Annotated in this window: 42 protein-coding genes, 1 other RNA gene and 4 pseudogenes (1 of these 47 only partly in view); 36 read left to right on the top strand and 11 right to left on the bottom strand. The window is 69.1% G+C overall.

The annotated features are described in order from the left end of the window. Together BLT59_RS19640 and BLT59_RS19635 are read right to left on the bottom strand one after the other, a co-directional pair. The coding region (locus BLT59_RS19640) for a helix-turn-helix domain-containing protein (protein WP_139174074.1) at nt 1-296 on the bottom strand (296 nt) is incomplete at its 3' end. A gap of 224 nt (nt 297-520) precedes the next feature. Then, a pseudogene (locus BLT59_RS19635) lies at nt 521-724 on the bottom strand (transposase); the annotation flags it as partial. Nucleotides 725-884: 160 nt separating this feature from the next. Here BLT59_RS19635 and BLT59_RS31375 point away from each other — a divergent pair. Beyond that, entirely contained in the window at nt 885-1,061 is a 177-nt protein-coding gene (locus tag BLT59_RS31375; RefSeq protein WP_175544065.1) for a hypothetical protein, read from the top strand. Between the two features lie 1,355 nt (nt 1,062-2,416). Here BLT59_RS31375 and BLT59_RS31885 read toward each other — a convergent pair. Further along, entirely contained in the window at nt 2,417-2,788 is a 372-nt protein-coding gene (locus tag BLT59_RS31885) for a transposase (RefSeq protein WP_244514058.1), read from the bottom strand. A 117-nt stretch (nt 2,789-2,905) separates the two neighbouring features. Then, a pseudogene (locus tag BLT59_RS19625) lies at nt 2,906-3,316 on the bottom strand (IS630 family transposase); the annotation flags it as partial. 89 nt (nt 3,317-3,405) lie between these two features. On the opposite strand from BLT59_RS19625, the pseudogene BLT59_RS19620 reads away from it, so the two are divergent. The 11 genes and pseudogenes from BLT59_RS19620 to murD all read left to right on the top strand — a co-directional run. Then, nucleotides 3,406-3,586, top strand: a pseudogene (locus tag BLT59_RS19620) (IS5/IS1182 family transposase); the annotation flags it as partial. A gap of 417 nt (nt 3,587-4,003) precedes the next feature. Further along, nucleotides 4,004-4,807, top strand: a pseudogene (locus BLT59_RS19615) (IS66 family transposase); the annotation flags it as partial. Nucleotides 4,808-5,772: 965 nt separating this feature from the next. Then, the gene (locus BLT59_RS19610) at nt 5,773-6,213 is read left to right on the top strand and encodes a VOC family protein (RefSeq protein ID WP_091784111.1); all 441 of its coding nucleotides are present in this window, start codon (nt 5,773-5,775) and stop codon (nt 6,211-6,213) included. Nucleotides 6,214-6,264: 51 nt separating this feature from the next. Next, nucleotides 6,265-6,663: RNase P RNA component class A (gene rnpB / locus BLT59_RS19605), an RNA gene on the top strand. Between the two features lie 426 nt (nt 6,664-7,089). After that, nucleotides 7,090-8,154 (top strand): 16S rRNA (cytosine(1402)-N(4))-methyltransferase RsmH, encoded by a 1,065-nt coding sequence (rsmH, locus tag BLT59_RS19600; protein ID WP_348272291.1) that lies wholly within the window; start codon nt 7,090-7,092, stop codon nt 8,152-8,154. Continuing rightward, on the top strand, nt 8,151-8,564 hold the full coding sequence (locus BLT59_RS19595) for a cell division protein FtsL (protein WP_091784108.1): 414 nt from the start codon (nt 8,151-8,153) through the stop codon (nt 8,562-8,564). The genes rsmH and BLT59_RS19595 overlap by 4 nt, the downstream gene beginning before the upstream one ends. A gap of 6 nt (nt 8,565-8,570) precedes the next feature. Further along, the gene (locus BLT59_RS19590; RefSeq protein WP_091784105.1) at nt 8,571-10,463 is read left to right on the top strand and encodes a peptidoglycan D,D-transpeptidase FtsI family protein; all 1,893 of its coding nucleotides are present in this window, start codon (nt 8,571-8,573) and stop codon (nt 10,461-10,463) included. A gap of 10 nt (nt 10,464-10,473) precedes the next feature. Continuing rightward, nucleotides 10,474-11,931 (top strand): UDP-N-acetylmuramoyl-L-alanyl-D-glutamate--2,6-diaminopimelate ligase, encoded by a 1,458-nt coding sequence (locus BLT59_RS19585; protein ID WP_091784102.1) that lies wholly within the window; start codon nt 10,474-10,476, stop codon nt 11,929-11,931. Nucleotides 11,932-11,950: 19 nt separating this feature from the next. Then, nucleotides 11,951-13,399 (top strand): UDP-N-acetylmuramoylalanyl-D-glutamyl-2,6-diaminopimelate--D-alanyl-D-alanine ligase, encoded by a 1,449-nt coding sequence (locus tag BLT59_RS19580; protein WP_091784154.1) that lies wholly within the window; start codon nt 11,951-11,953, stop codon nt 13,397-13,399. Nucleotides 13,400-13,476: 77 nt separating this feature from the next. Then, a complete protein-coding gene (gene mraY, locus BLT59_RS19575; RefSeq protein WP_091784098.1) occupies nt 13,477-14,562 on the top strand; it encodes a phospho-N-acetylmuramoyl-pentapeptide-transferase in 1,086 nt (361 codons plus the stop codon). A 210-nt stretch (nt 14,563-14,772) separates the two neighbouring features. Continuing rightward, nucleotides 14,773-16,137 (top strand): UDP-N-acetylmuramoyl-L-alanine--D-glutamate ligase, encoded by a 1,365-nt coding sequence (gene murD, locus BLT59_RS19570; RefSeq protein ID WP_091784095.1) that lies wholly within the window; start codon nt 14,773-14,775, stop codon nt 16,135-16,137. A 13-nt stretch (nt 16,138-16,150) separates the two neighbouring features. On the opposite strand, the gene BLT59_RS19565 is transcribed toward murD, so the two are convergent. Then, nucleotides 16,151-17,626: a methyl-accepting chemotaxis protein gene (locus BLT59_RS19565; RefSeq protein ID WP_091784092.1), complete on the bottom strand. Its 1,476-nt coding sequence runs from the start codon at nt 17,624-17,626 to the stop codon at nt 16,151-16,153. Between the two features lie 284 nt (nt 17,627-17,910). Between BLT59_RS19565 and BLT59_RS19560 the strand changes: the two genes are divergently transcribed. The 12 genes from BLT59_RS19560 to BLT59_RS19505 all read left to right on the top strand — a co-directional run bounded on the left by BLT59_RS19560 (nt 17,911) and on the right by BLT59_RS19505 (nt 32,565). Beyond that, the gene (locus BLT59_RS19560) at nt 17,911-19,077 is read left to right on the top strand and encodes an FtsW/RodA/SpoVE family cell cycle protein (protein WP_091784090.1); all 1,167 of its coding nucleotides are present in this window, start codon (nt 17,911-17,913) and stop codon (nt 19,075-19,077) included. Then, the gene (murG, locus tag BLT59_RS19555) at nt 19,074-20,183 is read left to right on the top strand and encodes an undecaprenyldiphospho-muramoylpentapeptide beta-N-acetylglucosaminyltransferase (protein ID WP_091784087.1); all 1,110 of its coding nucleotides are present in this window, start codon (nt 19,074-19,076) and stop codon (nt 20,181-20,183) included. The genes BLT59_RS19560 and murG overlap by 4 nt, the downstream gene beginning before the upstream one ends. A gap of 49 nt (nt 20,184-20,232) precedes the next feature. After that, a complete protein-coding gene (gene murC / locus BLT59_RS19550; protein ID WP_091784084.1) occupies nt 20,233-21,639 on the top strand; it encodes a UDP-N-acetylmuramate--L-alanine ligase in 1,407 nt (468 codons plus the stop codon). A 199-nt stretch (nt 21,640-21,838) separates the two neighbouring features. After that, entirely contained in the window at nt 21,839-22,765 is a 927-nt protein-coding gene (gene murB, locus BLT59_RS19545) for a UDP-N-acetylmuramate dehydrogenase (RefSeq protein ID WP_091784081.1), read from the top strand. Between the two features lie 112 nt (nt 22,766-22,877). Next, nucleotides 22,878-23,801 carry a D-alanine--D-alanine ligase gene (locus tag BLT59_RS19540; protein WP_091784078.1) on the top strand — a complete coding sequence of 308 codons (924 nt, stop codon included), beginning with the start codon at nt 22,878-22,880 and terminating at the stop codon, nt 23,799-23,801. Then, nucleotides 23,768-24,721 carry a cell division protein FtsQ/DivIB gene (locus tag BLT59_RS19535; protein WP_091784074.1) on the top strand — a complete coding sequence of 318 codons (954 nt, stop codon included), beginning with the start codon at nt 23,768-23,770 and terminating at the stop codon, nt 24,719-24,721. The genes BLT59_RS19540 and BLT59_RS19535 overlap by 34 nt, the downstream gene beginning before the upstream one ends. Before the next feature lie 52 nt (nt 24,722-24,773). Further along, complete coding sequence (ftsA, locus tag BLT59_RS19530) at nt 24,774-26,096, top strand: cell division protein FtsA (protein WP_091784071.1); 1,323 nt, start codon at nt 24,774-24,776, stop codon at nt 26,094-26,096. A gap of 92 nt (nt 26,097-26,188) precedes the next feature. Next, on the top strand, nt 26,189-27,931 hold the full coding sequence (gene ftsZ / locus BLT59_RS19525; RefSeq protein ID WP_091784068.1) for a cell division protein FtsZ: 1,743 nt from the start codon (nt 26,189-26,191) through the stop codon (nt 27,929-27,931). Between the two features lie 437 nt (nt 27,932-28,368). Beyond that, nucleotides 28,369-29,316 (top strand): UDP-3-O-acyl-N-acetylglucosamine deacetylase, encoded by a 948-nt coding sequence (lpxC, locus tag BLT59_RS19520; protein WP_091784065.1) that lies wholly within the window; start codon nt 28,369-28,371, stop codon nt 29,314-29,316. Nucleotides 29,317-29,508: 192 nt separating this feature from the next. Further along, complete coding sequence (locus BLT59_RS19515) at nt 29,509-30,390, top strand: outer membrane protein assembly factor BamD (RefSeq protein WP_091784151.1); 882 nt, start codon at nt 29,509-29,511, stop codon at nt 30,388-30,390. Between the two features lie 184 nt (nt 30,391-30,574). After that, complete coding sequence (recN, locus tag BLT59_RS19510; RefSeq protein WP_091784063.1) at nt 30,575-32,248, top strand: DNA repair protein RecN; 1,674 nt, start codon at nt 30,575-30,577, stop codon at nt 32,246-32,248. Between the two features lie 116 nt (nt 32,249-32,364). After that, nucleotides 32,365-32,565, top strand: a complete 201-nt coding sequence (locus BLT59_RS19505) for a hypothetical protein (RefSeq protein ID WP_091784060.1) — start codon at nt 32,365-32,367, stop codon at nt 32,563-32,565. 15 nt (nt 32,566-32,580) lie between these two features. Here the strand turns inward: BLT59_RS19505 and BLT59_RS19500 are convergent, their stop codons facing one another. After that, a complete protein-coding gene (locus tag BLT59_RS19500; protein ID WP_091784057.1) occupies nt 32,581-32,826 on the bottom strand; it encodes a hypothetical protein in 246 nt (81 codons plus the stop codon). Between the two features lie 233 nt (nt 32,827-33,059). On the opposite strand from BLT59_RS19500, the gene pstS reads away from it, so the two are divergent. The 6 genes from pstS to phoB all read left to right on the top strand — a co-directional run bounded on the left by pstS (nt 33,060) and on the right by phoB (nt 38,573). After that, a complete protein-coding gene (pstS, locus tag BLT59_RS19495; protein ID WP_091784054.1) occupies nt 33,060-34,100 on the top strand; it encodes a phosphate ABC transporter substrate-binding protein PstS in 1,041 nt (346 codons plus the stop codon). An 85-nt stretch (nt 34,101-34,185) separates the two neighbouring features. Then, nucleotides 34,186-35,163, top strand: a complete 978-nt coding sequence (pstC, locus tag BLT59_RS19490) for a phosphate ABC transporter permease subunit PstC (protein WP_091784049.1) — start codon at nt 34,186-34,188, stop codon at nt 35,161-35,163. 12 nt (nt 35,164-35,175) lie between these two features. After that, entirely contained in the window at nt 35,176-36,066 is an 891-nt protein-coding gene (gene pstA / locus BLT59_RS19485) for a phosphate ABC transporter permease PstA (RefSeq protein ID WP_091784046.1), read from the top strand. A gap of 22 nt (nt 36,067-36,088) precedes the next feature. Further along, nucleotides 36,089-36,904 (top strand): phosphate ABC transporter ATP-binding protein PstB, encoded by an 816-nt coding sequence (pstB, locus tag BLT59_RS19480; RefSeq protein WP_091784042.1) that lies wholly within the window; start codon nt 36,089-36,091, stop codon nt 36,902-36,904. 109 nt (nt 36,905-37,013) lie between these two features. Further along, entirely contained in the window at nt 37,014-37,733 is a 720-nt protein-coding gene (phoU, locus tag BLT59_RS19475) for a phosphate signaling complex protein PhoU (RefSeq protein WP_091784040.1), read from the top strand. Nucleotides 37,734-37,877: 144 nt separating this feature from the next. Further along, nucleotides 37,878-38,573 (top strand): phosphate regulon transcriptional regulator PhoB, encoded by a 696-nt coding sequence (gene phoB / locus BLT59_RS19470; protein ID WP_091784037.1) that lies wholly within the window; start codon nt 37,878-37,880, stop codon nt 38,571-38,573. A 183-nt stretch (nt 38,574-38,756) separates the two neighbouring features. Here the strand turns inward: phoB and BLT59_RS19465 are convergent, their stop codons facing one another. Together BLT59_RS19465 and BLT59_RS19460 are read right to left on the bottom strand one after the other, a co-directional pair. Further along, entirely contained in the window at nt 38,757-40,928 is a 2,172-nt protein-coding gene (locus BLT59_RS19465; protein WP_175544064.1) for a protein-disulfide reductase DsbD family protein, read from the bottom strand. A 119-nt stretch (nt 40,929-41,047) separates the two neighbouring features. Further along, nucleotides 41,048-42,886, bottom strand: a complete 1,839-nt coding sequence (locus BLT59_RS19460) for an aminopeptidase P family protein (RefSeq protein WP_091784034.1) — start codon at nt 42,884-42,886, stop codon at nt 41,048-41,050. Between the two features lie 108 nt (nt 42,887-42,994). Here BLT59_RS19460 and BLT59_RS19455 point away from each other — a divergent pair, with 108 nt between their 5' ends. After that, nucleotides 42,995-43,270 carry a hypothetical protein gene (locus BLT59_RS19455; RefSeq protein ID WP_244514057.1) on the top strand — a complete coding sequence of 92 codons (276 nt, stop codon included), beginning with the start codon at nt 42,995-42,997 and terminating at the stop codon, nt 43,268-43,270. Here BLT59_RS19455 and BLT59_RS19450 read toward each other — a convergent pair whose 3' ends face one another. Both BLT59_RS19450 and BLT59_RS19445 read right to left on the bottom strand, forming a co-directional pair. Further along, nucleotides 43,271-43,459, bottom strand: coding sequence for a ribosome modulation factor (locus BLT59_RS19450; RefSeq protein WP_091784031.1), 189 nt, complete (start codon nt 43,457-43,459; stop codon nt 43,271-43,273). 40 nt (nt 43,460-43,499) lie between these two features. After that, entirely contained in the window at nt 43,500-44,420 is a 921-nt protein-coding gene (locus tag BLT59_RS19445; RefSeq protein WP_091784028.1) for a 50S ribosomal protein L11 methyltransferase, read from the bottom strand. A 276-nt stretch (nt 44,421-44,696) separates the two neighbouring features. Between BLT59_RS19445 and BLT59_RS31370 the strand changes: the two genes are divergently transcribed. The 4 genes from BLT59_RS31370 to modB all read left to right on the top strand — a co-directional run bounded on the left by BLT59_RS31370 (nt 44,697) and on the right by modB (nt 46,838). Next, nucleotides 44,697-44,840 (top strand): hypothetical protein, encoded by a 144-nt coding sequence (locus tag BLT59_RS31370; protein ID WP_175544063.1) that lies wholly within the window; start codon nt 44,697-44,699, stop codon nt 44,838-44,840. A 156-nt stretch (nt 44,841-44,996) separates the two neighbouring features. After that, nucleotides 44,997-45,194: a hypothetical protein gene (locus BLT59_RS19440; RefSeq protein ID WP_091784025.1), complete on the top strand. Its 198-nt coding sequence runs from the start codon at nt 44,997-44,999 to the stop codon at nt 45,192-45,194. 120 nt (nt 45,195-45,314) lie between these two features. Next, nucleotides 45,315-46,130, top strand: coding sequence for a molybdate ABC transporter substrate-binding protein (gene modA, locus BLT59_RS19435; protein WP_091784022.1), 816 nt, complete (start codon nt 45,315-45,317; stop codon nt 46,128-46,130). A 15-nt stretch (nt 46,131-46,145) separates the two neighbouring features. Continuing rightward, on the top strand, nt 46,146-46,838 hold the full coding sequence (gene modB / locus BLT59_RS19430) for a molybdate ABC transporter permease subunit (RefSeq protein WP_091784019.1): 693 nt from the start codon (nt 46,146-46,148) through the stop codon (nt 46,836-46,838). 30 nt (nt 46,839-46,868) lie between these two features. Here the strand turns inward: modB and BLT59_RS19425 are convergent, their stop codons facing one another. Beyond that, nucleotides 46,869-47,525 carry a glutathione S-transferase gene (locus tag BLT59_RS19425; RefSeq protein ID WP_091784016.1) on the bottom strand — a complete coding sequence of 219 codons (657 nt, stop codon included), beginning with the start codon at nt 47,523-47,525 and terminating at the stop codon, nt 46,869-46,871. Between the two features lie 62 nt (nt 47,526-47,587). Between BLT59_RS19425 and modC the strand changes: the two genes are divergently transcribed. After that, a protein-coding gene (gene modC, locus BLT59_RS19420; RefSeq protein WP_091784013.1) for a molybdenum ABC transporter ATP-binding protein crosses the window boundary here: on the top strand, nt 47,588-47,779 show its beginning. The gene runs 912 nt beyond the window's last position; the window shows 192 of its 1,104 coding nt (coding positions 1-192); its start codon is at nt 47,588-47,590; its stop codon lies beyond the right edge, outside the window.

Raw genomic sequence — 47,779 nt, 5'->3', positions numbered from 1 at the left:
AGCGCCAGCACCTCAGCCACCGTCTCGGTCGAATGGGGTGGTGTCCCGGGCGGACGCGTCTTGTCGCGCAGCAGACCCTCGACGCCCGCCTCGGCGTAGCGCCGCTGCCAGCGCCACACGGCCGGACGGCTGACGCCCGCTCGCCGGGCGACGTCCTGGACACTCAGGCGCTCGGCCGAGAGCAAGACGATGCGGGCGCGCTGGATATGTTTGAGCGGGCGAGAGCGGTCGCTGGCGATCGCAGCCAGCCGTGCCGCGTCGCTCGTATCGAGAAGAACGCATACCGTCTGAGCCATGGCCCAGACTCGCACGCCTCACCGCCTGCGTGAATCCTCCGTCCGCGTCACTGCACTAGCTCCCGAGGCGTTAGCTGCCCCAAAGCTGCGTGAGGACGGCTGTCGTTTTACTGACGCCGCGGCATCTCGATCTTGCTGATCGGGTAAAACAACGACAAGAACCAATTCGCGTTGAGGACCTCGTCGCACAGGCGGACGTTGAATGACTTGACCAGTGTCTGGACCCACCTGTTGTAGCGGTTATAGATCGTCGTGTGTGGGCCATAGGCGGAAGGCTTGTCCTGCCAGCGGCAGCCGACCTTCAGGACGTGCAGGATGCCGCTGATCACCCGCCTGTCGTCGACCCGAGGTTTGCCCGGTTGGCCGTGAGGTGGGTGCGGCTCAATCCGCGCCCAAGCGCTATCCGGGAGGCAGAACAACCTTGCCATCGCGATCCTCCTGCGCTGGAAATCCCAATCTCAGGAAGAAAACGCAAGCGACAGCAATTGGTTGTCTGAGTTCCCTACCTAACCTGAGGTGGCGGGGTGCGCGGCAGCCGGCACCCGCTTCCGGCTCGATGCCCAGTCCCCGGAATGGGTGGGCATCCCGATGGCCCGCGCCCTGAAGCTCGACCGCGAGGACAAGGCCCACAAGTCCAAGATCACCGGCATGCTCAAGGTCTGGATCGAGAAGGGCAGGTTCGAGGCGGTCGACGGCAAAGATGCCAAAGGTAAGCCGCGCAAGTTCGTGGAATTTGGCGGGCACGCCTCAGACACGGGTGAGTGAGCATTCTCCACCCTGGAACACGTGGGTGGAGACAGGTGGAGAACGTCGAGACAAAACCTTCTTCACCACCAACCCCTATTAGGGTCTGACCTCAGACGGCTTGGCCGTTTAAGCGGCAGTTACCGACTGCTTTCACCCTTAGCGGGCCTTCTGAACCGGCGCATCGGGCGTATTCGGCGGCAATTCGAGATAAAATCCCGCCCCGATCACACCCGGCGCGCCATCGGATTTAACAGCCCTAACATAACTCTACTTCGTTGAAAGGTTTGACTTAACTGGCGCCGATATGAGGTAATCAACCCAGCCCGACTCGTTCGCCATCTTCATATCAAGCAAAGTTTGATGGAACGCATTCCCATTTTCGTTCCTTTCGCCGTATGGGTTGGTAACAACTCGTTTTAGTACCACAAGATTTAGAAGGACTTTTCCGTCCACGTCATAGCCAAGAACGAAACGATACTCTAGCATCTGTTGCTTTTGTATTGTCTTTTGTAGTTCTGAAGTGTTTTCTTCGCTATAATAGCTGCAGATCTGTTACAATCTTCCAAAAAATCTACCATTTTCTCATTTTCATCGATTAGCTCGCTTAACGTAGAACAATATCCACTAAAATCATCGTCGATATCAGTTGTACCTAAATTATATTTCAGAGAACTTAAGTTTCTATCAATCTTAATATATTCATTTGTATTGCATGATTGGGAGTTCGCGCATTCAATCATCACAGTGTATGAGATTAAAACTGTGACCCATTTTCGAAACGCGGCTCTAGCTTTCACTTTCGCACCTCGGAGTCTTGATTGGAGTGACTAAAACGCTTATAGCAAAATTATCCGCATAATACTACTGCACGTGAACGGCATACGCACGAGTTTATAGCCAAGTTTGCTGCGCTAATGCCCAGCAATGCCGATCTTAATTGTGAATTCCGCCTTGAAACAAATCGTATTTTCCTTCAAAACAGAACGGGAGGATACTATGCGTGTAAGTACGACTATTTTATTGGAATTGCTTTCTTTTTCACTCTTTATATCGGGGATCTATGCACAAAATTCATCTGTAGGTAGGGCCGGAGCTGCTGGAGCGGCAAGTTCTGTCGGTCGTAGCGGAGCAGCCGGCGCTGGAGACGCGACCGGACGGTCAGGAGGAGCAGGCGCTGGAAATTCTGTCGGCCGTAGTGGCGCAGCCGGTGCTGCAAGCTCAGTAGGACGAGGGGGCTATTAGGCTCGCTTTGGCCAATCGCGATCTATCAGCGGTCGACATCCTCCTACATGCCGGCACGTGCCGACAGAGTTTTGTACGCTCACCGAGTGCACGGGACATCGTGAAAAGTCCGGGAATGCGCGCTTGCCGACCTACATCTGGCTTTCGCCTCTCGTTACAGCAACCAGACCGAGCTGCCTTGGTCTGTCTGGGGAACGCGGCTGCTGGCCGGGCCGGCGCCTGACTGCACGCGTTACCCGAGGCAGGCGGCCGCTGCTTTCCAAATCAAGCTTAGTGCCCGGCGCCATGTAACGCGCCGCCAGGAGCACTCGGCCAGCACGGCCTCCACCGCGCGGCTCCTGGTCCGGGACAGGCTTGCGGCCACGACTGGAGGACGGCACGAGCATGACTTCCGCGGGGAAGACCTTCTGCGTGGGCAGGATGCCTACGGCCCAGCCCAGGTGACGCTCCTCAAGACCATGACGGAAGGCAGCACTGCTGCCGTAGCGGGCATCGGCCAGCACGGTCGCGAACCGGACCCCGCCTCGCACAGATGGACGAGTTCGGGCAAGGCGATCTCACTCTTGCAACACCCTGCGACTGGAGCAAGAGCCGAGCGCTCGAGGGCCACGTAGATCGAGCTCCACGAGATTGAGCCCCGACGCGCTCGTCGGCGTGAAGTGGAGGTTGAACCGCGGATGCTGAACCAACCAGTCTTGTACCAGGGTCGTCTTGTGCGTCTTCAGGTTGTCGAGCACGAGACGCACCTCCAGATCGCGTGCGACGCTGCTCTCGACCTGTTCCAGGAAGGTCCGGAACTCGGCGCTGCGACGTCGCGGCTTGCAGCTCCCGATCACCGTTCCAGCTTTCACGTCGAGGGCGGCAAACAGGTCGAGCGTGCCATGCCGACGATAATCGTGGGTCACGCGCTCGGCCTGGCCCGGCCGGAGGGGAAAGGCTGGCGCCGTGCCCTGCAACGCCTGGATCTTCGGCTTCTCGTCGACGCACAGCACCAGCGCGCGATCGGGTGGGGCGAGGTAGAGGCCGACGACCAGGGTCCCCATCGAACGGGTTCGATGGGGACCCGTCGCGCACCTTCTCGAACATGGGCCTGACCACCCAGACTGGGAACCATTTCAGAGACGCCCTAGGCCGCTACCGCTTGATCGTGGAGCGCACTCTGGCGAGCCTGGCCCGCTTCCGCCGCCTCGCCGTCCGCTACGAGTGCCATGCCGATACGAGTGCCGTCCCGACCTCCACCTAGCCTTCATCACCCTCGCCTGTGCCCGCATCTGCCAGCTCAGGCCAAACGGTTTTGTCCCTGCCCCTACACGAGTCACACAACGACTTGGACGTGTAAGCTTGGCCTTTTCCGGAGGACACTGGAGGCATACCTTAAATTGGGCATTTACGCAGAACAATTTCGGAAGTACGTTCTCGTCCGCAGTGCAGTCAAAATATTGATCGATGGAGGCACAAAATGCGAACGACGCTAGTCGGATTTGTTGTCGTCTGCGCCTTTTCAGGCGCGACCATTGCCGAATCTGCGGAAGATAAGAAAACGACTACGACTCAGCAAGCATCCGATGCAGCTAAGCGCCAAGGCAGCACCGGTACAACAAACGAGAATGCCGCGCGCCAATTAAAGCAGCTAGATAGTGAAACATCGGCTTCTCCGACAGCCACTCCTTCGAACAAGAAGAAATAGTGTTTTTATCTGTCCTGTTATAGAGCTAAATTGGGTGTACGTGCGCGACGACCGGCCGTTCGGCGGCCTCGACCCGCCGGCGGCGCTGTTCCAGTTCTCGCCCGATCGCTTAGGCGAGCATTCCGAGCGTCACCTCGATGGCTTCTCGGGCGTGCTGCAGGCCGACGCCTTTGCCGGGTTCAACCGGCTCTACGACCCCACGCGTCCTCTGGGGCCGCTTGTCGAGGCGGCGTGTTGGGCACACGCGCGCTGCAGATTCTTCGTGCTCGCCGACGTCACCGCCAAGGCGCGCGGCCGGTTGCCGGTGCTGGGTCCGCTTGCACTGGCGGCGGTCGAGCGCATCGACGCGATCTTTGTGGTCGAGCGGGAGATCAATAGCCTTGAGGCTGCCGCCCGTCTTGTGATTCGGCGCGAGCGCCTCGCCCCGTGCGTCACCGAGTTGGAGACCTGGATGCGGGCCGAGCGGACCAGGCTCTCGCGCCATGCCGACGTGGCCAAAGCGATGGACTACATGCTCAAGTGCTGGCCGGCCTTCGAGCGCGTCATCCACGACGGGCGGATCTGCCTGACCAGCAACGCGGCGGAACGGGCGCTGCGCGGTATCGCTCTCGGCGGGAAAGCCTGGCTGTTTGCCGGGTCGGTGCCCGGCGGCGAGCGCGCGGCGGTGATGTACACGCTGATCCAGACCGCGCGCCTCAACGGCGTCGACCTGCAGGCGTGGCTGGCCGATGTGCTCGCGCGCATCAACAAACACCCCGCGCGGGACCTCGATGCCTTGCTGCCGTGGAACTGGCAGCAACCTGCCGCCACTCAGCTCGTCGCCGACGCCGCCTGACGCGGCCAATCTACCGCGACCGGAATGCCTGCGGCTCAGGCCGGATGCTTACGCATTCTCCCTCTATGCGCAAAGAGGAATGTTGCCGCGATGCCATTGGATCCTACAGTGACGCGGGCACATCGCGCCGGGCTGGAATGAGAGGTCCGAGCGCCCGCGGATGGATGAGGCGCTTCGCCGATATGGCGCCTGGAGCCTAGAGGCCGAGCAAGGTGATCGATGCGCTCGGCGAGGTCGCCATTTGGTAGTGCGCTCCGCGCGCGCAGTTCGCACGTGCGTGGCTTCCGCGGAACGGCAGACAGTTTAGGCCGATCATCGAGCGTCCGGAACGAATCACCTGGTTGACGCTATTGCAGCGCTCGCGCTTAAGCTGAGCGTTGATGAGTGCGCCGCGCATGAAGCGCCGTACATCTTGCACGCACTGTCAGGACACAGCTTAGGCCTAGGCCCACCCAGAGTAGGCGGGAAAGGGCGGCACGGGTCAGGGTTGAGCGAACTCAATCCCGGGGCAGAACCAGCCCCTCGCCCACCAACTGATTCGGGTAAGTCGTCAGGCGAGCTCGATCTTTACCCAGGGACGCACTGATCGGGCGATTCGGGAGTGTTGAAGGGTAGCCGCGAGAGGTGAGTTCGACCGTCGGCTATGGGTGCAGGATAGGGGCATAATAGCGACACTGCTCAGCTTCCCCTGGCCGAACGTGATCATCCACTACCCCGTAGAAGCGTTACTTATCAACGGCTTAGATACCTCCGCCGTGACAACGATCGCCAGCATACCCACCAACTGGCCAATTCGCGAGCCTGGGAAGCTTCCGGGGCCCAGGTGCGACCTACTCGCCGCTCGATCGGACGCTAACTATCGCGGCGACCAATCAGCCGCAGGCGAACGCCCTGCACGCAAGTTCGTGTCAGTTTCTTGCCAGAACCGGCCAAAACTATCATCATATCAACGGGATAGCGCCATTATGGAATTTCTGCACACCATGGTCCGGGTTGCCGATCTCGACCGGGCGCTGGCCTTCTACGTCGACACGTTCGGCCTGAAGGAGGTCCGTCGCGTCGAGAACGAGAAGGGCCGCTTCACCCTCGTGTTCCTGGCTGCCCCCGGGGACGTCGAGCGGGCCACGGCCACCAAGTCGCCGCTGATCGAGCTGACCTACAACTGGGATCCGGAAACCTACACGGGCGGGCGCAATTTCGGCCATCTCGCCTACCAAGTCGACGATATCTACGCCTTCTGCGCCCGGCTGCAGGAGAAGGGCGTCACCATCAACCGGCCGCCGCGCGACGGCTACATGGCCTTCGTGAAGTCGCCGGACGGTATCTCCATCGAGATCCTGCAGAAGGGCGGCGCCAAGGAGCCGCAGGAGCCTTGGACGTCCATGGCGAACACCGGCACCTGGTGAGGGTCCTGCACCCTTGACCCGGACGGCTCCGCGGGCGCATCTGCCCGCGGATCAGCCGGCCGGGCGGCCGCTCCGGACGCGCGAGCATCCGGGGAGGAAAGTCCGGGCTCCATGGAGAGACGGTGCCGGATAACGTCCGGCGGGGGCGACCCCAGGGACAGTGCCACAGAAAGCAGACCGCCCCGGATCCGTCCGGGGTCAGGGTGAAAGGGTGCGGTAAGAGCGCACCGCGGACGCGGCAACGCGGACGGCACGGCAAACCCCACCGGGAGCAAGACCGAATAGGGGCGGCGCGCCCTTCGCGAGAAGGGCAGGCCGGCTCTCCAGGCCAGTCGCCCGGGTTGGTTGCTCGAGGCGGTCGGCGACGACCGTCCCAGAGGAATGGCCGCCACGTCGGCGCGCGCGAGCGCTCCGGCCATACAGAACCCGGCTTATAGGCCGGCTGATCCACGCACCGATAAGCCTCGCCAGCGCAACGCCTTACGGCTCGGCGCCGCATCCGAACCGGCGCGCGATGCGCCGAAGATTCCGGTGCGGCAAAAACCTTCGGTTAACCTTGTCGGGTTCAGATCGGTCGGCGCGGCAGCGCCAAGCTTGTGCGTTGACGATCCTCCGAGGCCCATGATACCCGGCATCCTCCCGTCAACGGCGTGTATCGGATCGCCAGGCGCAACCTGCCATGGTGCAGGTCCCGTCCGTGCGCGGCATCTTGCGCGCTCAGCATCCGGTGCCGTTCCCGTCACGCGCGCCGCGCTCGCGCGGCCCGGCACAGGGCACCATGAGTCGCATGAGCCGCATCCGCGTCCGGATCTCCGGAACGCGCCGACATTCCGACCGTCCGCGCCAGGCACGGCGCGCGCCATCGGCGAGGCACCCATGAGCCGGCGTCGTCCCTCTCCCGAGACGGCGCCGCGGCACGACGGCGCCGAGGTGCCGGATCAGCCGCACGTCCCGGTCCTCCTCGCGGAGGTCATCGAGACGCTCGCCACGGCGGGCGGGCTTGCGGTCGACGGCACCTTCGGTGCCGGCGGCTACACCCGCGCGCTCCTGGCGGCGGATCCTGCGCTGCAGGTGGTGGCCATCGACCGCGACCCGACGGCGATCGCGGGTGGCCAGGCGCTGGTCGCGGCATCCGGGGGGCGCCTGCGCCTCCTGCACGGTCGCTTCGGCGCGCTCGACACCGTCCTGGCGGAGGCGGGCCTCGCCCAGGTGGACCGGGTGGTGCTCGATATCGGCGTCTCGTCGATGCAGCTCGACGTGCCGGAGCGCGGCTTCTCGTTCCGCAACGACGGGCCCCTCGACATGCGCATGGGCGCCGACGGCCCCAGCGCGGCCGACCTCGTCAACGAGGCCGACGAGACCGTGCTCGCCGACATCATCTACCATTACGGCGAGGAGCGGCGCTCGCGCGCGGTGGCGCGGACCATCCTCGAGGCGCGCCGCCGCGGCCGGATCGAGACCACCGCGCAACTCGCCGAACTGGTCGCCGGCGTGGTGCGGACCGAGCCCGGCAGCCATATCCACCCGGCGACGCGGACCTTCCAGGGCCTGCGGATCGCCGTGAACGACGAACTCGGCGAGCTGGTGCGCGCCCTGCACGCGGCCGAGCGCGCGCTGAGGCCCGGCGGACGGCTCGCGGTCGTGACGTTCCACTCGCTCGAGGACCGGATCGTCAAGCAGTTCTTCGCGGCCCGCAGCGGTCGTTCCGCGCAGGCCTCGCGCCATCTGCCCGGGGGTCCGGTCGAGACCATCCGCAGCTTCCGTCTCGTCACCAAGGGCCCGGTCCTGCCGGGCGAGGCCGAGACGGCCCGCAACCCGCGCGCCCGCTCGGCCAAGCTCCGGGTCGCGGAGCGCACCGAATCCGACGTTCCCGAACCGCTGGCGGCGCTGACCGCCCTGGCGAGCCTGCCCGACGCGGCCCGCGGAGGCCATCGCCGATGATCCGCCTCCTGAACCTGCTGGCAGTGGCCGGCCTCGTCGCCTCGGCGATCTATGCCTACTCGATCAAGTACGACACGCTCTACCAGGGCGGTCAGGTCTCCAAGCTGCAGACGGCCCTGCACAAGGAGCGGCAGGCGATCGCCGTGCTGCGCGCCGAGTGGCAGCTGCTCACCCGGCCGGACCGCCTCCAGGCGGCCGTCGACAAGCATATCGCCCTGGAGCCGATCGGCACCAGCCATCTGGCGCGCCTCTCCGATCTGCCCGCCCGGCCGGAGCGCGGGGACGAGATCGGCCGGCTGCTCGCCGCCACGGCGACGCCCAAGGACAAGGGGACGATCGAGCCGCGCACGACCGGCTCGATCACCCGCACCGTCACCACGACCCGCACCCCGACGACGGCTTCGAGGTAAACCCCCGTGTCCGATCACGCCGACGAGACCCTAGACCCGGCGGTCGAGCCCGCCGTGTCGGACCACGAGGCGGCGCTGCTGGAAGCCGCCGCGCTGGCGCATGCGGCCGGCGCGCCGCGCCCCCTGGAGGAGGAGGCGCGCGAGCCCGAGCCGCGCGCCGAGCGCGCCAAGGCGCTCCTGCGGAGCATGTTCCGGCTGGCCATCGAGCGCTCGCACATGCGCGTCGCGCTGGTCGGGCTGGTCTTCGTCGGCGTGTTCGGGACGATCTCCGCCAAGCTCCTGATGATGGCGATCTTCGGGGAGCCGCCCAGCCAGGAGCACCGGGTCGCGGCCGCCTCCTCGACGGCGTTCCGGCCCGACATCGTCGACCGCAACGGCGAAATCCTGGCCACCGACATCCGCACGGTCTCGGTCTTCGCCGAGCCGGGCAACATCTACGACAAGGACGAGGCGGTCGAACTCCTCACCGCGGTCCTGCCCGAACTCAACGCCTCGGAGCTGCGGGCCAAGCTCACCCAACGCAAGGACAAGAAGGGCGCGGGCTTCGTCTGGGTGAAGCGCGAGCTGACCCCGAAGCAGCAGGCCGAGGTCCACCGGCTCGGCATCCCGGGCATCGGCTTCCTGCCCGACCACAAGCGGGTCTACCCGAATGGCGTCGCCGCCGCCCACATCCTGGGCGCGACGAACCTCGACGGCATCGGCATCGCCGGCATGGAGAAGTACATCGACTCCACCGGCCTGCAGGCCCTCAACAGCTTCGGGCTGATCAACAAGCAGGCCGACCTGAAGCCGGTGCAGCTGTCGATCGACCTGCGCGCGCAATTCGCCGTGCGCGACGAACTTGCCTGGGGCATCGACCACTTCAAGGCCAAGGCCGGCGCCGCGATGATCCTCGACGTGAAGACCGGCGAGGTCATCGCCCTGGTCTCCATGCCGGATTTCGATCCGAACGATCCCAAGGACGCGCTGTCGCCCGACCGCATCAACCGGATGAATGTCGGCGTCTACGAGATGGGCTCGACCTTCAAGGCGATGACCCTCGCCATGGCGCTCGATTCCGGCAAGTACAACGTCAACTCGACCTTCGACACCCGCGGCGGCGTGCTGAACTGGGGCCGGCAGAAGATCCACGAGTATCACGGCACCAACCGGGTCATCACCATGCCGGAGGTGTTCACGCACTCGTCGAATATCGGCTCGGCCAAGATGGCGCTCGGCGTCGGCGTGCCCGGCCACAAGGCCTTCCTGAAGAAGATGGGCCTGCTGGACCGGCTGCGCACCGAGCTGCCCGAGAGCGCGGCGCCGATCGTCCCGTCCCGCTGGACCGAGATCAACACCATCACCATCGCGTTCGGCCACGGCATCGCGGTGGCGCCGATCCAGGCGGCGGCCGCGGTGGCGGCCATCGCGAATGGCGGCGACCTGATGATCCCGACCTTCCTGAAGGCGACCCCGGACTCGGCCAAGGCCCGCGCCACCCACGTGCTCTCGGCCCAGACCTCCGAGGCGATGCGCTACATCATGCGGCTCAACGCGGCCGAAGGCTCGGCCAAGAAGGCGGCGGTCCCCTATTACTTCGTCGGCGGCAAGACCGGCACGGCCGAGAAGGTCATCGGCGGCCGCTACATCCACAACCGCCTGTTCACGACCTTCATGGCGGCGGCGCCGATGAACGATCCGAAGTACCTGTTCGTGACGATCATGGACGAGCCGCAGGGCCTGCCGGAATCCGGCGGCTACGCCACGGCGGCCTGGAATTCCGGCGTGGTCACCGGCAAGGTGATCGAGCGCGTGGCGCCGATCCTCGGCCTGCCGCCGCAATTCGAGCCGCCGGTGAGGCCGTTCCCGCAGATGGTCAAGCTCAACGCCTACCACATCAACCAGCTCGGCGGCCCGTGATGGTGGCGTCATGAGCGCGCGGCTCGCCGACCTCTTCCCCGAGGTCACCGGCCCCGCCGCGGATCTGTCCGTGTCGGACCTGACCGCCGACAGCCGGCAGGTCGCCACCGGCACGGTCTTCGTGGCCGTGCCCGGCACGAAGGCCGACGGTCGGCGCTTCGCCTCGCAGGCAGCCCAGCGGGGCGCAGCCGCAGTGGCGGGGGAGGGGACCCGTCCCGCCGACCTGCCCGACACGGTGACCTGGATCCCGGTCGCCGATGCGCGCCGGTCGCTCGCCCACGCCGCGGCCCGGCTCGCCGGGGCGCAGCCCGGGACCGTGGTGGCGGTCACCGGAACGGCCGGCAAGAGTTCGGTGGCCGACTTCGTGCGCCAGATCCTGGCCCGGCTCGGCCGCGACGCCGCGAGCCTCGGCACGGTCGGAATCGTCACGAATCGCGGGGCCCAGTACGGTTCGCTGACCACCCCGGACCCGGTCACGCTGCACCGGACGCTGGCGCGTCTCGCCGCCGAGGGCGTCACCGACCTCGCCATGGAGGCCTCCTCGCACGGGATCGAGCAGCGCCGGCTCGACGGCGTCCGCCTCGACTCGGCCGGCTTCACCAATCTCGGCCGGGACCATCTCGATTATCACGCGAGCATCGAGGACTATCTCGCGGCCAAGCTGCGCCTGTTCACCGACCTGCTGCCGCCGGGCCGCCCGGCCATCGTCAATGCCGACGGCGCCTATGCCGAGCGGGTGATCGCCGCCGCGGAGGCCGCCGGCCGGCCGGTCCGCACGGTCGGCCGGGGCGGACGGGACCTGCGGGTCGCCTCCGTCCGGACCGAGGGCTTCGCGCAGGCCGCCCGCATCCTGTTCGAGGGCCGGGCCCGGGATCTGCGCCTGCCGCTCGTCGGGGAGTTCCAGGTCGAGAACGCACTGGTGGCGGCCGGCCTCGCCCTCGCCACGCCAGCAGGCGCCGCCGATCCCGACGGCGTCTTCGCGGCGCTCGACCATCTCACCGGCGTCCCCGGGCGCATGGAGCGGATCGGCGAGGCGCGGGGTGGCCTCTGCCTCGTCGACTACGCCCACAAGCCGGAGGCCCTTGAGAGCGTGCTCGCCGCGCTCCGCCCGTTCGCGTCGGGTCGGCTGATCGTGGTCTTCGGCTGCGGCGGCGACCGTGACCGGGGCAAGCGGCCGCTGATGGGCGCGATCGCGAAGCGGCTTGCCGACGTCGTCATCGTCACGGACGACAACCCGCGCACCGAGGATCCCGCCGCCATCCGCCGGGCGATCCTGGACGCGGCTCCGGGCGCGGAGGAGATCGGCGACCGATCCGAGGCGATTCACAGCGCCGTCGCCCGGCTCGGACCGGGCGACGTGCTGGTCGTGGCCGGCAAGGGCCATGAAACCGGCCAGATCGTGGGGGATCGCACGCTCCCGTTCTCGGACCATGCGGTCCTGCGCGCCGCGATTGCCGCGGCGGCCTGAGGACGACGGGGGACCGACGATGACCGCACTCTGGACGCGGGAGGAGCTGGAATCCGCGACGGGCGGACGCCTGACCGGCGCCGAGCGCGCGATCGGGGGCGCCTCGATCGACACCCGCACGCTCCAGCCTGGCGACCTGTTCTTCGCGATCCGCGGCGATACCCGCGACGGCCACGACTTCGTTCCCGATGCCCTGGGCCGCGGGGCCGGTGCCGCCGTGGTCAGCGCGGGCCGCGCCGAGGACCTCGCGTCTCACGGCCCCGTCCTGGCGGTGCCCGAGGCGGGTCCCGACCCGGTCCTGACCGCGATGGTGCGCCTCGGTGCCGCCGCGCGCGCCCGGACCCGCGCGCAGGTCGTGGCGGTCACCGGCTCGGTCGGCAAGACCGGAACCAAGGAGGCTTTGCGCCACGTCCTGTCCGAGCAGGGCGAAACCCACGCCTCAGCGGCCTCCTACAACAATCACTGGGGCGTGCCTCTGACCTTGGCGCGGATGCCGCGCACCACCCGCTACGGCGTGTTCGAGATCGGCATGAACCACGGCGCCGAGATCGTGCCGCTGACCGCCCAGGTCCGGCCCGACATCGCGCTGATCACCACGATCGCGCCCGCCCATATCGAGCATTTCGCCTCGCTCGCCGCGATCGCGGACGCCAAGGGCGAGATCTTCTCCGGGCTCCAGCCCGGCGGCATCGCGATCCTCAACCGCGACGTCCAGCATTTCGACCGGCTCGCGGCCCACGCGCAGGCCTCCCGGGCGGGACGGGTGGTGACCTTCGGCGAGCATCCCGAATCCGACGTGCGCGCCCTGAAGATCGTGCTCCGTCCCGACCTGTCGGTGATCGACGCGATGGTGATGGGCCAGCCCGTCACGTACAAGCTCGGCACCGCCGGGCGGCACGCGGCGCTGAACTCGCTGGGTGTCATGGCGGTGGTCCACAGCCTCGGGGCCGACCTCGCCCGCGCCGCCCTGTCGCTCGGCGGGCTGACGCCGCCGGCGGGCCGCGGCGAGCGCAGCGCCCTCGAGATCGGCGGCGGCACGGCCTATCTCGTGGACGAGAGCTACAACGCCAATCCCGTCGCGGTTCGGGCCGCGCTGGCGACGCTGGCCGGCATCGAGACCGGGCCACGCGGGCGTCGGATCGCGGTGCTGGGCGACATGCTGGAACTCGGCGCCGCCGCGCCCGACCTGCATCGCGACCTCGCGGAGGCGATCGAGGCGGCCCGGATCGACCTCGTCTTCGCGGCCGGTCCGCTGATGCGTCATCTGTTCGAGGCCCTGCCGGTGAGCCGCCGCGGCGGCGTGGCCGACACGGCCGCCGACCTGATCGAGCCGCTCGCCCGGACTCTCAGGTCCGGCGATGCGGTCATGGTGAAGGGATCCAACGGCAGCCGCATGGGCCGGATTGTCGAGGCCCTGAAAGCCCGCTACGCGGTCGATCCGGCCCGGCGGACCCAGACCGTCCCATGACCGGCACGCCCGCGCGTTCGGCGCGACCGGCGCCGTCCCCCGAAACCTGAGCCTGAACAAGGGGGCCGAGCGCCCGGATGCTGTACCTTCTCTCGGACCTGAGCAGCGCCTTCACGCCGCTCAACGTGTTCCGCTACATCACCTTCCGCACCGGCGGCGCGCTGTTCACGGCGGGCCTGTTCGTGTTCTGGTTCGGGCCCTGGATCATCTCGCTGCTGCGGATCCGCCAGGGCAAGGGTCAGCCGATCCGCGAGGACGGGCCGCAGACCCATCTGCTGACCAAGCGCGGCACGCCGACCATGGGCGGCCTGATGATCCTGGCCGGCGCCGTCGTGGCGATCCTGCTCTGGGCCAATCCGCGCAACCACTATGTCTGGGTGACGCTGACCGTCACCCTCGGCTTCGGCGCGATCGGCTTCTACGACGACTACCTCAAGGTGACGAAGCAGTCGCACAAGGGGTTCTCGGGCAAGTTCCGCCTCACCCTGGAGGCGGTGATCGCCATGGCGGCCTGCGTCACCATCGCGGTCTATTCGCCCGCCACGCTCCAGAATCAGCTCGCCTTCCCGGTGTTCAAGGACGCGCTCCTCAACCTCGGCTGGTTCTATCCCCTGTTCGGCGCCTTCGTGATCGTCGGCGCGGGCAATTCCGTGAACATGACCGACGGCCTCGACGGCCTCGCGATCGTGCCGGTGATGATCGCCTGCGGCACCTTCGGCTTCATCGCCTACCTCGTCGGCAACTCGTTCACCGCCAGCTACCTGCAGGTGAACTACGTCCGCGACACCGGCGAACTCGCCGTGGTCTGCGGCGCGGTGATCGGCGCCGGTCTCGGCTTCCTCTGGTTCAACGCGCCGCCGGCCCAGATCTTCATGGGCGATACCGGCTCCCTGGCGCTCGGCGGCCTGCTGGGCTCCATCGCGGTGGCGACGAAGCACGAGATCGTCCTGGCGATCGTCGGCGGCCTGTTCGTCCTGGAGATGATGTCGGTGATCATCCAGGTCGCCTCGTTCAAGCTCACCGGCAAGCGCGTCTTCCGCATGGCGCCGATCCACCACCATTTCGAGCAGAAGGGCTGGAAGGAGCCGCAGGTCGTCATCCGCTTCTGGATCATCGCGGTGATCCTGGCGATGGCGGGTCTGGCGACGCTGAAGCTGCGCTGATCGAAGAGTGTGCTAGACGGGTGACCCAAGGGGGCGATCCCACGCTCGCCCTCATCCTGAGGTGCAGCCGCCCGGCGGGTGCCTCGAAGGAGGCTTCCAGTCGGCCGCGCGAGTTCTGGAACCCTCCTTCGAGGCCCGCCGATGCGGGCACCTCAGGATGAGGGCGCGGGTCGGATCGGCCGGGTTCGGCTGCCGCATCCAGAGTTTCGCATGACACCGATCACGACCTTCGCAGACCGCACCGTCGCCCTGTTCGGACTCGGCGGCTCCGGGCTTGCCACCGCGCTGGCGCTGAAGGCGGGTGGGGCGGGCGTGCAGGCCTGGGACGACAATGCCGACAGCCTCGCCCGCGCCCGGGAGGCCGGAATCGAGACGCGGGACCTGCGCGAGGCCGACTGGTCCGACTTCGCCGCGTTCGTGCTCAGCCCGGGTGTGCCGTTGACCCATCCCGAGCCGCACTGGAGCGTCCGGCTCGCCCGGGACGCGGGCGTCGCGATCATCGGCGACATCGAGCTGTTCTGCCGGGAGCGACGGGCGCAGGCGCCGGGGGCGCCGTTCGTGGCGATCACCGGCACCAACGGCAAGTCGACCACCACGGCGCTGATCGCCCACGTGCTCGCGCAGGGAGGCCGCGACGTGCAGATGGGCGGCAATATCGGAACCGCGATCCTGTCGCTGGAGCCGCCGGCCGCGGACCGCGTCCACGTGATCGAGATGTCGTCGTTCCAGATCGACCTGACGCCGAGCCTCGATCCGAGCGTCGGCGTGCTGATGAACATCACGCCCGACCATCTCGACCGCCACGGCACGATGGAGCAGTACGCGGCCATCAAGGAGCGCCTGATCCAGGGTGCCGGCCTCGCGGTGGTCGGCGTCGATGATGCGCCCAGCCGCGCCATCGCCGACCGGCGCGGTGCCGACCTCGTGCGCGTCCACGTGCCCCACGGCGACGTGCTGTGCACCGACGCGCTGACGGTGCGCGACGGGATCGTCCGGGAGCCGGACGGGACGGCCCTCGCCGACGTCAACGGCATCGGCTCGCTCCGGGGGGCCCACAACTGGCAGAACGCGGCGGTAGCTGTGGCCGTGGCGCGGGCCCTCGGCCTGTCGCCGGAGCAGATCCAGGCCGGGCTGACCACGTTCCCCGGTCTCCCGCACCGGATGGAGGAGGTCGGGCGGCGCGGCCACGTGCTGTTCGTCAACGATTCCAAGGCGACGAACGCGGATTCCACCGAGAAGGCCCTCACCGCCTTCCGCGACATCCACTGGATCCTCGGCGGCAAGGCCAAGGAGGGCGGGATCTTCCCGCTCGTGCCGTATTTCGAGCGGGTCGCCCACGCCTACCTGATCGGCGCGGCCTCGGATGCGTTCGCGGCGACCCTGGAGGGCGCCGTGCCGTATACCCGTTGCGAGACCCTCGAGAACGCCGTCCCGACGGCCGCCGCGAACGCCGCCGCCTCGGGCGCGCCGGAGCCGGTGGTGCTGCTGTCGCCGGCCTGCGCCTCCTACGACCAGTTCCGCAACTTCGAGATCCGCGGCAACCGCTTCCGCGAACTGGTGCAGGCGCTGCCCTGAGGCAGCGCCGTCCTCAGCGCGCCAGAACCTTGGCGGCGTCGCGGGTGGTGTCGACCGCCTGGGAGACGTTGGCCACCGACTGGACGATCGCCCCGATATTGCCGGTGATCGCCGTGACGGCGCCGGCGGCGCTCTGCATGTTCTCGGCGAGATCCCGGGTCACGGCGCTCTGCTCCTCGATGGCGGCCGCGGTGGCCACCACGGTCTCGCGCATCACCGAGACCGAGGACCCGATCGAGCTGAGAGCCTGCACGACCTCCTGCGAGACGCGCTGGACGCTGGCGATCTCGCCGTTGATCTGACCGGTGGCGCGCGCCGCCTGGTCGGCCAGAGCCTTGACCTCCGAGGCGACGACCGCGAAGCCGCGGCCCGCCGCGCCGGCGCGGGCGGCCTCGATGGTGGCGTTCAGCGCCAGCAGGTTGATCTGGCCGGCGATGTCCTGGATCAGACCGACGATGCCGGTCATGGCGGTGGCGGTCTCGGCGAGCCGCTTGGTGTGGCCGTCCGCATCCTGGACGCAGGCATAGGCGGTGTCGGTGGCGCTCTGGGAGCGCACGATGCTCTGGGACATCTCCGCCACCGAGGCCGCGAGCTCCTCGGCCGCCGCCGCGACGGTCTGGACGTTGCCGGATGTCGAATCCGCCGCCGAGGACGCCAGCGCGGCTGCCTTGGTCGAATGCGTCACCGCCTGCTCGATCTCACCGAAATTCTGGTCGATGAGTGTCCGGAGATTGGCGAAGAGCCGGACCTGATCGCTGATGTCGGTGGCGAATTTCACCACCTTGTAGGGCCGGCCGGCGGCGTCGAGGATCGGATTGTAGGAGGCCTGGATCCAGACCTCGCGCCCGTCCTTGCCGATCCGCCGGAACTGGGCTGCCTGGAAAGTGCCGTTCCGCAGGGCCGCCCAGAAGGCCCGGTAGGCCTCGCTCTCGCGGTAGGCGGGCTCCACGAACAGGCTGTGATGCTGCCCGATCACCTCGGCGCGGGTGTAGCCCATCACGCCGAGAAAGTTGTCGTTCACGGAAATCACCGTGCCGTCGAGGTCGAAGGCGATGACCGCCTGTACCTTGTCGATCGCCGCGATCTGGCCGGCGCGGTCGGCCTCCTCGGTCCTCTGCTGCGTGATGTCGGTGGCGAATTTCACCACCTTGTAGGGCCGGCCGCGCACGTCGAGCATCGGATTGTAGGAGGCCTGGATCCAGATCGGCCTGCCGCCGCGGCCGACCCGCTGGAACTGGCCGGACTCGAAGGCGCCGGACCGCAGGCGCTCCCAGAAGGCTTTGTATTCCGGCGCGTCCCGCTGGGCCGGATCCATGAACAGACTGTGATGCTGACCGACGATCTCGGGCAGCGTGTACCCGACCACGTCGAGGAAATTCCGGTTCGCCGACAGGATCCGTCCCGCGAGGTCGAACTCGATCACGCCCTGGACCCGGTCGAGGGCCGCGAGCTTCGCATGCGCTTCACGGGCGTTCAGGGTAGAAAACATGGCGCGACGGCTTCCGCTGGGCCGACCGGGCGCGGCGACGCCGCTCTCCGGACGTCACGGCTCGATCCGCCGGGGCATACATCCAACGGTTGCAATAAGAGAATTAACATAGAGTATCGTTTTACCATTACAGTTCCGTCAAATACTGCAATACCGCTCCGACGGCCGGCGCTCGGCCGTTGCCGACCCGGCCGGGACCATAAGGCTCCGTTTACCATTCCTGCACAGGATCGGGCCCGACCCGCGCGGATCGGCATCCGCGCGGCCTGGAGTCGTTGCCCGGCATGATGTCACGCGCGGAACGCACCCCCCTGACGGATTGGTGGTGGACGGTCGATCGCGGGCTGCTCGCGGCCCTGTTCGCGCTCATGGTCGCGGGCCTGGTCTTCCTGATGGGCGGCGGCCCGCCGGTGGCCGAGCGGATCGGCCTGCCGACCTTCTACTTCCTCAACCGGCAGGCGATGTACCTCGCGCCGACCATCCTGCTGATCTGCGCGGTCTCGTTCCTGTCGCTGCGCGGCATCCGTCGGCTGGCGCTGGTCACCTGGATCTGCGGCGTCGTCCTGTGCCTGCTCGCCGGCAAGTTCGGCCCCGAGATCAAGGGCGCGCACCGCTGGATCCAGTTCGGCTCCTTCGGCCTGCAGCCCTCGGAATTCGTGAAGCCGGCCTTCGTTGTGGTCGCCGCCTGGGCCTTCTCGGAGGGCGCCCAGCGCCGCGACATGCCGGGCGGCATCCTGGCGCTGCTCCTGCTGCCGATCACCATCGTGCCGCTGCTGCTGCAGCCCGATTTCGGCCAGACCATGCTGATTACCATGGTGTGGTGCGCGCTGTTCTTCGTGGCCGGCCTCCATCTGATCTGGGTGGCCGTCCTCGGCGTGCTCGGCCTCGGAGGTGTGTTCGCTGCCTATCTGTTCTTCCATCACGTGCGTGAGCGCTTCAACAAGTTCCTCGACAAGGATTCGGGTGGCGGCTTCCAGGATTTCTGGTCGCGGGAATCCTTCCGCTCGGGCGGCTGGTTCGGCACCGGGCCGGGGGAGGGCGTGGCCAAGCGCCACCTGCCGGACGCGCATACCGACTTCATCTTCTCGGTCACCGGCGAGGAATTCGGCGTGATCGTCTGCCTGTGCCTCGTGGCCCTGTTCGCCTTCATCGTGCTGCGCGGCCTCAAGCTCGCCCGGCGCACCGACGACACCTTCTCGCGCCTGGCGATCACCGGCCTGACCACCCTGTTCGGCCTCCAGGCCTCCATCAACATGGCGGTGAACACCCAGCTGATGCCCGCCAAGGGCATGACGCTGCCCTTCGTCTCCTACGGCGGCTCGTCGCTGATCTCGCTGGCGCTCGGCACCGGCTTTCTCGTCGCCCTGACCCGCAAGCGGCCGCGCACCGTGATGCTCAGCCAGAAGCCCCCCGGCACCGCGCCGGCCACCGTCGCCGGAGTGATGCGGTGACGGTCTTCACCCCCACGATCCTGCTCTGCGCGGGTGGCACCGGTGGCCACCTGTTCCCGGCCGAGAGCCTCGCCCACGCGCTGCGCGCCCGCGGCATCCGGGTGGCGCTGGCCACCGATGCCCGCGTCGACGCGATCGCGTCGGAGTTCCCGGCCTCGGAGGTGGTGACCATCGCGTCGGCGACGCCGTCCGGCCGCTCGCCCCTGAAGCGGGCGAGCGCCGTGCTGACGCTCGGCCGCGGCTTCGGCGTCGCCGCGAAGGAGATCCGCCGGATCAATCCGGCCGCCATCGTGGGCTTCGGCGGCTACCCGACCGTCCCGCCGGTGCTCGCCGGCCAGATCCTGCGCGTGCCGACGATCCTGCACGAGCAGAACGCCGTGATGGGCCGGGCCAACGCCTTCCTGGCGCGGGGCGCCCGCACCATCGCCACCGGCTTCAAGGTCGTGCGCGGCGTGCCCGACAAGGCCAAGGCCCCGCGCATCCACACCGGCAACCCGCTCCGCCCGGCGGTGATCGAGGCGGCCAAGATCCCGTACCCCGCCTTCGGTCCGGACGACGCCCTCCGGCTCCTGGTGTTCGGCGGCAGCCAGGGCGCCCGGGTCATGGGCGAGGTCGTGCCCGAGGCGATCGCACGCCTGCCGGCGGCGCTGCGCGCCCGGCTGCACCTCGTCCAGCAGGTCCGTCCCGAGGACCTGACGGCGGTGCAGAACCGCTACCTCGCCATGGGACTGGCCGGGATCGAGGCGGCGCCGTTCTTCAAGGACCTGCCGGCCCGCATGGCCGCGAGCCACCTCGTGGTCTCGCGTTCGGGGGCCTCGACGGTCTCGGAGCTGGCGGCGATCGGCCGCCCGGCGATCCTCGTGCCGCTTCCCGGCTCGCTGGATCAGGACCAGGCCGCCAACGCCGCGACCCTCGATGCGATCGGCGCCGCACGGGCGGTGAAACAGGCCGATTTCACCCCGGATCGCCTCGCGGCGGACCTCATCGCCTGCTTCGAGACGCCGGCAAAATTGACCGCGGCGGCCGATGCGGCCAGAAGCGCGGGCATCCACGACGCCGCCAAGCGGCTGGCCGAGGTCGTCGTCGAGACGGCCGCCCGCACCTGATCCTCACGGGATTGCGCACCGGCGATCCCGCCACCAGACGGTTCGACCCATGAAGCTGCCCGACAAGCTCGGACCCATCCACTTCATCGGCATCGGCGGCATCGGCATGTCCGGCATCGCCGAGGTGATGCACAATCTCGGCTACACGGTGCAGGGGTCGGATGCGTCCGACAACGCCAATGTCCGCCGGCTGGCCGAGAAGGGCATGCGGACCTTCGTGGGCCACGACGCCGAGAACGTCGCGGACGCGGCCCTGGTCGTGGTCTCGACGGCGATCCAGCGCGACAATCCGGAGCTGCAATCCGCCCGGGAGCGCCGCCTCCCGGTGGTCCGCCGGGCCGAGATGCTGGCCGAGCTGATGCGCTTCAAGTCCTGCGTCGCCATCGCGGGCACCCATGGCAAGACCACGACGACCTCGCTGGTCGCGACCCTGCTCGACGCCGGCAACCTCGATCCGACCGTGATCAACGGCGGCATCATCAACGCCTACGGCACCAATGCCCGCATGGGCGCCGGCGAGTGGATGGTGGTGGAGGCCGACGAATCCGACGGCACCTTCCTGAAGCTGCCCGCGGACGTCGCGATCGTCACCAACATCGACCCCGAGCATCTCGACCATTTCGGCTCGTTCGACGCGATCAAGGACGCGTTCCGGCGGTTCATCGACAACATCCCGTTCTACGGATTCGCGGTGATGTGCATCGACCACCCGGTGGTGCAGGATCTCGTCGGCCATATCGAGGACCGGCGGATCATCACTTATGGCGAGAACCCGCAGGCCGACGTGCGCCTGATCGACGTGGACCTCCGCGGTGGCCAGAGCCGCTTCCGGGTGATGATCCGCGACCGCCGCCCGGGCTACCGGATGGAGATGGAGGATCTCGTCCTGCCGATGCCCGGCAAGCACAACGCGCTCAACGCCACCGCGGCGCTCGCCGTCGCGCACGAACTCGGCGTGAAGCCCGACGCAATCCGCAATGCGCTCGCCGGTTTCGGCGGCGTGAAGCGGCGCTTCACCCGCACAGGCGCGTGGAACGGTGCCACGATCTTCGACGATTACGGGCACCATCCGGTGGAGATCAAGGCGGTGCTCAAGGCCGCCCGCGCCTCGACGGAGCACGGCGTGATCGCCGTCGTGCAGCCCCACCGCTACACCCGGCTGCAATCTTTGTTCGACGATTTCTGCACCTGCTTCAACGATGCCGATACGGTCATCGTCGCCCCGGTCTACGCGGCCGGCGAGCAGCCGATCGAGGGCTTCGACCGCGACAGTCTCGTGGCGGGCCTGCGCTCGCGCGGACATCGCGACGCACGGGCACTGGAGCGGCCGGAGGAGCTCGCCGGGATCATCGCGGATCTCGCCAAGCCGGGCGACTACGTGGTGTGCCTCGGCGCCGGCACGATCACCCAATGGGCCTACGCCCTGCCGGACGAACTCGCCGCGCGGGGGCGGTAAGCGCGGTGCGTGATCGGGCCCTGGGAGACGTTCCGGGCCGGAGGCGCCTTCCACCGTCGACACTGGGCTGCGCTTTGAGGATGGATTCGGCGGTGCATCTCCGGACCCAGGCCTCACAGCGTCCGCTGCCACCCCGATGCGACGACACCCGGGTCGTCGCATCCCTCTCCCCGCAGGCGGGGCTAGGGGAGAGACACCCATGACCGAATCTCTGCACGATCGCATCCGGGCCGCCGCGCCCGATCTCCGCGGGCGCCTGCTCGCCGACCAGCCGCTCGCCGACCTCACGTGGTTCCGGGTCGGCGGCCCGGCCGAGGTGCTGTTCACCCCCGCCGACGAGGAGGATCTCGCCCGGCTTCTCGCCGCTCTCGACCCCGACGTGCCGGTCACGGTGATCGGGCTCGGCTCGAACCTCATCGTCCGCGACGGCGGCGTGCCGGGCGTCGTGGTGCGCCTCGGCGGCAGGGCCTTCGGCAGCATCGCGGTCGACGGCGACACGCTGGCGGTGGGCACCGCGGTACCGGACATGCGACTCGCCAAGGCGGCAGCCGAGGCGGGAATCGACGGCCTCGCCTTCTATCGCGGCATCCCGGGATCCATCGGCGGCGCGCTGCGCATGAACGCAGGCGCGCATGGCGGAGAGACGACCGACGTGCTGGTGGAGGCCCGCGGCGTCGATCGGCGAGGCAACCCGCGCACCTTCACCCACGCCGAGATGGGCTTCGCCTACCGCCATTCGGGCGCGCCGGAGGACGTGATCTTCACGCGCGCCCTGTTCCGCGGCAGGCCCGGCGACCGGGCCGCCATCGAGGCCGAGATGGAGCGGGTCACGGCCGCCCGCGAGGCGGCTCAGCCGATCCGCGAGCGGACCGGCGGTTCGACCTTCGCCAATCCCCCGGGCGGCAAGGCGTGGCAGCTCATCGACGCCGCCGGTTGCCGGGGCCTGACCCGCGGCGGCGCTCAGGTCAGCGCAATGCACTGCAACTTCCTGATCAACACCGGCACCGCGACCGCAGCCGATATCGAGGGGCTCGGCGAGGAAGTCCGCCGGCGCGTCCGCGACACCAGCGGGGTCGAACTGCGCTGGGAGATCCGGCGGATCGGATCGGCGGCCGGGGCGACGTGAGAGCGGTCTTCCCGACATGCCGGCGCGGGCGGGATCCGGTGCTCGTCAGCCACCGGTGACCGTTCGGGCCCATGCAGATTCTGTTTGAAGCCGACCTATTCGAGGTGCCCTGATGTCCAAGCACGTCGCCGTCCTGCTGGGCGGCACCTCCGCCGAGCGCGAAGTCTCGCTCAATTCCGGCAAGGCCTGCGCCGACGCGCTCGAAGGCGAGGGCTACCGGGTCACGCGGGTCGATGTCGGTCCCGACATCGCCTCCGTGCTGACGGCGCTCAAGCCGGACGTGGCCTTCAACGCGCTGCATGGCCCGGACGGCGAGGACGGCACGATCCAGGGTCTCCTGGAGATCCTAAAGATCCCCTACACCCATTCCGGCGTCCTCGCCTCGGCGCTCGCGATGAACAAGGAGCAGGCCAAGACCGTCATGCGCGCCGCCGGCGTCGACGTGCCGGAGGGCCGGATCGTTAACCGTCATGAGGCCGCCAGGACACACCCGCTGCCGCCACCTTACGTGGTGAAACCCATCGCGGAGGGCTCCTCGGTGGGTGTGATCATCGTGCGCGACGGACGCTCGCATCCGCCCCAGATCCTCGCCTCCGCGGACTGGACCTTCGGCGAGCAAGTCCTTGTAGAACCTTACATAGCCGGCCGCGAACTCACCTGCGGGGTGATGGGCGACAGGGCCCTCGGCGTCATCGAGGTGAAGGCCGCCAACGGCGACTGGTACGACTACGACGCGAAATATGCTCCGGGCGGCTCGGTGCACGTGCTCCCGGCCGAACTTAAACCAAATGTTTACCAGCGTGTCCAAGAACTGTCGTTAACGGCGCATCAAGCACTGGGCTGCCGGGGCGTCAGCCGTGCCGACCTTCGATTCGACGACACGCCGGGTGGAACCGGTCTGCTCGTGGTGCTGGAGGTCAACACGCAACCCGGCATGACCCAGACGAGCCTTGTGCCGGAGATGGCGGCCCATGCGGGCCTGAGTTTCGGTGAGCTCGTCCGATGGATGGTGGAGGACGCTTCCCTGAATCGCTGAGCGGCGATGCCGCCGGCCGGAGCGGTCCCGCGCGCCTCGTCGGTGCGGTCCTGGGTCGGCTCTTCGGCCGGGTCTCGTCCCGGTCCCTCTCGGTGCGTCGGGCCCGCTCGGGTCAGCGCCTGAGCGAGCGCCTGCCGCGCGGGGCCGGTGTCGTGGCGGTCTCCGTATCCGCCGCTGCCGTGGCGCTCGCCGGTTTCGTGGCGAGCGGCCGCTACGATTCTTTCGTTGCCGAGCAGGGCCGCCCCCTCGACATCGCCGCGCGGATCACCGGCTTCGGCGTCGAGCGCGTGACCATCTCGGGCATCTCCCGGATGTACGAGCGCGAGGTGCTGGCCGCCGCCGGGATCGACTGGCGCTCCTCGGTCCCGTTCCTCGACGTCAACGACGTGCGCGAGCGCCTGCTCCGCGTGCCGCTGATCGCGCAGGCCTCCGTCCGCAAGATCTATCCCAACGAGATCGCCATCACCCAGGTGGAGCGCGAGCCCGCGGCCCTCTGGCAGAAGAACGGCGAGATCAGCGTGATCGCGGCCGACGGCACCGTCATCGACGCCATGCGGGACGACCGCTATGCGAGCCTGCCCCTGGTGGTCGGCGAGGATGCCAACACCAAGCTTCCGGAATATCTCGCCCTCGTCGCCGCCGCGGGGCCGCTCGCCGAGCGGATCAAGGCCGGCACCTACGTGTCCGGCCGGCGCTGGACCCTCAAGTTCGACGGCATCGACGTGCGGCTCCCCGAGGCCGATCCGGCCTTGGCGCTCGCCCGCCTCGTCCGGTTCGAGCGCGAGGCCGGCCTGCTCGAGAAGGACATCATCGCGGTGGACCTGCGCATGCCGGACCGCCTCGTGGTGCGCCTGACCGAGGAGGCGGCCGCCGCCCGTGCGGAAGCCCAGAAGGCGAAGAAGAAGGGCGCGGCCAGCTGATGCCCTTCCTGTCGATCTCCGCCCGTCCCGCACCCCGCGCCCGGTAGCGTCAATGCACAGCCAACACGGCCTCACGCCGCGCTTGAAGCCGCTCTCCGCCCGGCGCTCGACCACCCTCTCGGTGCTCGATATCGGCACGAGCAAGGTGGTCTGCCTGATCGCCGAGCTTCAGCCCGCCGAGGCGCTCACGACGCTCCGCGGACGCACGCACCTCGCGCGCATCATCGGGATCGGCCACCAGCGCTCGCTGGGCCTGAAGGGCGGCGCCATCGTCGACCTCGCCGCGGCCGAGAGCGCGATCCGTCAGGCGGTGCATGCCGCCGAGCGGATGGCCAAGGTCGAGGTCCAGTCGGTCATCGTGAACATGTCGGGCGGTCGGCTCGCCTCGCAGCACTTCCAGGCGCGTGTGAACGTCCGCTCGGGCGCAGTCACGGGCAGCGACGTCGAGCGGGTGCTCGAGACCGCGAGCGCCCACGGCGTGAGCCCCGGCCGAGCCGTTCTGCACGCCCTGCCCACCGGCTACGCCCTGGACGGCCAGGGCGCGGTGATCGACCCGTCCGGCATGATCGGCGAGGCGCTCAGCGTCGACATGCACGTGGTCACCAGCGAGTTGGCCGCCGCCCGCAACGTGATGCTGGCGGTCGAGCATTGCCACCTCGGGGTCGAGGCGGTGATCGCCACGCCCTACGCGGCAGGTCTCTCGGCCCTGGTCGACGACGAGGCCGAGATGGGCGTCTGCGTCGTCGACATGGGCGGCGGCACCACCAGCGTCGGCGTGTTCTCGGGCGGCCACCTCGTCCACGTGGACGCCCTGGCGGTCGGCGGCCACCACGTCACCATGGACATCGCCCGCGGCCTCTCCACCCGCATGGCGGCGGCCGAGCGGCTGAAGACCCTCTACGGCTCGGCCCTCTCCACCCCCTCCGACGACCGCGACATGATCGCCGTGCACGGCGTCGGCGAGGACGAGGGCGAGGCGCCGGCTCACATCCCGCGTTCGCAGCTCGTGCGGATCATCAAGCCGCGCGTCGAGGAGGTGGTCGAGCTGGTGCGGGACCGCCTGCGCGACGCGGGCTTCGCCGCCCAGGCCGGGCGGCGCGTGGTCCTGACCGGCGGCGCCAGCCAGCTCGTCGGTCTGCCCGAGGTCGCCCGCCGCGTCCTCCAGGGCCAGGTGCGGATCGGGCGGCCCCTCGGCATCCGGGGCCTGCCGGAAGCCGCCAAGGGGCCGGCCTTCTCGGCGGCGGTCGGCCTGCTCGTCTACCCGCAGGTGGCGCATGCCGAGCATTTCGAGCCGCGGGGGCACGGCGCCTTCGCGGCGACCGGAACCGACAACTACCTGAACCGGGTCGGCCGCTGGCTCCGGGACAGCTTCTAGAGTTTCGCATCCGCCCCACAGACGGGCGGGTCGAAGTGAATCCGGCGCCCCGGCGTCGCACGGAAAGCATAGTTAGCGAGAGGCTCGACACCATGGCCATCACACTCCAGGCGCCGGACATCCGGGAACTCAAGCCCCGCATCACCGTCTTCGGCGTCGGTGGCGCCGGCGGCAACGCCGTCAACAACATGATCGAGTCAGGCCTGCTCGGCTGCGAGTTCGTCGTGGCCAACACCGACGCCCAGGCGCTCACCTCCTCGAAAGCCGAGCGGGTGATCCAGATGGGCCTGGGCGTGACGCAGGGCCTCGGCGCCGGCTCGCACCCGGAGGTCGGCTCGGCCGCCGCCGACGAGGTGATCGACGAGATCCGCGACCAGCTGTCCGGCGCCCACATGTGCTTCATCACCGCCGGCATGGGCGGCGGCACCGGCACCGGCGCGGCCCCGGTCATCGCCCGCGCGGCCCGCGACATGGGTATCCTGACGGTCGGCGTCGTGACCAAGCCGTTCCAGTTCGAGGGCATGCGCCGCATGCGCACCGCCGAGTCCGGCATCCAGGAGCTGCAGGCCGCGGTCGACACGCTGATCGTGATCCCGAACCAGAACCTGTTCCGGGTCGCCAACGAGAAGACCACCTTCGCCGACGCCTTCGCGATGGCCGACCAGGTGCTCTACTCCGGCGTCGCCTGCATCACCGACCTGATGGTGAAGGAGGGCCTCATCAACCTCGACTTCGCCGACGTCCGGGCGATCATGCGCGGCATGGGCAAGGCCATGATGGGAACCGGCGAGGCGTCCGGCGAGAAGCGCGCCAACCGCGCCGCCGAGGCGGCCATCGCCAACCCGCTCCTCGACGACGTGTCGATGAAGGGCGCCCGCGGCCTGCTGATCTCGATCACGGGCGGCTCGGACCTGACCCTCTACGAACTTGACGAGGCCGCCACCCGCATCCGCGAGGAGGTCGACCAGGACGCCAACATCATCCTGGGCGCCACCTTCGACGAGAGCCTTGACGGCATCATCCGCGTGTCGGTGGTCGCCACCGGCATCGAGCCGCTGCTGATCTCGGCGAATTCGCCGAACAACCCGGCCATCGCCGAGACCGAGCAGCGCATCGCCGAGGTCGCGGAGCGGTTGCGCGCCGAGGCCCGCGCTCGCGCCTCCTCGCCGGTCCCGAGCATCCGCACCGAATCGGTCGCCCAGGCCCCCGCGCCGCAGCCCGCCGCCGAGATGCGGCCCGAGCCACGGATCGAGAGCCGCATCGAGGCCGCCGCGCCGGTCACCCGCGACGACGTCGTGCTCGCCCCGGCCCAGGCGCGCGCCGCGGCGCCGTTCGTCCCGGCCCCCGCGCCGCAGCGGGCGGAGCCGGCCGCTGCCATCGAGGCCGGCCCGTTCGTCCCGCCGCGTCCCGCCGCCCCGACCGGCACGCCGCTCGCCCGCGCCCCCCGGATGCCGCAGATCCACGAGCTGCCGCCGATCGCCCAGACCCAGATCATGGCGAACCGCGCTGCCGAGGAGGCCGCTCCGGAATCCAAGCGGACCTCGCTGCTGCGCCGGCTCGCCACGGTGGGCTTCGGCGGTCGCCGCGAGGATATGGAGAGCGCCCCGGCGGCTCGGCCGGCGACTCCCGTCGCCCAGCCGCCGCATATGGGCCACTCCCAGATGGCCCAGCCTCACGTGCCGCCGGCGCCCCGCGCACCGGCCGCGCCCGCGGTGCCGCAATACCGCCCGGCGCAGGGCAACCTCGACGCTCAGGGCCGGGTCTCGCCGCAGTCCCGGATGATGGACGACGATCAGCTCGAGATCCCGGCCTTCCTTCGCCGCCAGGCGAACTGACCGACGCGAGTCTCGGACACGACAGCAGGGCCGGCGGGACACCGCCGGCCCTCGCGCTGCAGCAAAGCAACTCATGGTTGTTGCACCTGCCGATACCGCTCCGCGGGCCGGCGCACAGCGGGTATCGAGGCCGTTCGCGTGGTGCATCCGCGCCACAGAACGGCCGCCGGTTAGTCACGCATTAACCAACCTTTAAGCCTTTGCTGCAGCAGGATTTTGCGGTCACGGATCGGTAAGCGTGTCTGTAACAGACCGTAAGAATCCGTGATTTGGCTGCCCTGTGCGGCGCAGCTATAGAAACCATGTGATCGAGACGACACGCATCAGGACACAACCTGATCGCGTGGGCTAGGGCATCAAGCAGCGGACGGATCAGTCAGTTTTCTCCTCACCCTCAGTCGGGGTGTCGGGATCTGGTCGCGCCCGGAGGCTAAGGAATGCGAACGCACAAACAGACGACCCTCAAAGGGCCGGCGACTCTCTCGGGCATCGGGGTCCACTCCGGTAATCCCGCAGAGATCACGATCCGACCCGCTCCAGCCAATCACGGCATCGCCTTCCTTCGCACCGGTACCACCCACGGCAATGACCGCCTGATCAAGGCGCATCACGCCCTCGTCTCCGCGACCGAACTCTGCACCGTCCTGGGTGATGTCGAGACCGGCGCCGTCGCCACCGTCGAGCACCTGATGTCCGCCCTGTACGGTCTGGGCGTCGACAATGCCCTGATCGAGATCGACGGCCCCGAGATGCCGATCCTCGACGGATCCGCGCTCCCCTTCGTCCAGGCGATCGACCAGGTCGGGATCGCCACCTGCGACACCCCGCGGCGCTGGCTCAAGATCCTCCGCCACGTGCGCATCGAGACCGGCACGTCCTTCGCGGAACTGCGCCCGATCGACCGCGGCTTCCGCGTGGACGTCGAGATCGACTTCGAGAGCCCGGTGATCGGCCGCTCCCGCAAGGCGATGGACCTGTCGCCCGCTTCCTATCGCCGCGAGATCGCCGGTGCCCGGACCTTCGGGATGATGCGGGACGTGGAGCGTTACTGGAAGGCGGGCTTCGCCCTCGGCGCCTCGCTGGAGAACACGGTGGCAGTCGGCGAGACCGCGGTGGTGAATCCGGAGGGCCTGCGTTTCCAGGACGAGTTCGTCCGCCACAAGATCCTCGACGCGATCGGCGATCTTGCGCTGGCCGGCCTGCCGATCCAGGGCGCCTACCGCTCCTATTGCGGCGGCCACCGGATGAATGTCGGGGTGCTCTCGGCCCTCTTCGCCGACCGGGCGAACTACGCCATCGTCGAGGCCCAGGGCTCGCGCCGCGAGACCGTGCTGGCCGAACTGGGCGTCGGCCTCAGCATCGCCGCCTTCGCGGGCGACCTGTAGAAAACCCTCTGTGGCCATTAGGACACAGCTGGCAACCGATCCTGGCGGTCGCAGCCTTGCCGCTTTCGTGCCCGAATCGAACGGCAGGGTTTAACGGTCCGTGAACGGCGGGCACGGCCCGAGGCGGGCCGGATCCACCCACGCGATGGCATGACGGCGCGAAACAGCGCCGGTTCCGGGAAAGAGCGCCAGATGCCTGTCACCATTCGTCATCGCCGGGCGGCGGCCTTCGCGGCGCCCTTCGTGGCCCTCCTCGGCCTCGGCCTCGGCGGCTGCGACTTCGATCCGACCAGCATCTTCGCCGAGAAGTACAAGCCCGAGGTCGTTCCCGATGTTCCGGCCGACAAGCTGTACAGCGACGGCTTGGCCAAGCTCGAGGACAGCGACTACGAGGGCGCCGTCAAGAAATTCGACAGCCTGGACAAGCAGTACCAGTATTCGGAGTGGTCCCGGAAGGCGCTGTTGATGACGGCCTACGCCAATTACGAGGGCCAGAAATACGACGACGCGATCAGCGCCTCGAAGCGCTACCTGCAGCGGCATCCGGCCAGCAAGGATGCCGCCTACGCGCAGTACCTGATGGCGATGTCGAACTATAAGCAGATCCCGGACGTCACCCGCGATCAGGAGCGGTCCGAGAAGGCGCTCGCCGCTCTTCAGGAGCTGGTTCAGAAGTATCCGACCTCGGAATACGCCACGGACGCGAAGGCGAAGATCCAGATCACCCGCGATCAGCTCGCCGGCAAGGAGATGGAGATCGGGCGCTTCTACCTGGAGAAGCGCAATTTCCCGGCGGCGATCAACCGCTTCCGCGACGTGGTCGCCAAGTACCAGACCACCCGCCACGCCGAGGAGGCGCTCGAGCGCCTGACCGAGGCCTATTGGGCGCTGGGCATCACCCAGGAGGCGCAGAACGCCGCCGCGGTGCTCGGCCACAACTTCCCGGAAAGCCCCTGGTACAAGGACGCGCACGCGCTCCTGGCTCAAGGTGGCCTTGAGCCCCGCGAGGAGAAGACCTCCTTCCTCTCGAAGATCTACCGCACGGTCACCGGCAAGACCGCCTCGGCCGAGTAAGCGTCCGGGTCCGCGCAGGGCCAGCCCACAAAACCATCGAGGCCCGGAGCCGCCGCTCCGGGCCTTTTCCATTGCGGCGCCCCTTGCGGCACACCGACTGAGCGGTGCGACGCATTTTTGGGGTGAATCCGCGCCGCAGCAGCCTTATGTCTGCGGTCCCATCCTGAGGAATCCCCGTCGCCGCATGCTGGCGCAGCTCGCGATCCGCGACATCGTCCTGATCGATAGGCTCGAACTGAATTTCCGATCGGGGCTCAGCGTCCTGACCGGAGAGACGGGCGCGGGCAAATCGATCCTGCTCGACGCCTTCGCCCTGGCGCTCGGCGGCCGCGGCGATGGCCGCCTGGTGCGCCACGGCGAGGCGCAAGGAGTCGTCACGGCGGTGTTCGATCTGCCCGTCGACCATCCCGCGCGCCGGATCGCGGCCGACGCCGAGATCGACACCGAGGGCGAGCTGATCCTGCGCCGGACACAGATGGCGGACGGCCGAACCCGCGCCTTCGTCAACGACCAGCCGGTGGGCGTGCAGGTCCTCCGGGCGATCGGCGCGGCCCTGGTGGAGATCCACGGGCAGCACGACGACCGGGCGCTCGCAGACCCCGCCTCGCACCGGGCGATCCTCGATGCCTTCGGTGGGCTTCAGGCCCAGCTTGCCAAGGTCGCGGCTGCGTCGCGGGCCGTGAGGACGGCCCGCACCGAACTCGCCGAGCACCGCGCCCGCGTGGAGACGGCCCGCAAGGAGGCCGACTTCCTGCGCCATGCCGTGGAGGAACTCGCCGAACTCGCGCCGCTTCCCGGTGAGGAGGCCCAGCTCGCCGAGCGCCGCACGATCATGCAGCAATCCGAGAAGGTCGCGCGCGAGCTCAACGAAGCTCTGGAAGCGGTCGCCGGTCCCCATTCCGGCGCGTCGCATCTCTCCGCCGCCCTGCGCAAGCTGGAGCGCCGCGCCGCGCAGCTTCCGGCTCTCGTGGAGCCGTGCGTGACGGCCCTCGACGCCGCGATGGTCGCCCTCGACGAGGCCCGTGCAATCCTCGACGCGGCGGTGGCCGAGACGGAGTTTGATCCCCGCGACCTGGAGCGCGTGGAGGAGCGGCTCTTCGCCCTGCGCGCCGCCTCGCGGAAATACGACGTTCCGGCCGACGACCTCGCGGCCCTGGCGCAGCGCTACGCCGACGACGTTGCGGCCATCGATGCCGGCGAGGCGGCTCTGGCCGGGCTCGAGCAGGCGCTCGCGGTGGCCGAGGCCGCCTATGCCGAGGCCGCGGAGAGGCTCAGTGCCGGGCGCCGCCGCGCAGCCAAGCAGCTCGACGCTGCCGTGAAGGCCGAGTTGCCGCCGCTCAAGCTGGAGCGGGCCCGGTTCATCACCGAGATCGTCACGGATCCGGAATCCCGCGATCCGGCCGGCACCGACCGGGTCGAGTTCTGGGCCCAGACCAATCCGGGGACCAAGCCCGGCCCGATGATGAAGGTCGCCTCGGGCGGTGAGCTGTCGCGCTTCATGCTGGCCCTCAAGGTGGTGCTGGCCGACAAGGGCTCCGCCCCGACCCTGATCTTCGACGAGATCGATACCGGAGTCGGCGGTGCGGTGGCGGATGCGATCGGGATGCGGCTCGCCCGGCTGGCGGCGACCGTGCAGGTGGTCGCGGTGACCCATGCCCCCCAGGTCGCCGCCCGCGCCGAGACGCATTTCCTGATCGCCAAGGCGCCGGTGAAAGGAGCCGGCCGCGTCGCCACCCGGGTGGCGAGCCTGCCCGTCGCCGAGCGCCGGGAGGAGATCGCCCGGATGCTGGCGGGCGCCATCGTCACCGACGAGGCCCGCGCGGCCGCGGCCCGGCTCCTCCAGGGCGCCGATGCATAAGCTGCCGGCAACCTTAACCGTTGGTTGCATGCAACGATTCGTTAACCATTCATAGTGAGAGTGATGGCATCCCGGTGCCGCGACAGGTTTGGGCGGTCGAAGGGCGGGAGGGAGCCATGAAGCCGTCACTCGTCGAGTCCGATGCGCACCTGTCTGCGGGACGACCGCTGAAGCGCGCGGTCGACACCCGCCAGCTCGGCCTCACCCTCCGCACGGTCTACGAGGGCAGCGTCGACACGCAGCCGATCACCGATACGCACGTGGAGCTGCTCCTGCGCCTGCGCCAGAAGGAGCGGGAGTTGCGCCGGGCGATCTGACCCGGCCCCGCGTCGCTACCAGCGGCGCGCGCCCGGCCGTCGCCGGTACTCGGCAGCCCGAATCAGCGTCAGCACGCGGTCGAGGCTGACCAGCAGTTCCGCCTCCTCGCACCGCGCCGCGCTGGCGGCCGCCGGATCGGCGCTGAATTTCTGACGTGCCTGTGCCAACGTCAGCGCACGCTCCACAGCTTCCCGCTCCGCGTGCAGGGCCAACCAGGCCGGATCGGCTTCCGCCGCTGTATCGACCTCCTCGCCGCCCACGATTCCGATATCCTTCCATCGCCGTTGCCGAAGAGGAACGCGCGAGATCCCGGAACCGTGCCGCGGGAACCGCGGCGCGATGTCATGCCGGTGTCATCTACCTGTCGTAACCGCCCGTCCATCGGGCGGCCGGCGCTGGGTCTCTTCGGAAGATCGGCCACAGAGCTCTGCCGCGGGCATGGGCTTGCCGGCAGGGCAGCGCAGGCTCTTGCCCGACGGCAACGGAGAATCCCTTGAGACCCTTCGCTTACGCGCTCGCCGTCGGCCTCGCGACGGTTCAGCTGGCGTCCGCGGCGCTCGCCGCCGATATCACCGGCGCCGGGGCCACGTTCCCCTTCCCGGTCTATTCCAAGTGGGCCGAGGCCTATCGCAAGGGGACCGGCGCGGGCCTCAACTATCAGTCGATCGGCTCCGGCGGCGGCATCAAGCAGATCCAGGCCAAGACGGTCGATTTCGGCGCCACCGACGCGCCCCTGAAGCCCGAGCAGCTTGCCAAGGACGGCCTCGTCCAGTTCCCGACCGTCATGGGCGGGGTCGTGCCGGTGGTGAACATTCCCGGGATCGAGCCGGGCAAGCTCAAGCTCACGGGCGACGTGCTGGCCGACATCTACGCCGGCAAGATCGCGAAGTGGAGCGATCCTCGGATCGCCAAGCTCAATGACGGGCTGAAGCTCCCCGACGCGAACATCACCCCGGTCTACCGCTCCGATGCGTCGGGCACGACCAACATCTTCACCACCTACCTGGCTCAGGTCTCCGAGCCCTGGAAGAAGGAATACGGTGCGGCCACCACGATCTCCTGGCCGGTGGGCCAGGGCGGCAAGGGCAACGAGGGCGTCACCGCGACCGTGAAGCAGGTTCCGAACGCGGTCGGCTACGTCGAGTCCGCCTACGCCAAGCAGAACAAGCTCTCCTACGCCCTCCTGCAGAACAAGGCCGGCAAGTATCCGCAGCCCGACGACAAGGCGTTCCAGGCCGCGGCGGCGAGCGCCGACTGGAAGTCGACCCCGGGCTTCGGCATCTCGCTGACCAATCAGCCGGGTGAGGATGCGTGGCCGATCACGGCGGCGACCTTCATCCTGGTCCACAAGGATGCCGCGGATCCGGCCAAGGCCGCCGATGTGCTCAAGTTCTTCGACTGGGCCTACAAGAATGGCGACAAGCTTGCCACCGACCTCGACTATGTCCCGCTGCCGGACAACGTCGTCGAGCTCATCCACCAGGAGTGGAAAGACGTGAAGGGCAAGGACGGTAAGCCTGTCTTCAACATGTGAGCGTGGCCGGGAGGAGGTGACAACCTCCTCCCTCGCTTCCGGGAACGCAGCGCGCTACCACGCCACCCTTCGCAGAGAACCGCGGATGCCCGCTTTGACAGAATCGATCGCCGTCGGCCGAACCCGTTCCGCGACCGCGCGGAAGGCGCCGAGCCGGAGCCTCGACACCCTGTTCCGGACCTTCTCGTACGGCGCCGCGCTGCTGGTGCTACTCGTCCTCGCCGGCATCCTCGGCTCGATCCTGTACGGCGGCTGGCCCGCCTTCCGCGAGTTCGGCTTCGGCTTCCTGACCTCGAGCGCCTGGAACGTCGGGACCGAGCAGTACGGCGCCCTGGTGGCGGTGATCGGGACCGTCGCCTCCGCCTTCCTGGCCCTGCTGATCGGTGTCCCCGTCTCCCTCGGGATCGCGGTCTATCTCACCCAGCTCTGCCCGGGCTGGGCGCGCAAGCCGGTCGCCATGACGATCGAGCTGCTCGCCGCCGTGCCGAGCATCATCTACGGCATGTGGGGCCTGTTCGTGTTCGCGCCGCTGTTCGCGCGCTACGTCCAGATGCCGGTCTCGAACCTCGTCGAGGGCATGCCGATCATCGGCACGCTGTTCTATGCCCGGGTTCCCTCGGGCGTCGGCGTGTTCACCGCCGGGATCATCCTGGCGATCATGATCGTGCCGTTCATCGCCTCGATCGCCCGCGACATGCTCGACCAGATCCCCACGGTCCTGCGCGAGAGCGCCTACGGGATCGGCTGCACCACCTGGGAGGTGGTGCGCCACGTGCTGGTGCCGCAGGCCGCGGTCTCGATCATCGGTGCGATCATGCTCGGCCTCGGCCGCGCGCTCGGCGAGACGATGGCGGTGACCTTCGTGATCGGCAACGCCAACCGCCTCTCGGCCTCGATCTTCGACCCGAGTTCCACCATCGCGTCGCGCATCGCCAACGAGTTCAACGAGGCGGACGGCCTCCAGCTGAACGCCCTGATGGCGCTGGGCTGCATCCTGTTCGTGATCACCTTCGTGGTGCTCATCATCGCCCGGCTGCTGACGCGCCGCGTCCAGTCCGCCTGAGGAACCCGCGCGATGGACGCTTCCAACACGATCACCACGACCACCGGGCGCCGTTCCGGCCGAGTCCGCCACGGCCGCCGCGTCGCCGACCGGGTCCTGCGGATCGCCTGTACCGGCGCGACCCTGGTGGGCGCCCTGGTCCTGGGCTCGATCCTGGTGATGCTGATCGTCCAGGGCGTGCGCGGCTTCACGCCGACCCTGTTCACCAACCCGACTCCGGGTCCGGGTTCCGAGGGCGGCGGCATCGCCAACGCGATCCTCGGCAGCCTCGTCCTGACCGGGATCGGCATCCTGATCGCCACGCCCATCGGCGTCATGGCCGGCACTTATCTCGCCGAATACGGGCGCGGCTCGAAGCTGGCTGCCCTGATCCGTTTCCTCAACGACATCCTGCTCTCGGCACCGTCGATCCTCATCGGCCTGTTCGTCTACACGCTGATGGTGCGGCCGATGGGGACCTATTCGGGCTGGGCCGGCGGCGTGGCGCTCGCGATCATCGCGGTTCCGGTGATCGTGCGCACCACCGAGGACATGCTGCGCCTCGTCCCCGGCACCCTGCGGGAGGCCGGCGCGGCCCTTGGCGCGCCGCCCTCGACGGTGATCATGAGCGTGACGTGGCGGGCGGCCTCGGCCGGCATCGTGACCGGCATCATCCTGGCGCTCGCCCGCATCGCCGGCGAGACGGCGCCGCTGCTGTTCACTGCGCTCAACAACAATTCCTGGTTCTCCGCCAACCTGATGGGCGGCGTCGCGAACCTGCCGGTGATGATCTACCAGTTCGCCCTCTCGCCCTACCCGAACTGGCAGGGCCTCGCCTGGGCGGGCGCGCTCCTGATCACCGCGACCATCCTGGCGCTGTCGATCATCGCGCGCCTCGTGATCAAGCCGCAGGCCTCGCGCTGAGACCCCTTTCGAGGACACGACGATGAACGCCGCCTCCGCGATCCCCACGGTCGAGCTGAACCGCAACCGCGCCGACGAGGGCGGCCCCGTGCGGATCGCCGTGAAGGACCTGAACTTCTACTACGGAAGCTTCCACGGGCTGAAGGACGTCAACCTCGACTTCCACGACCGGCAGGTCACGGCGCTGATCGGCCCGTCCGGCTGCGGCAAGTCCACCCTGCTGCGCTGCTTCAACCGGATCTACAGCCTCTACCCGGAGCAGCGGGCCGAGGGCGAGATCCTGCTCGACGGCGAGAACATCCTCAGCCCGTCCATCGACCTGAACGAGCTGCGCTCGCGCATCGGCATGGTGTTCCAGAAGCCGACGCCGTTCCCGATGTCGATCTACGACAACGTCGCCTTCGGCCTGCGCCTCTACGAGAAGCTGCCGAAATCCGAGCTGGACGGCCGGATCGAGGAATCCCTGCGCAAGGCCGCCCTGTGGGACGAGGTGAAGGACAAGCTTCGGCAGCAGGGGACCGGCCTGTCCGGCGGTCAGCAGCAGCGCCTGTGCATCGCCCGGACGGTGGCGCAGAAACCAGAGGTGATCCTGTTCGACGAGCCGACCTCGGCCCTCGACCCGATCTCCACCGGCCGCATCGAGGAGCTGATCGAGCAGCTGCGCGACGAGTTCACGATCGTGATCGTCACCCACAACATGCAGCAGGCGGCGCGCATCTCGCAGTTCACCGCCTTCATGTATCTGGGGCAGCTCGTCGAGTTCGGTCCGACCAATCGGATGTTCATGAACCCGACGGAACGCCGCACGCAGGACTACATCACCGGCCGCTTCGGCTAGTCTGCCGGGCCGCTCCGGTCCCGGGACCGCCGCTCGCGTCTCCGGCGCGCCGGCAGATCCCGCAAGCCTCCCGGAGGGCCGTCCCCGGGACCCCATCGAAGGATCCGCCATGCCCGGCCATATCGTCACCTCCTACGACACCGACCTGGAGAACCTGCGTCGCTCGATCTCGGAGATGGGCGGCGTCGCCGAGAAGATGACCGCGGAGGCGACCGACGCCCTCGTGCGCCGGGACGACACCCTCGCCCAGGCGGTGATCCTCGCCGACAAGCGCCTCGACGCGCTGCAGCGGGACATCGAGGAGCGCGCGGTCCTGCTGATCGCCCGGCGCCAGCCCCTGGCGATCGACCTGCGCGAGACCATCTCGGCGATCCGCGTCTCCGGCGATCTCGAGCGGATCGGCGACCTCGCCAAGAACGTCGCCAAGCGGGTGGTGGCGATCTCCGACCAGGCGCCGGCCCAGAAGATCGTGCTCGGCGTGCGCCACATGAGCGACCTCGCCGAGGGCCAGCTCAAGGACGTGCTCGACGCCTATGCGAGCCGCGACGTCCAGGCGGCCCACGACGTCTGGGAGCGCGACGGCGAGATCGACGCCCTGTACAACTCCCTGTTTCGCGAACTCCTGACCTACATGATGGAGGATCCGCGCAATATCTCGTTCTGCACACATCTGCTGTTCTGCGCCAAGAACGTCGAGCGCATCGGCGACCACACCACCAACATCGCCGAGACGATCCACTATCTCGCCACCGGCGAGACCCTGGCGGGCGACCGGCCCAAGAACGATGCGTCGAACTATGTGACGGTGGACGGTGTCCAGGCTCCGTGAGCGCCCGGCCGCGGCCCCGGCGCCGCATGGCACGCGCCTTCCCGCGGGGCGCGGCCGGAGTGACCGTACGTATGGGTTGAGGCGCGGCGGCGCCTCCTGCAGCATCCGCCGGACCGCCGGTAGAACGGATCTTCGAACGTGAGCATGCAAGTCCTGATCGTCGAGGACGAGGAGGCGCTGACCACGCTGCTGCGCTACAACCTGGAAGCCGAGGGCTTCCTGGTGGATTCGGCGGCGCGCGGCGACGATGCCGAAGTGCTCCTGGCGGAGCGGATCCCGGACCTCGTCCTGCTCGACTGGATGCTGCCGGGCCTCTCGGGGATCGAGCTCTGCCGCCGGATCCGGGCGCGCCGCGAGACCGAGCGGCTGCCGGTGATCATGCTCACCGCCCGGGGCGAGGAGGGCGACCGGATCCGCGGTCTCGGCACCGGCGCCGACGACTACATCGTCAAGCCGTTTTCCGTGCCGGAACTGCTCGCCCGGATCCGCGCGCTGCTGCGTCGGGCCAAGCCCGCCCATGTCTCGGATCGGCTGGCAGCGGGCGACCTGGAACTCGACCGGACCGGCCACCGCGTCCGGCGCGGCGGCGAAGAGCTGCATCTGGGCCCCACGGAGTTCCGGCTCCTGGAATTCCTGATGCTGGCGCCCGGCCGGGTCTTCTCCCGCGAGCAGCTTCTCGACGGGGTCTGGGGGCACGACGTCTACATCGACGAGCGCACCGTCGACGTCCATGTCGGGCGGCTGCGCAAGGCGCTGAACGGCCCGCGCCAAGCCGATCCGATCCGCACGGTTCGCGGCTCGGGCTATGCCTTCGACGAGACCTTCTCGCTGGAAGCTTGAGGCGGGATCGAAGCGTACCGGAACGAGGATCGGTCGGCCGCGGCCTCAGTACGCGCGCGGGGCCGTGCCGCTCGGCCATACGACGTCGGCGGGTGCGGCGCCGCCGGATTGCGTCGCTCCGCTCGCAAGGACAGCGGGCCGGGCGTTTCGACGCGCGTGCGGCTTCAGGACCCTCTCGACCTTTCAGCGGGCCAGCGCCGCGCTCCGGCCGGACACGGCTGGCACCGCCTCCAGCGCCGCCAGAACCGTCCCCTCGGTGAGGATCTGCGGGAGAACCTGGGGTTCCCCGGTTCCGGTGTAGAGCAGGTAGAGCGGGACGCCGCTGCGCCCGTGCTTCTCCAGGAGGCGGGTGATCTCGGGATTCTGATTGGTCCAGTCGCCCTTCATGTAGGTCACGCCGCGCTCGGCCATCGCGGCGCGCACGGCCTTGGTGTTGAGCGAGGTCGCCTCGTTCACCGCGCAGGTGATGCACCACGCGGCCGTCATGTCGATGAAGACGGGGCGATGCGCGTCGACCAGGGCGTCGAGGCGCGCCTGGGTGAACGGCTCGACCCCGTCGGCGGCGGCCTGCGCCGACGGCACGGCGCGGTCCCGCGGCAGGGTCACCGCAAGGGCGGCCACGGCGATCAGCGCGAGAGCCGCGGCGACCTGCGCGATCCGGCCGACCTTGGGCGCGGCGGCGCGGCCATGCTCCCAGGCCCAGGCGGCGAAGCCCACCAGCACCAGGCCGATCAGCGCCGCCAGCAGGCCGCGCGGATCCACCTGCTGCGCCAGCACCCAGATCAGCCACGCCACGGTGGCGTAGACCGGGAAGGCGAGGACCTGCTTCAGGGTCTCCATCCAGGCGCCCGGCCGCGGCAGCGCACGCAAGGCCCTCGGCCAGAGGGTGAGCACCAGGAAGGGTAGGGCGAGGCCGAAGCCGAGGCTCGCGAAGACGGCGAGCGCGACGCCGGCGCTCTGGGTCAGCGCGAAGCCCACAGCCGAGCCCATGAACGGCGCCGTGCAGGGCGTCGCCACCAGGGTCGCGAGCACGCCCGTGAAGAACGAGCCGCTCAGGCCGGCACGGTGGGTAAGGCCGTCGCCGAGGCCGGCGAGTCGGCCGCCGACATGGACTGCACCCGACAGGCTCAGGCCCATCGCGAACAGCAGATAGGCGAGCCCCGCCACCATGGCGGGCGATTGCAGTTGGAACCCCCAGCCGATCGCGGCCCCGCCACCCTTCAGGGCGATCAGCAGGGCGGCAAGACCCAGGAAGCTCGCCAGAACGCCCGCCGTATAGGCGAGGCCGTGCATCCGCAGCCGGGCCGGCCCCTCGCCGGCATGCCGCACGAGGCTCAGCACCTTGATGGACAAAACCGGGAAGACGCAGGGCATCAGGTTGAGGATCAGCCCGCCCAGGAAGGCGAAGACCGCGGCGGTCGCGAGGGTCAACGCGTCGAAGTCGGCGGCGACCGGCGGGGCTGCGACCGGACTCGGAGCGCTCGAGGCCGCCGCGGCGGCCGGGAGCACGGGCTCGTCCCCATACGCGAAGGCGAGGCGGCGGCTTCCGGCGGTGCCGACCTCGTCGAGCGTCAGGACGCCCGGGAGGGTGGCGGGAGCCGGATCGGTCGGGCTGCTCCGCCCGACGGTCAGGTGCACGCCGGTCTCGTCGACGGACATCACCTGTGCGGCGGCGTTGTCGATCGCCGTCTCGGCATAGGGAAAATACGCGGCGTTCCGGATGGAGTCGGCCTTGAGGCCGGTCGCGGCGAAATCGAGGCGCAGGGTGTCGCCCTGGCTCGACAGGCGCAGGGGCCAGAGCGCCGGCACGGGCAGCGCGGCGCGGGCGCGCGCGAACAGAGCGGCGTTGGCCGGGTCCGGCTCGGCCTTGCCCACCGGTAGGGTGAGAGCGAGATCGGCCGAACCCGGGACGCACTCGGTCTCGCAGACGAGATAGGTCAGCTTCGCCTGGATCTGCACGGGATCGGCCGGGTCGAGGCTCGGCGGCGGCGTCACGGGCACGAGGAGCGTGACCTCGCCCTCGTAACCATAATTCATGAGCGTCGCGATCGGGATCCGCTCCGGCGCCGGCCACCGGATCGCGCCGGCATTGAAGCCGGCCGGCAGGGTCCAGGTCACCTCCGGGGGCAGGCCGGAATCGCCCGGATTGCGCCAGTAGACGTGCCAGCCCGACTTGATCTGCATCCGCACCGCCAGCGTGAAAGGCTGCGCGCCAGCAACCGCCGCGGGCTCCGCCACGAGGCTCGCCCGCACGAGGTCCGGCGGCGTGCGGAAGCCTTGCGGGAGACCCTGCGCCGCAGCGGCCGAGAGGCTCGCGGCGAAGGCCAGGATCAGAATGGCGAGACGGCGGATCATACTGTCCCTTCGCGCGCAGGACGGTCGCGGTTTCATGCGCGGCGTGTCCAGTCCGGGGCGGGCATTTTCATGGTCCCGGGTCTTACCACGGGCCGCGCCCGGGGTCCTGCGCCGGGGACTCAAGTGTCAAGCGGTGCCGTCGCCCGCTCCAGCCAGTCGCGGGTCCCGGCATCGAGCCCGGACGCCAGGGCGTCGCGTACCCGGGCATGATAGGCGTCGATCCAGGCGCGCTCCTCCGGTTCGAGAAGGTCCGGCTCGATCAGCCGCCGGTCGTAGGGGGCGAGCGTCAACGTCTCGAAGCCGAGCATCGGGCGCTCGCCGCCGGCGATCGCGCGGGGCTCGACCAGGACAAGGTTCTCGATCCGGATGCCGTAGGCGCCGCGGGCGTAATAGCCGGGCTCGTTCGACAGGATCATGCCGGGCTCCAGCGCCACCGTGCCGGTCTTGGCGATCCGCTGTGGCCCCTCGTGCACAGACAGGAAGGCGCCGACGCCGTGGCCGGTGCCGTGATCGAAGTCGAGGCCCGCCTGCCAGAGCGGTGCCCGTGCGAAGGCGTCGATCTGTGCGCCGGTCGTGCCGACCGGGAACACCGCCCGGGCGATCGCGACATGTCCCTTCAGCACCCGTGTGAAGCGGTCGCGCATTTCAGCGCTCGGCACACCCACCGCGACCGTGCGGGTGATGTCGGTGGTGCCGTCTGCATATTGCGCACCGGAATCGATCAGGAACAGCTCGCCGGTCTGGACCGCCCGGTCGGTGGTGCGGCTGACCCGGTAATGGACGATCGCCCCGTTCGGCCCGGATCCCGAGATCGTCGGGAACGACACCTCGCGCAGATCGCCGCCCGCGGCCCGGAAATCCTCGAGCGCCTCGACGGCGGCGATCTCGGTGAGGCCACCGCCCAGGGCGGCGCCGTCGAGCCAGGCGAGGAAGCGCACGACACTCGTCCCATCGCGGATATGGGCGGCCCGCGCGCCGGCGATCTCGGCGGCGTTCTTGACCGCCTTCATGCCGGTGATCGGATCCTTGCCGACATCGGCGGTGCCGCCGGCGGCTTCGATCTTCTCCTTCAGGGCGACTGCACCGGTGGCCGCATCGAGGCGGACGCGCACACCGGCCAGGGATGCCAGCCCGTCGTCCAGCTCTGCCCGGGGCAGGATCTCGGCGATCGGGGCGAGCGCCGCGCGCAGGGCCGGATCGACGTTCGGCGAGACGAGGAACAGTCGCGCCAGCCCCGCGCGCGGCAGGATGGCGTAGCCCAGCGCCAGCGGCGTATGCGCGACATCGGCGCCGCGCAGGTTGAAGGCCCAGGCGAGATTGTGCGGATCCGAGATCACCAGGGCATCGCAGCCGCCCTCGGCGAGGGCTGCCCGAACCCGGCCGAGCTTGTCGGCGGATGACTCGCCGCACAGCGTGTCCGGATGGACCACCACGGGTCCGGCGGGCGGCCGCGGGCGGCCGGCCCAGACCGCGTCGACGAGGTTCGGCACCGCCCGCACCGCGCCGCCGGCCCGGGTCACGACCCGCTCCAGGCGCGCCAGACTATCCGGCGTATGCAGCCAGGGATCGTAACCCAGCACCTGATCCCGCCTGAGGTTGGCGGCGATCCAGGCCTCCGGCGTCGACTCGGCCAGCGGCACCACCGCGAGGATGCCGGTATCGACCTGCTCGGGCGCCTGCAGGGTATAGCGCCCATCGACGACCAGCGCCGCGGATTCCATCAGGATCACGGCCGTCCCGGCCGAGCCGGTGAAGCCGGTGAGCCAGGCCAGACGCTCGGCATCGGCCGGAACGTATTCGGATTGATGCTCATCGGCCCGCGGCACGACAAAGCCGTCGAGCCCGTGCTCGCGCAGAGCGGCCCGCAGGGCCTCGATCCGCTCCGCGCCCTTCCGGTGGCTCGGGTCCTCGAAGCTCTGGAAGCGCGGGCGCGGCCGGGACGGGCTGGTCTCTGTCATGCGGCGAGCCTAGCGCCCGCCGCTCCCGCGTCGCAACACCCCACCCGCACGCCGAGGAGCAGGATGCGGTGGTTAAAGATCGTCAACAATCTTATCACGCCGCCGGATTTGGCCTATTCCTCGGACATGCCACGCCGCGTTTACTACCGGATCAGCGACAGACTCGATGGCCGCTTCGACGCCGTCGTGACGATCGAGCCCGACACGGTGATCCGCCGCGACGGATTCGACTCAATCGCCGAACTTGAGGAATGGATCGACGGTCTGCGCGTGCTGATGGCGGCGCTCGGCGCGCCGGTGGCGCAGGGAGAGCCGGCGGGATCGTCGAATCCGGAAAAACCGGTCGGGCCGAGCCGGCCGGGTCGGCTGCGCACCGCGCGCTGATCAGGCGTCGGTCATCGGCAGGTCCGGAGCCCGCTCGCTGGGCGCGCCGTCATACCCTTCCAGCCACGCCTTGCGGGCTGCCGAATTGGCCGGATAGGGACAGGCATCCTTCGGACGTCCCTGCGCCCGGGCGCGGGCGCCCTCGGCGATGGGGTCCGCGGGCGGATCGTGGAGCGACCTCTGGCTCATGACCGGATAACGCGCCGGCGGGCGGGCGGTTCGGAGCGGTTCAGCGCCGCGGGCGTCGGGCCGCGCCGCCGCGCATCAGGACCAGGGCGACCCACCCCTCGATGACGCCACGGCGCACCAGCGAGAAGCCCTGGAGGCGGTAGGCCGAGAGGACGCCGGGCACGTCGCGCTCGATCAGGCCCGACAGGACCAGCACGCCCTCGGCGGCGACCACCCGCGACAGGGTCGGCGCGAGGAGCCTCAGCGGCCGGGCCAGGATATTGGCGAAGACGAGATCGAAATGGCGCGGCCGGTCGGCGAGGCGGTGGCGCACCCCCGGCCCCTCGTAGAGCTTGAGATAGGGTCCGAGCCCGTTGGCCCGGGCATTCTCGCGCGCCGTGCGCACGGCCTCCGCGTCGAGGTCGCCGGCCACCACGGGCTGCCGCAGTGCCTTGGCGGCCGCAAAGGCCAGGATTCCGGTTCCGGTGCCGACATCGAGGATATGGGCCGGGCGCCGGCGCTTGAGCTCCGAGACCAGAGCCCGGAGACACCCCAGCGTCGTGCCGTGATGGCCGGTGCCGAAGGCCAGAGCCGCCTCGATCTCGATGGACAGATCGTTGCCCCGCACGGCCTCGCGGTCATGCGACCCGTGCACGACGAAGCGCCCCGCCCGGACCGGCTTCAGCCCCTCGAGCGACGCGCGCACCCAATCCTGCTGCGCGATCGTGCGGAACTCGGCCGCGTCGGCCGCGTCGCCGATCACCGGCCGGATCAGCGCGCGGACGTAATCCTCGTCGGGCTCATCCGCGAAATAGGCCTCGAGGCGCCATGTGCGCCCGTCCTCGTCCTCGAAGGCCGCCACCGCGGTCTGCGTCGGATCGAACATCTCGCCCAGGAGATCGGTCATCGCGCGGGCCGAGCGTTCGTCGGTCAGCAGGCGCAGGACATGGGACGGGCGGTGGGGCGGCAGGCCTTCGAGCATGATTCCGGGCTCTAACGCCCGGGCGCGCCGCAGCCCAGGGGCTAGCGCAAAAAAAAACGCGCTCGGTCGAGCGGGCAGCACCGCCGACGTGCCGTTCCACCCTTTGTGGCCGGGCAGACACAAGCGCCAATACTTATCTTCTCCCCGACCTAAATCAGTACGTCGGGCCATCCTGTGTGCTTAAACAATCTCGGCTTCCTCAAGGCCAGACCCTTAACTCAGGCGCGCCGCACTTCGTGAGGCGGCGCGCCGGTTTTGACAGACAATCGAACCGCCATGATCTCGCCCCTCCTGATCAGCGTCTTCTTCGCGGTGGTCACCACCGCCGCGGCAACGCTCTGGGCGCTGCTGGTCGCGAATGGCATGAGCGGTCTTCCGGAAGGGCGCTCAGCCGAGCGGCACGATATCCGAACGTGGTAGGCCGCATATCCCGATTCGTGCTTGGAACTGCCCAGGAATACGGCAGAATGATTGCGATTTGACCACATCATCCACCTTCGCGGTGGAACCCGCCGCTGCCGACGGCGTTTTTGCCAGCTTTTTACGTGAATCACGATTGAGCAGGGTGCGTACAGCGTGACCAAGTCCCGGCGTTCCGGCCCCCGCGGGCCCGTGGTCGTCACCGGTACGGCCGTGCAGGCCCGGCCGCGTGAACGGATTTTCGGCGGTCCCGCACCGGACGGGCCGCTCCCCGGCCACCTCCTAGTTCTCCTGAGCCGCCTGCACCGGGCGGAAGCCGAGCCGAAGGACGGTCCCGAGGCGAAGCTCGGCTGACGTGTACGGGTCTCCACGATCCCGCGCCGGCGACGGGCCCTTGGCCGGTGGCCGCCGGGCCCGTATGGTCCCCGTCGTTCACCGCCGTATATAGCGGGTCGCGACGGGGAGACCCCATTCATGCGCCTGACGCGACGGATCCTCGCTGCGCATTTCCTCGCGTCGCTCGCGCTTGCCCCTCTCGGCCGCGTCGCGCGGGCGGACGAGCCCATCGTGGTGTTCGCGGCCGCAAGCCTCAAGAACGCGCTGGACGATGCCGCTACCGCCTGGACCAGGGCGACCGGCAAGACCGCGCGGATCTCCTATGCCGGCTCGAACGCCCTCGCCAAGCAGATCGAGGCGGGCGCGCCGGCGGACCTGTTCATCTCGGCCGACCGCGCCTGGATGGACTACGCCGACCGGGCCGGGCTGCTGAAGGCAGGCTCGCGCATCGATCTCCTGCGCAACGCCCTGGTGCTGATCGCCCCCGGGCCGAAAGACGGCACCGCGGATCCGCAGATCGCCCTGGCACCGGATCCCGGCAGCACGCTGACGCGGATCCTCGGCGGCGGCCGCCTGGCGATGGCGACGATCGACGCCGTCCCGGCCGGCAAGTATGGCAGGGCGGCCCTGGAGAAGCTCGGCGCCTGGGAGGCCGTGAAGAGACAGGTCGCCCAGGCCGAGAACGTGCGCGCCGCCTTGCTGCTCGTCGCCCGGGGCGAAGCGCCGCTCGGCATCGTCTACGCCACCGATGCGGCCGCCGAGCCGAGCGTACACGTGCTGGCGACCTTTCCGGCCGACAGCCACCCGCCGATCGTCTATCCTGCGGCCGTGACCAAGGAATCGCGCAACCCGGATGCCGACACCCTGCTCGCCTACCTGCGCGGCCCGGATGCCCGGGGCTTCTTCGAGCGCCAGGGCTTCACGGTGGTCGCGCAGCCCGGCGCCAGCCAGTAGCGGCGCGCCGATCCCTTGCTCGGCCTGACACCGGAGGAATGGACCGCCGTCGGCCTCAGCCTTCGGGTAGCCACGGTGGCCACGCTCGCGAGCGTCGTGCCCGGCCTCGCCGTGGCCTGGCTGCTCGCGCGCCGTCGCTTTCCAGGCCGCGCTCTGCTCGACGGACTGGTCCACCTTCCGCTGATCCTGCCCCCAGTGGTCACCGGCTACCTGCTGCTGCTGGCCTTCGGCCGGCGGGGTCTGCTCGGCGCCCCCCTCGCCGAGATCGGCGTGGTCTTCTCCTTCCGCTGGACGGGGGCGGCGCTCGCCTGCGCGGTGATGGGGTTCCCACTCATGGTGCGGGCGATGCGGCTATCGATCGAGGCGGTGGACCGGCGGCTGGAGCAGGCGGCCGGGACGCTGGGCGCGCATCCCGTCGCGGTGTTCCTGACGATCACGCTGCCGCTCAGCCTGCCCGGCTGCCTCGCGGGAGCAGTGCTGGCCTTCGCCAAGGCGATGGGCGAGTTCGGCGCGACCATCACCTTCGTGTCGAACATCCCGGGCGAGACCCAGACGCTGCCGTCGGCAATCTACACGCTGACGCAGGTTCCCGGCGGGGAGGGGCCGGCCCTGCGCCTCACCCTGATCTCGATCGCGCTGTCGGTCACGGCCCTGCTGGTCTCGGAAGTCCTGGCCGCGCGGGTCGGGAGACGGCTGGGGGCCGGCTGAATGGCCGACGCCCCGAAGCGGAAGACCCGCTCAGGCATACGCGTAGGGGCCGCCCTGCTGCAGCGCCCTCTGATAGGCCGGACGGGCGTGGATGCGTGCGAGCCAGTCCCTCACGCGCGGGCCCGCGCCCGTGCCCCGCGCCGCGAAGGCCTCCAGCGGGAAGCTCATCAGGATGTCGGCCGCGGTGAAGTCGGCGCCGCAGAAATACGGCTGGCCGGCGAGTTCCGTCTCCCAGAAAGCCGCATGCCGGCGCAGATCCGGATCGACGAACCCCCGCACCACCGTGTCGGCGATGCGGCGGACGAGGGGACGCAGCGGCCACGGGCTGCTCGGCGCCAGCCGCCCGAAGACCAGCTTCAGCAGCAGCGGCGGCATCGCCGAGCCTTCCGCGTAATGCGACCAGTAGACGTAGCGCCGTCGGGCCTCCGACCCGTGTTCGGGCACCAGCCGCTCACTGGCCAGGCCCGTGAGATAGGCGACGATCGCGCCGGTCTCCGCGACCACCGTCGCGCCGTCGGTGATCACCGGCGCCTTGCCGAGCGGGTGCACGGCCACGAGTTCGGGGGGCGCGCGCAGGGTCCAGGGATCGCGGGCATAGCGCGTCACACGGTAGGGCAGCCCGAGTTCCTCCAGCAGCCAGAGCACGCGCTGCGAGCGGCTGTTCTCAAGATGGTGGACCGTCATCATCGCGGGCAAGTCCGGGCCGGCGCCGGGACGCGCCGGGGCCCCTGTTACCCGAGTCCCGCCACGTGAGCATCCAGGTCGATGTCCAGCTCCGGCGCGGCGCCTTCGCGCTCGACGCCACCTTCGAGGCGGGGTCCGGGCTCACCGCCCTGTTCGGGCGCTCCGGCTCCGGAAAGACCACGCTGATCGACCTGATCGCCGGCCTCGCCCGGCCGGACCGGGGCCGGATCGTCGCCGGGGGGGCTCCGTGGGTCGAC

The sequence above is a fragment of the Methylobacterium sp. UNC378MF genome, from assembly GCF_900103195.1.
GTDB lineage: Bacteria > Pseudomonadota > Alphaproteobacteria > Rhizobiales > Beijerinckiaceae > Methylobacterium.
The sequence above is the reverse complement of the archived record's forward strand: the minus strand, read 5'-3'. Positions and strand labels throughout refer to the sequence as shown.

Excerpts from the sequence above, each read along its gene's own strand:
- BLT59_RS19560 (WP_091784090.1), top strand. The coding sequence starts at position 17,911 with ATGATGTCACGCGCGGAACGCACCCCCCTGACGGATTGGTGGTGGACG.
- pstC (WP_091784049.1), top strand. The coding sequence starts at position 34,186 with ATGCCCGCTTTGACAGAATCGATCGCCGTCGGCCGAACCCGTTCCGCG.
- murD (WP_091784095.1), top strand. The coding sequence starts at position 14,773 with ATGACACCGATCACGACCTTCGCAGACCGCACCGTCGCCCTGTTCGGA.
- murB (WP_091784081.1), top strand. The coding sequence starts at position 21,839 with ATGACCGAATCTCTGCACGATCGCATCCGGGCCGCCGCGCCCGATCTC.
- BLT59_RS19610 (WP_091784111.1), top strand. The coding sequence starts at position 5,773 with ATGGAATTTCTGCACACCATGGTCCGGGTTGCCGATCTCGACCGGGCG.
- BLT59_RS19445 (WP_091784028.1), bottom strand. The coding sequence starts at position 44,420 with ATGCTCGAAGGCCTGCCGCCCCACCGCCCGTCCCATGTCCTGCGCCTG.
- BLT59_RS19460 (WP_091784034.1), bottom strand. The coding sequence starts at position 42,886 with ATGACAGAGACCAGCCCGTCCCGGCCGCGCCCGCGCTTCCAGAGCTTC.
- BLT59_RS19595 (WP_091784108.1), top strand. The coding sequence starts at position 8,151 with ATGATCCGCCTCCTGAACCTGCTGGCAGTGGCCGGCCTCGTCGCCTCG.
- modA (WP_091784022.1), top strand. The coding sequence starts at position 45,315 with ATGCGCCTGACGCGACGGATCCTCGCTGCGCATTTCCTCGCGTCGCTC.
- BLT59_RS19580 (WP_091784154.1), top strand. The coding sequence starts at position 11,951 with ATGACCGCACTCTGGACGCGGGAGGAGCTGGAATCCGCGACGGGCGGA.
- BLT59_RS19535 (WP_091784074.1), top strand. The coding sequence starts at position 23,768 with ATGGATGGTGGAGGACGCTTCCCTGAATCGCTGAGCGGCGATGCCGCC.
- recN (WP_091784063.1), top strand. The coding sequence starts at position 30,575 with ATGCTGGCGCAGCTCGCGATCCGCGACATCGTCCTGATCGATAGGCTC.
- BLT59_RS19515 (WP_091784151.1), top strand. The coding sequence starts at position 29,509 with ATGCCTGTCACCATTCGTCATCGCCGGGCGGCGGCCTTCGCGGCGCCC.
- lpxC (WP_091784065.1), top strand. The coding sequence starts at position 28,369 with ATGCGAACGCACAAACAGACGACCCTCAAAGGGCCGGCGACTCTCTCG.
- ftsA (WP_091784071.1), top strand. The coding sequence starts at position 24,774 with ATGCACAGCCAACACGGCCTCACGCCGCGCTTGAAGCCGCTCTCCGCC.
- phoU (WP_091784040.1), top strand. The coding sequence starts at position 37,014 with ATGCCCGGCCATATCGTCACCTCCTACGACACCGACCTGGAGAACCTG.
- pstB (WP_091784042.1), top strand. The coding sequence starts at position 36,089 with ATGAACGCCGCCTCCGCGATCCCCACGGTCGAGCTGAACCGCAACCGC.
- BLT59_RS31370 (WP_175544063.1), top strand. The coding sequence starts at position 44,697 with ATGATCTCGCCCCTCCTGATCAGCGTCTTCTTCGCGGTGGTCACCACC.
- ftsZ (WP_091784068.1), top strand. The coding sequence starts at position 26,189 with ATGGCCATCACACTCCAGGCGCCGGACATCCGGGAACTCAAGCCCCGC.
- BLT59_RS19565 (WP_091784092.1), bottom strand. The coding sequence starts at position 17,626 with ATGTTTTCTACCCTGAACGCCCGTGAAGCGCATGCGAAGCTCGCGGCC.
- BLT59_RS19450 (WP_091784031.1), bottom strand. The coding sequence starts at position 43,459 with ATGAGCCAGAGGTCGCTCCACGATCCGCCCGCGGACCCCATCGCCGAG.
- BLT59_RS19465 (WP_175544064.1), bottom strand. The coding sequence starts at position 40,928 with ATGATCCGCCGTCTCGCCATTCTGATCCTGGCCTTCGCCGCGAGCCTC.
- BLT59_RS31375 (WP_175544065.1), top strand. The coding sequence starts at position 885 with ATGGCCCGCGCCCTGAAGCTCGACCGCGAGGACAAGGCCCACAAGTCC.
- pstA (WP_091784046.1), top strand. The coding sequence starts at position 35,176 with ATGGACGCTTCCAACACGATCACCACGACCACCGGGCGCCGTTCCGGC.
- BLT59_RS19505 (WP_091784060.1), top strand. The coding sequence starts at position 32,365 with ATGAAGCCGTCACTCGTCGAGTCCGATGCGCACCTGTCTGCGGGACGA.
- mraY (WP_091784098.1), top strand. The coding sequence starts at position 13,477 with ATGCTGTACCTTCTCTCGGACCTGAGCAGCGCCTTCACGCCGCTCAAC.
- murC (WP_091784084.1), top strand. The coding sequence starts at position 20,233 with ATGAAGCTGCCCGACAAGCTCGGACCCATCCACTTCATCGGCATCGGC.
- BLT59_RS19540 (WP_091784078.1), top strand. The coding sequence starts at position 22,878 with ATGTCCAAGCACGTCGCCGTCCTGCTGGGCGGCACCTCCGCCGAGCGC.
- rsmH (WP_348272291.1), top strand. The coding sequence starts at position 7,090 with ATGAGCCGGCGTCGTCCCTCTCCCGAGACGGCGCCGCGGCACGACGGC.
- BLT59_RS19425 (WP_091784016.1), bottom strand. The coding sequence starts at position 47,525 with ATGATGACGGTCCACCATCTTGAGAACAGCCGCTCGCAGCGCGTGCTC.
- phoB (WP_091784037.1), top strand. The coding sequence starts at position 37,878 with ATGCAAGTCCTGATCGTCGAGGACGAGGAGGCGCTGACCACGCTGCTG.
- BLT59_RS19585 (WP_091784102.1), top strand. The coding sequence starts at position 10,474 with ATGAGCGCGCGGCTCGCCGACCTCTTCCCCGAGGTCACCGGCCCCGCC.